This is a genomic window from Lysobacter dokdonensis DS-58, assembly GCF_000770795.1.
GTDB lineage: Bacteria > Pseudomonadota > Gammaproteobacteria > Xanthomonadales > Xanthomonadaceae > Noviluteimonas > Noviluteimonas dokdonensis.
Genome location: NZ_JRKJ01000002.1, coordinates 450,948 through 507,411, shown reverse-complemented (window position 1 = coordinate 507,411; position 56,464 = coordinate 450,948). Strand labels below are relative to the sequence as shown.

Genomic DNA, 56,464 nt, shown 5'->3' with positions numbered 1-56,464 from the left:
CGGCGCGCATGTTGTCGCCACCGATGCCGGCGAATTGCGCGTCGGGGAAGCGTGCGCGCAAGGACTCGATCAGGCCTGCGCCGAGTTGGTCGCCGGAGGTTTCCCCCGCGACCAGGCCGATGCGGAGGGGACGCGCGCCCATGCGTCAGCGCAGCAGGTGCCGTTCGCCGCGGCCGATGAACTCGACCATCGCGCGCACGTCGTCGCTGTCGCTCGCCATTTCGCGCAGTTGCTCGAGCGCTTCCTCGAGCTTGGCGCCGGAAACGTAGAGCGTGCGGTACGCGCGCTTGATCGCCGAGACGCGCGCGGCGTCGAAACCGCGACGCTTCAAGCCTTCGCTGTTGATCCCGCGCGGGCGGCCGTAACTGTCCTGCGCGACCATCAGGAACGGCGGCACGTCCCCGTTGACGAACGCGCCCATGCCGATGAACGCGTGGTCGCCGATGCGGCAGAACTGGTGCACGCCGACGAAGCCGCTGAGGATCACCTGGTTGCCGACCTCGACGTGGCCGGCGAGCGTGGCGTTGTTCGAGAACACGCAGCCGTCGCCGATGATGCAATCGTGCGCGACGTGCACGTACGCGAGCAGCCAGTTGCCGTTGCCGATGCGCGTGACGCTGGTGCCCGTGCCCGTGCCGCGGCTGATGGTGACGAACTCGCGCACGACGTTGCCATCGCCGATCACCAGTTCCGTGCGCTCGCCGGCGAACTTCTTGTCCTGCGGGTCGCCGCCGATGGCCGCGTGCCCGTGGAAATGATTGCCCGTGCCGATCTTCGTCGGCCCGGTGATCGTGCAATGCGGGCCGACGATGGTGCCGTCGCCGATTTCGACATCCGCGCCGATGACGCAGAACGGGCCGATGCGCACGTCCGCGCCGATGCGCGCGCCCGGGTCGACGACCGCGGTGGCATGCACCTGCGCCGTCATGGGCTCAGCCCTTCACCTCTGCGCAGAGGATCTCGGCGCAGGCGACCTGTTCGCCGTCCACGCGCGCGATGCCCTGGTACAGCGCCATGTTGCGGATCGTGCGCTTGAGTTCGACGTGCAGCTCCAGGCGATCGCCCGGCACCACCATGCGGCTGAACTTCGCGTTGTCGATCTTCACCAGGTAGAACAGCTTGTCCGTCGCCGCGGCCGCGTGCGAGAGCTGCGTCAGGATGCCGCCGGCCTGCGCCAGCGCTTCGATGACGAGCACGCCCGGCATCACCGGATGGCCGGGGAAATGGCCGTTGAAGAAGGGCTCGTTGATCGTGACGTTCTTGATGCCGAGGACGCGCTTGTTCGCCTCGAACTCCGTCACGCGATCGACCAGCAGGAACGGATAGCGATGCGGCAGCAAATGCTGGATGGCCACCACGTCGAGGGGGAGTTGCACGTCCATCGTCTTCAATCCTTGTCCGGGGCCGCCACGCGGCGGGCCAGTGCATCGAGTTGCTTGAACCGCGCGGCGCTCTTGCGCCAGCTGCGATTGTCCATGATCGGCGTGCCCGAGGAGTACTCGCCCGGTTCGCGGATCGAATGGGTGACCAGGCTCATCGCGGTGACGATGACCCGGTCGCACAGTTCCAGGTGCCCGAGGATGCCTGCGCCGCCGCCCACGAGGCAGTAGCGGCCGATCTTCGCGCTCCCCGCGACCGCGGCACAGCCGGCCATCGCGGTGTGCGCGCCGATCACGACGTTGTGGCCGATCTGGATCTGGTTGTCGAGGCGCACGTCGTCTTCGAGGATCGTGTCTTCGAGCGCACCGCGGTCGATGGTGGTGTTGGCGCCGATTTCGCAATCGTCGCCGATCACCACGCCACCCAGCTGCGGCACCTTGAGCCAGCGGCCGGCGTCCATCGCCAGGCCGAAGCCATCGGCGCCCAGCACCGCGCCAGGATGCACGCGCACGCGTTTGCCCAGGCGGACGCGCGTGACGAGCGTGACGCGCGCGATGAGTTCGCTGCCTTCGCCGACGACGCAATCCTCGCCGACGATGCACCCCGGGCCGAGCGTCGCGCCTGCGTCGACGATGCTGCGTGCACCGATGACGACGTGCGGGCCGATGTGCGCCGACGGATCTACCGTCGCGCTCGCATCGACCACCGCGGTGGGATGGATTCCCGGCGTGATGTGCGGGACGGGTTCGAACAACGCGGAAATGCGCGCGAACGCGGAGTAGGGGTCGCGTGCGATCAGCGCGGTGCCATCGAAACCTTCCGCGTCATCGGCGCGCATGACGACGACGCCGCATTGCGACGCCGCCAGTTGCGCGCGATACCGGGGATTGGCGAGGAAGCCGAGCGAATCTGGACGGCCGTTGGCGAGCGTCGAGACGCCGCGAACGATGCGTTGCGCATCGCCCGCGACCTCGAGCCCGAACTTCGCCGCCAGGTCCGCTGCGGAAAACGCCGGGGCGCCCATGGCATCGTGCTCCGTGGGCGCCGCGGTCAGAACGACCCGCCGAAGGTGAACTGCAGGCGCTCGGTGTCGTCGCCCGGGAAGAACGTCGACGGATCGGCGTCCTGCGTGCGCAGCGGGATCGCATAGCTGATCGACAGCGGGCCCATGGGCGAGCGCCACAGCAGCGCGACGCCGGCCGATGCGCGCAGTTCGCTGGCATCGAAGGAGTCGAAGTCGGCGAAGACGTTACCCCAGTCGAGGAACGCCGAAACGCGCGCGGCCGGGGAATCGAACAGCTTCGGGAACACCAGCTCCACCGTGCCCACCGTCTTCAATGCGCCACCGATGGGCTGCGACTGGAAGCCGTTGAACTCGCGCGGGCCCAGCGAGTTGTCGACGAAGCCGCGGACGCGGCCCGACGAGGTGATGCCGCCGGCGTAGAAGCGTTCGAAGAAGGGCAGGCCGTCGGAGTTGACCGTGCGCAGGAAGTCGTCCGACGCGGTGGTGCAGGGCACCGTCATGTCGTGGCACAGGTCGCGGTAGGTGACATCGCCGTAGTTGTCGCCGTAGCCGATGTTCACCGCGGTGAGCAGGATCAGCGACTGGCTGAGCGGGAAGTAGCGCGAGTACTGGTACTCGGCCTTCCAGTACTCGGCCGTCGAACCGGGCATCGCGATTTCCACGCTCGCGCGGTGGTAGCTGCCCACCGACGGCATGAAGTAGTCGTTGCGCGTGTCGCGCGCGTAACCGAACTGCGTGCGCCAGGCATGGAACGTGCGCTGGCCGACGGCGGTGATGTAGTCATAGATCGACAGCGGCGTGCTGGCCGAGAGCAGGATCTCGTTGGTGTCGATGCCCACCAGCGCCGAGACGGTGTCGTACTCGGTGATCGGCAGGCCGAGGAAGACCTGGCCGGCGCCGCTGTTGGTGGAGTAGTTCGCCACGCCGTAGTCGCTGTAGTCGAACTCGCGCCACCACAGGTTGTAGCCCAGCGACATGCCTTCGTCGGTGAAGTACGGGTTGGTGAACGAGAAGTCGTAGCGCTTCTGGTAGCTGCTCTGCTGCGCGGCGATCGACACGCGGTTGCCGCTGCCGAGGAAGTTGTTTTCCTGCAGCTGCACCGACAGGTTGACGCCGGAGAGCTGCGAGTAACCCACGCCGAACATGAAGCTGCCCGAGGTGGTTTCCTTGACGGTGAAGGTCACGTCGACCTGGTCGTCGGTGCCGGCGACCGGCACGTTCTCGACTTCGACGGTTTCGAAGTAACCCAGGCGCTGCAGCCGCACCTTGGAGCGGTCGACCGCGGCCTGGGAATACCACGCGCCTTCGAACTGGCGCATTTCGCGGCGCAGCACTTCGTCGGCGGTGCGCGTGTTGCCCTTGAAGACCACGCGGCGCACGTTGACGCGCGGGCCGGGGACGACCTGGAAGTTGATGCCGACCGTCTTCTTTTCCTGGTCGACTTCCGGGATCGGGTTCACCTGCGCGAACGCGTAGCCGATGTTGGCCAGCGTGGCGACGATGGTGTCCGAGGTGTATTCGAGCAGGCGGCGGGAGAAGATCTGGCCTTCCTTGACCGGGATCATCTTCTCGACTTCGGCCAGCGGCAGGATGGTGTCGCCGGTGACCTTCACGCCGGAGATCTTGTACTGCTCGCCTTCGGTCAGGCCGGCGGTGATGTACATGTCCTGGCGGTCGGGGCTGATGGCGACCTGCGTGGAGTCGAGGCTGAAATCGACGTAACCGCGGTCGAGGTACCAGCTGGTGAGCTTCTCCATGTCGCCGGAGAGCTTCTCGCGCGAGTACTGGTCGTCGCGGCGGTACCACGAGAGCCAGTTGTGCTCGCGCGATTCCCACGAATCGGTGATCGCCTCGTCGCCGAACTTCTCGTTGCCGACCAGGTTGATGTGCTGGATCTTGGCGGCCTTGCCTTCCTTGACGTTGATCGTCACGTCGACGCGGTTGCGGTCGAGGCGCGCGACCGTGGGCGTGATCTCGACGTTGTACTTGCCGCGGTTGTTGTACTGGCGGTTGAGTTCCTGCGTGACGCGGTCGAGCGACAGGCGGTCGAAGGTTTCGCCTTCGGCCAGGCCGATGTCCTTCAGGCCCTTGGTCAGGTCGTCGGTCTTGATGTCCTTGTTGCCGGTCAACGTGAGTTTGTTGATGGCGGGACGTTCGACGACGGTAATGACGAGGATGTCGCCCTGGCGGTCCAGGCGCACGTCCTCGAAGAAGCCGGTGCCGTAGAGCGCGCGGATGGCGTCGCCGGCCAGCGAGGCGTCCAGGCGGTCGCCGCGTTCGACGGGCAGGTAGGTGAACACCGTGCCCGCGGAAATGCGCTGCAGGCCTTCGATGCGGATGTCGCTGACGGTGAAAGCAGCCGGGTCGTTCGCCGGGCCGGGCGCCGGGGCGGCATCCTGCGGGAGCGCGAACGGATTGGCTGCCTGCTGCGCCGCGGCGGGCGCGGCGATCGCCGAAGCGAGGGCAAGGGCGAGCAGGCGGCGGGAAAGGTGTCGCGTCATCGTCACGTCCGGTTGGGGGTTGGCGGCCACCGTGGCGGTGGCGGGTCTGCAGGCTGGGTGCGGGCGGCTAATGGAAGAAAACGTCGTTGAACAACGCCAACCCCATCAGGCCGACCAGCAGCGCCAGGCCCACGTACTGCCCGGCAGCCATCGTACGCTCGCTCAGAGGGCTGCCCTTGACCAATTCGATAAGGTAATACAGCAGGTGTCCCCCATCCAAGAGCGGAATGGGCAACAGGTTGAGGATCGCCAGTGAGATCGACAGGACGGCCAGAAAGTTCAGGAACCAGGCCAGTCCCAGTTCGGCCGTCGCACTCGCCGCGCGGGCGGTGGTGATCGGGCCGGAAACGTACTTCGTCGACGCATTGCCGGTGAGCATCCGGCCCATGAAGCCGATCGTGTCGCGCGCCTTGTGCCAGGTTTCGACGAAGGCCACCGGGATCGCGTCGATCGGCCCGTAGCGGCGCACCGCGTCGAACGCCGGCATCTGCCCCGATGACTTGTGGATCACGCCGATCCGCGCCACGCGCTTGCCCGTCGCCTCGTCGATGTCCATGCGCGGCGTCAGCGGGAAGGCCAGGCGGCGCGGCTCCCCGCGATCGTCCTCGCGCAACACCTCGATCATCCCCGGGCCCCCGCGCGCGGCGAGCGCCTGCACGCGCGGCGCGATGTCCGCGTAATCGGAGACCGGCTGGCCGTCGATGGCGAGGATGCGGTCGTCTTCGGCGAGCACGCCGTACGCGGGCGAACCGGCGACGATATCGTTCACGATCGGTGGTTCGAGCTGGTAGCGCGCCGTCAGGCCGACGAGCGTCGGCGCCTGCAGTTCGTCGAATCCGTCTGGCAACTTCGACAGGTCCAGCGTGCGCGTTTCGGTATCGCCGTCGGCGTCGCGCACCTGTACCGGCACGCGTGCGCGATCCAGCCCCGCCAGCGCGAGCGCGAAGCGCACGTCGGTCCATGTCTGGATGGTGCGGTCGCCGATGCGCAGGATCTGATCGCCCTTGCGGATGCCGGCTTCGGACGCAATGCCGTCCGCGGCGCCGACGACCGGCGCGTATTCCTTCAGCCCGACGACGTACGCGCCCCACAGGAAGAACACGCACAGCACGATGTTGGCGATGGGCCCCGCGGCGGCGATCGCGATGCGGCGTAACGGCGACTGGCGATTGAACGCGCGATGCAATTCGGAGGGCGCGACGTCGAACTCGCGCTCGTCGAGCATCTTGACGTAGCCGCCGAGCGGAATCGCCGCGATGGCGAACTCCGTGCCGTCCTTGTTGCGGCGCATCCACAGCGGCTTGCCGAAACCGACGGAGAAGCGCAGCACCTTGACGCCGCACCGCTTGGCCACCCAGTAGTGGCCGAATTCATGGCACGTCACGAGCACGCCGATCGCGACGATGAACCACCAAATGGGACCGATGTAATCGCTCATCTTTGCGTCTTCGATCCGTTGACGGCGGACTGCGCGAATTCGCGCGCAGCGCGGTCGGCCTCGCGCAACGCGTCCAGCGTATCGGCGGGGCCGGGGGGGAGCGCAGCCAGGGTGTCTTCGACCAGCGCCGGAATGCCAAGGAAAGCGATGCGGCCCTGAAGAAAGGCTGAAACCGCCACTTCGTTGGCCGCGTTGAGCGTGGCCGGCGCGGTGCCGCCGGCGCGCAACGCGGCGTAGGCCAGGCCCAGACAGGGGAAGGCGTCGTGGTCCGGAGGCTCGAAATCCAGGCGGCCGTGCTGCAGCAGGTCCAGGCCGCCCACGCCCGATATCACGCGCTCGGGCCACGACAGGCCCACGGCAAGCGCGGTGCGCATGTCCGGCAAGCCCAGCTGTGCGAGCGTGCTGCCATCGACGAATTCGACCAGCGAGTGCACCAGGCTCTGCGGATGCACCAGTACGTCGATGCGACCTGCATCCACCCCGAACAGGTGATGCGCCTCGATCACCTCGAGGCCCTTGTTCATCAGCGTGGCCGAGTCGACGGAGATCTTCGGGCCCATCGACCACTTCGGATGCGCGACGGCCTGGGCGGGCGTGACATCGGCGAGCGAGGCGCGCGAACGCCCGCGGAACGGCCCGCCCGAGGCGGTGAGGCAAATGCGCTTGAGCCCTTCGCGCGCGTGCGCGTCGGGCAGGCATTGGAAGATCGCGTTGTGTTCGCTGTCGATCGGCACGATGCACGCGCCGGCGTCGTTCGCGGCATGCACCAGCAGTTCGCCGGCGAGCACCAGCGACTCCTTGTTGGCGAGCAGCAGGCGTTTGCCCGCGCGCGCGGCGGCGAGCGTCGAGCGCAAGCCCGCCGCGCCGACGATGGCGGCGACAACGGTGGTGCAGGCATCGCCGTCGACGAGTGCATCGAGTGCGTCTTCGCCCGCATGCGCCTGCGTGCGCAGGCCGGCGTCGCGCAAGCCGTCGCGCAGCGCGTCGAAGCACTTCGGATCGGCGATGACCGCATGGTCCGGCTGATGCGTGCGGCACAAGGCGAGCAACGCATCCACCTGCGTCCCCGCGGCGAGCACGCTGGCGCGCATGCGCTGCGGGTGGCGCGCGATGACGTCGAGCGCGCTCGTGCCGATCGAACCGGTGGCGCCGAGGACTGCAACCTGCTGCATGGTCAGAAGCCGAACAAGCCCTTGCCGAGCGCGAAGACGGGCAGGGCGGCGAGCACGCTGTCGATGCGGTCGAGGATGCCGCCGTGGCCGGGGATCAGGTCGCCCGAATCCTTGGCGCCGACGTGACGCTTGAGCAGGCTTTCGAACAGATCGCCGACCACCGAGAACAACACGGTGACCACGACGACGATCGCGACGAAGGGCAGTTGCGCGACGGTGGCGCCGGCGAACGGCGCGGCGGCCAGGGCGATGACGACCGAGGCGAGCATGCCGCCGACCAGGCCTTCGACGGTCTTGTTCGGGCTGATGCGCGGGCTGAGCTTGTGCTTGCCGAACTTGCGCCCGGCGAAATACGCGCCGCTGTCGGCGGCCCAGATCACCAGCAGCGCGATCAGCAGCCAGCGATGGCCGTTGGGCTGGCTGCCGTGGATCAGCGCGAGCGCGGCCCACGCCGGCACGACCGCGAGCGTGCCCGCGGCGAGCTTGAACATGCGCGCGTGCGTGTCGTGGTCGGAGGCGAAGTTGAAGTTCTTCAGCCACAGCATCGACAGCAGCCACCAGATCACGCCGACGACGGTGGCGACCTGGAACAGCACGAAGCTGTAGCCGGTGGCCGAGCGCGACGCCCAGACGATGGCCACCATCAGCGCGAGGTTGGCGACGAGCAGCACGGCGCGGTGCAGCGTGTCGTCGATCTCGGAGAGGCGGAACCATTCCCACAACCCGGCGAGGAACAGCACGGCGGCGAGCGCGACGAGCCACGGCGTGTCGAGGAACAACACGGCCGCGATCGCGAGCGGGGTCATGATCATCGCGGCCAGCAGGCGCGTGCGGGTCATTCGTCGGTCCCGAGGTCGGGGGGCGGTGGGAAGGAGGCGGAAACCTGCGCCCCGGTGAGGCCGAAGCGCCGCTCTCGCATCGCGTAATCGGCCAGGGCCTGGCGGAGTGTGGCGGCATCCACGTCCGGCCACAATGTTTCCGTGAACCACAGCTCGGTATAGGCGAGCTGCCAGAGCAGGAAGTTGCTCACGCGCACGTCGCCGCCGGTGCGGATGAACAGATCCGGCGGGGGGAGATCGGACAGGGCCATGCGCGATGCGAAGGCGGCCTCGTCGATCTCCTCGGCCTTCACGCGGCCCTCGGCGACATCCCGCGCGAGCGAACGCGCCGCATCGACGATGTCCCAGCGCCCGCCATAGCTCGCGGCGATGGTGAGGTGCAGGACGTCGTTGGCGCGCGTGGTGGCCTCGGCGGCGTCCATGCGCGCACGGATCGCGGGGCCGAAGCGTTCGCGTTGCCCGATGAAACGGATGCGCACGCCGCGGCGGTGCAATTCCTCGACTTCACGTTCCAGCGCGTTGAGGAACAACTTCATCAATGCGCCGACTTCCTCTTCGGGCCGCCCCCAGTTTTCGCTGGAGAACGCGAAGAGCGTCAGTGCGTGGATGCCGTGCTCGATGCAGAAATCGACGCAGTTCTGCACGGCGCGCGCGCCCGCCCGATGCCCGATGACGCGCGGTCGGCGACGGCGTTCGGCCCAACGGCCGTTGCCGTCCATGATGACGGCGAGATGGCGCGGAACGCGCGCCGGCGATGCGTCGGAAGGCATGCAGGGGCCGTGGCGTCAGACCGCCATCAGCTCCTGCTCCTTGGACTTGACCACTTCGTCGACGTCCTTGATCGCCTTGTCGGTCAGCTTCTGGATGTCCTGTTCGCTCGCGCGCTCTTCATCCTCGGTGATCTGCTTGTCCTTCAGCAGTTCCTTGATGTGGTGGTTGGCGTCGCGGCGGATGTTGCGGATGGCGACCTTGGCGTCTTCGCCGCCGGAATGCACGTGCTTGGACAGTTCCTTGCGGCGCTCCTCGGTGAGCGGCGGCAGGTTGATGCGGATGGTGGTGCCTGCGGTGTTGGGCGTGAGGCCGAGGTCGGAGGCGAAGATCGCCTTCTCGACGACCGCGACCATCGGCTTTTCCCACGGGGTGATCGTCAGCGTGCGCGCATCGGCGACGGCGACCGTGGCGACCTGGCTCAGCGGCATCTCGGACCCGTAATAGTTGACCTTCAGGTGGTCGACCAGCGCGGAGGTGGCCCGGCCGGTGCGGAGCTTGGTGAGCTCCTGGCGGAACGCATCGACGCTCTTCTGCATGCGGGTGGAGGCGTCTTTCTTGATGTCGGCGAGCTGCATGGGCGGTCCCGGGTCCTTTCGATCAGCGCGAGATTATAAGGGCGGAAGCCCTCCGGCACCCCTCGTCAGTAATGGGGGGCCCGGTCGTGGTCGTCGTGACAGCCCGATCCGAACTCGATCTGCAGGGTCGGATGGTTGATCCCGAACCGTTCGTCGAGGTCGTGGGCGATCGAATCGATGAAGACGTCGTGGTCGTCCGCGTTGGCGCGCACCAGGTGGGCGGTCATCGCGATCTCGCCCGCGCCCAGCGACCAGATGTGCAGGTGATGCACCGCCGTCACGCCGGGGCAGGAGGCGAGGAAGGCGCGGACGGCCGACTGATCGATCTGCCGGGGCACCGCATCCATCGCGGCATTGAAGCTGTCGCGCAGCAGGCCGAACGCGCTGAAGGCCACCACCGCGCCGACCAGCAGCGCCGTGAGCGGATCGAGCCAGCGCCATCCGAAGACGAGCATGCCCGCGCCCGCGAGCACGGCCGCGAGCGAGACCGCGGCATCGGCCAACAGGTGCAGGAACGCGCCGCGGCGGTTGAGGTCGTCGTGCCCGCCGTGCATGAACCACGCCGCGCCCAGGTTCACCGCGATGCCGATCGCCGCGACCACCATCACCGTCGTGCCGGGCACTTCGGGCGGCGCGAAGAAACGCCGCACCGCTTCCCATGCGAGTGCGCCGGAAAATCCGGCGAGCACGATCGCGTTGGCGAGCGGCGAGAGCAGCGTCGCGCGGCGCCAACCGTAGGTGTGCGTTTCCGTGGGCTTGCGGCGCGCGATGACCGCCGCACCCCATGCGAGCGCCAAACCCAGCACGTCGCCGAGGTTGTGCAACGCATCGGACAGCAGCGCGAGCGAGTTGGTCGCGAAGCCGTAGGCCGCTTCGAGGATCGTGTAGGCGAGGTTGAGCAGCGTCACCCACGCGAATGCGCGGATGCCGGCATCGCCGTGGTGGTGGTCGTGCGCGTCGTGCGAGTGCCCGGCGCCCATGCGGCCTCAGCCGCGTCCGCGGACGAGCGTGCCGATGTTCTCGCCGCGCAGGATGCGCAACAGCACGCCCGGCTGCGACATGTCGAAGATGCGCAGCGGCAGGTCGCTGTCGCGCGCCAGTGCGAACGCGGCGGTGTCCATCACTTGCAGGTCGCGCGAGATCACGTCGTCGTAGGTGAGCGAATCGAAGCGCACGGCATCCGAATGTTTCTTCGGATCCTTGTCGTACACGCCGTCGACCTTGGTGGCCTTGAGCAGCAGGTCCGCGCCGATTTCGATCGCGCGCAACGCCGCGCCCGAATCGGTGGTGAAGAACGGCGCGCCGACGCCCGCGGCGAAGATCGTGATGCGGCCCTTTTCGAGATGGCGGATGGCGCGACGGCGGATGTAGTCCTCGCACACGTCGTTGATCTTGATCGCGCTCATCACGCGCGCGCGGCCGCCGCGCTTCTCGAGTGCATCCTGCATCGCCAGCGCATTGATGACCGTGGCCAGCATGCCCATCTGGTCGCCCGTCACGCGATCCATGCCGCCGGCCGCCAGGCCCGCGCCGCGGAAGATGTTGCCGCCGCCGATGACCAGCGCGATCTCCGCGCCGGCCGCCCTGGCCTCGATCACCTCATCGGCGAGCCGCCCGATGATCTTGGGATCGATGCCGTAGTCCTCGTCGCCCATCAACGCTTCGCCGGACAGCTTGAGCAGGACACGGCGACAGGCGAGCTGGGACATCGGCGACTCCTCGGGGACGGGGGAAATCCGCGGGGATTCTAGCCGATGCGGCCGTGAGGGGAGAGGCCGCAATCGGTGCAAACCGTGCAATGACAAAAAACCCGCGGTTGCCCGCGGGTTTTGCGTTCGCATCCGTTGGAACGGAAGGTCAGACCTGCATCGCCTTGGCGACTTCGGCCGCGTAGTCTTCCTTCACCTTCTCGATGCCTTCGCCGACGGCGAGGCGCTGGAAGCCGACGACATCGGCGCCGGCGGCCTTGGCCGCGGCTTCGACCGTCTGGTCGGTGTTCAGCACGTACGGTTGGCCGTACAGCGTCACTTCGTTGACGATCTTCGCGATCTTGCCGCTGATGATCTTCTCGAGGATTTCGGCCGGCTTCTGCTTGTCCTTGTCGGACATCTTGGCCAGTTCGATTTCCTTTTCCTTCGCGACGAATTCGGCCGGGACGTCCGCGGCCTTGTTGTGCGGCGGGTTCATCGCGGCGACGTGCATCGCGACGCCGCGGGCGAAGTCGGCGTCGCCGCCCTTCACTTCGACCAGCACGCCGATCTTGCCGCCGTGCACGTAGGCAGCGACGTTGTTGGCGCTGTCGATGCGGACGAGGCGACGGACCTGCACGTTCTCGCCGACCTTGGCGATGACGGCGGCGCGGGCTTCCTCGACGGTCTCGCCGGAGGGGAGCTTGGCGGACTTCAGCGCTTCGGCGTCTGCGGCGCCGGAAGCCAGCGCGGCCTGCGCGACGGCGTCGACGAAGCCCAGGAAGTTGGCGTCCTTCGCGACGAAGTCGGTTTCGGAGTTCACTTCGACCAGCACGGCCTTGTTGCCCGACTGGGCGACGCCGATCTTGCCTTCGGCGGCCACGCGACCGGCCTTCTTGTCGGCCTTGGCCAGGCCCTGCTTGCGCAGCCACTCGGCCGCGGCGTCGATGTCGCCGTTGTTTTCGGTGAGCGCCTTCTTGCACTCCATCATGCCGGCGCCGGTGCGCTCGCGCAGGTCCTTGACGAGGGAAGCGGTGATTTCAGCCATGGTGACCTCTGAATAAAAAAGCTGGATCCCCGCGGGTGCGGGGATGACGAGCGAATGGGGCGACGCGAGCCGCGCACGATGGCGCGGCTGCGTGACAACCGATGCTTACTCGGCCTTGGCGGCCGGCTTGCGCGGGGCGGGCTTCTTGGCCGGGGCGCGGCGCGGGCCCTTCTTGTCTTCGCCTTCGGCACCGGCGGCTTCGGCGAAGTCTTCTTCGCGGACGTTGGCGGCCGACGGCGCGGCGGCCTTGCCTTCGAGCACGGCGTCGGCGGCGGCGCGGGCGTACAGCTGCACGGCGCGGATGGCGTCGTCGTTGCCCGGGATGGCGTAGTCGACCAGGGCCGGATCGTAGTTGGTGTCGACGACCGCGATGACCGGGATGCCGAGCTTCTTGGCTTCCTTGACGGCGATGTCTTCGTGGCCGATATCGATCACGAACAGCGCGTCGGGCAGGCGGTTCATGTCCTTGATGCCGCCGAGCGAGGCTTCCAGCTTGTCGCGCTCACGGCGCAGGCCGAGCACTTCGTGCTTGACCAGCTTCTGGAACGTGCCGTCGGTTTCGCTGGCTTCCAGTTCCTTCAGGCGCTGCACGGACTGCTTGACGGTGCGGAAGTTGGTGAGCGTGCCACCCAGCCAGCGCTGGGTCATGTACGGCATGCTGCAACGCGTGGCTTCTTCCTTGATCGCCTCGCGCGCCGAGCGCTTGGTGCCGACGAACAGGATGGTGCCGCGCTTCTGCGCGATGGCCGAGATGAAGTTCATCGCGTCGGAGAAGAGCGGCATCGTCTTCTCGAGGTTGATGATGTGGATCTTGCCGCGGGCGCCGAAGATGTACGGGCCCATCTTGGGATTCCAGTAACGCGTCTGGTGGCCGAAGTGCACGCCGGCTTCCAGCATCTGGCGCATGGTGATCTGGGGCATTGCTGTAACTCCTGACAGTGGAACCGGCCGCCCATGTCTTGGTGGGGCGGACCATTGGTTCCGGGGTTGGGCCTCCCTGTCGCTTCCGCCTCCGAACCTCTTGCGAGGCACCCCGGGGCGGGCTGTTGCGGCAGGTGTGGATTCGAGGATCGACGCCCCTCGTGGGCGCAACGCAGGGCACGGGCCCGGCGAAGGAGCGGGATTCTAGCCCGTTCAATGACTTGCCGGCAACCGCCGGAACGCTCCGGCACGGGGGTGTGATGGCCGGAAAGCCCCCGGGGAGGCGATAATCCCCCCATGTCCATCACCATCAAGTCCCCCGCGGACATCGAGAAGATGCGCGTCGCCGGCCGCCTGGCCGCCGAGGTGCTGCAGGTCGTCGCCCCCCACGTGAAGCCGGGCGTGACCACCGCCGAACTCGACAAGATCTGCCACGACCACATCGTCAACGTGCAGCAGGCCATCCCGGCCAACGTCGGCTACCGCGGCTTCCCCGCGACCGTCTGCACGTCCGTCAACAACGTCATCTGCCATGGCATCCCCAGCGAGGCCAAGGTCCTGAAGGACGGCGACATCCTCAACATCGACGTCACCGTCATCAAGGACGGCTGGCACGGCGACACCTCGCGCATGTACTTCGTCGGCACGCCGTCGGTAATGGCCAAGCGGCTGGTGGACACCACGCGCGAAGCGATGTTCCGCGGCATCCGCACGGTGAAGCCCGGCGCCACGCTCGGCGACATCGGCAACGCGATCCAGCAACTGGCCGAAGGCGAACGCTTCAGCGTCGTCCGCGAGTACTGCGGGCACGGCATCGGCAAGATCTACCACGAAGACCCGCAGGTGCTGCATTACGGCCGCCCCGGCGAAGGCCTGGTGCTCAAGCCCGGCATGACCTTCACGATCGAACCGATGATCAACGAAGGCGCGCGCCACACCAAGCTGCTGCCCGACGGTTGGACCGTGGTCACCAAGGACCGCAAGCTGTCCGCGCAATGGGAGCACACGGTCGTGGTGACCGACGACGGCGTCGAGATCCTCACCCGCGTGCCGGGCGACGACAACGATCTATGAAAGAGCCCGCCGCCGCCTCCAGGCCGGCGGCGAACGCGCCGTCGGGTGACCCGCCCGCATGGGCCACGCAGGCGCGCGCGCGCCTGGTGGACGCGGACGCGGCACTCGCCACGCGCTTCGACCGCAACGAAGACATCGACACGCTGCTGCGCGACCGAGCGATGGCCGTCGATGCGATCGTGCGCGACGCGTGGTCGCAATGCATCGCCGATGACGCACCGCTCGCCCTGTTCGCCGTCGGCGGATACGGCCGCGGCGAGTTGTACCCGCAGTCCGACATCGATCTGCTGGTGCTCGCCGATCCCGACGCACAGGCCGCGCAACACGACGCACTCGCGCGTTTCTTCGCGCTGCTGTGGGACGCGGGCCTGCAAACCGGCCATGCCGTGCGCTCGCCGGCCGAATGCACGAGCGCTGCACGCGACGACATCACCGTGCTCACCGCGTTGTCCGAAGCACGTCCGTTGGTGGCCGATGAACGTGACCTGCGCGCGCTGCTGCACGCCATCGACACGCGCCATGTGTGGCCCGCATCCGACTACTTCCGCGCCAAGCGCGAAGAACAACGCGTGCGCCAGGCCCGTTTCGGCGACACGTCCGACAACCTCGAGCCCAACCTGAAGGAAGGCCCCGGCGGCCTGCGCGACATCCAGACGCTGCGCTGGATGGCGCTGCGCGTGCTGGGCCAGCGCGACGCACAGGGCATGATCGCGCTCGGCCAGCTCGGCGCCGACGAATACGCCACGCTCGAACGCGAACGCCGTGCCCTAGCGCGCCTGCGCTTCGGCCTGCACCTGGTCGCCAACCGCCGCGAAGAGCGCCTCCGCTTCGATCACCAGAAGACGCTGGCCGCGCGCTTGGGCCACGTCGACGCCGATGGCACGCTCGCCGTCGAACAGATGATGCAGGGCTTCTACCGCAGCGCGTCGGTCGTGCTGCGCATCAACGACCGCTTGCTGCAACGCTTCGAGGAACAGCTCGAAGGCGAAGTCGCGCCGGACGTCATCGACGACACGTTCGAGCTGCGTCGCGGCTATCTCGCCGCGCGTGACCAACACTGGCCGAACGGCGACACGGCCGCGATCTTCGCGCTGTTCGCGACATGGGCGGCGCATCCGCGCATCCGCGGGCTGCACTCGCAGACGGCGCGCGCGCTGGCCGAGTCGTTGCCGACGATCCTCGCGTACGCCGACGCCACGCCCGCGTTGCGTGCGCAGTTCCTCGCGTTGCTGCGCGGGCCGCAAGCGGTCGACACCGTCGCGCGCATGGCGCGCCTCGGCGTGCTCGCGCGTTGGCTGCCTGCGTTCGCCCAAGTGTCCGGGCGCATGCAGTTCGACCTGTTCCATGTGTTCACGGTCGACCAGCACACGCTCGCGGTGCTGCGCAATATCGCGGGCTTCGCATCGGGCACGCCGGACGAGCGGTTCTCCATCGCGCACGAAGTGCATCCGCGCCTGCGCAAGCCGGAGCTGCTGCTGCTCGCGGGCCTCTTCCACGACATCGCGAAAGGCCGGGGCGGCGATCATTCGGAACTCGGTGCGGTGGATGCGCGCGAATTCGGCGTCGCGCACGGCCTGAGCGAGGCCGACACCGACATCATCGCGTGGCTGGTGAAGAAACACCTGTTGATGTCGGTCACCGCGCAGAAGCAGGACATCTCCGATCCGGACGTCATCCACAAGTTTGCGCGCGAAGTCGCCGATCGCGAGCGCCTCGATCTGTTGTACCTGCTGACGTGCGCCGACATCGCGGGCACCTCGCCGAAGTTGTGGAATGCGTGGAAGGATCGGCTGCTCGCCGACCTGTACACGGCCACGCGGCTGGCGTTGCGTCGCGGGCTCGAGCATCCGGTCGCGAAAGCCGATCGCATCGCCGAATCGCGCGCCGCGGCACAGGCGATGCTCGCGGACTTCGCCATCGATGCAGGTGAGGCGCAGGGCCTGTTCGTGCAGATGCCCGATGAAACCTTCCTGCGCGCGCGGCCCGACCAGATCGCGTGGCAGGCCACGGTCGTGCGCAGCGCGAAACCCGATCGCGTGCGCGTCAGCGCGCGCACGTTGAACGCGAAGGGCGCTGCGGGCATCGGCGCGCTGGAGGTCTTCGTGCTCGCGCCCGATCGCGACGGTCTGTTCGCGGCGATCGTCGCCACGCTCGATCGCGCGGGCTTGGCCATCATGCAGGCGCGCCTGTTCGACGGGCCTGACGGACGCGTGTTCGATACTTTCGAAGTGTTGCCGGCCGAAGGCCAGCGCTCGGTCGCGGCGGAAGAAGTCGAACGCCGCCTCTCCACGGCGCTCGCCGTGGCCGACCTCGATACCATCAAACCCGCGCGCCGCAACCAGCCGCGCCACCTGCGCCATTTCCGCATCGCGCCGCAGATCGGATTCGCCGACACCTCGGACGGGCGTCGCACCATGCTCAGCCTGGTCTGCACCGACCGGCCCGGCCTGCTCGCCGATGTCACGCAAGTCTTCCGCGCGCAGCGCCTGCGCGTGCACGATGCACGCATCGCGACCTTCGGCGCACGCGCCGAGGACGTCTTCCAACTCACCGACGAGCGCGACCACGCGCTCGACGACGCGCGCCGCGACGCACTGCGTGCCGCGCTGTCGGCCCTATTCGATGGAGATCCACGATGACCGCCCGCAAGACCGCACGCAAGAAGACCTCGAAGGACGCGCCGCAAGCCGCGCCCGGCCTGAGCGTCGAGGAGCTGAAGTTCCACATCGACAGCGCGTGGGAGCGCCGCACGATGCTGACGCCGGAGGAGATCGAATGGGCGACGCGCCCGTCGGTCGAGCGCGTGATCGAAGGCATGGAGAGCGGCGAGTTCCGCGTCGCCGAGCCCGACGGCAAGGGCGGCTGGCTGGTCAACGAATGGTTGAAGAAAGCGGTGCTGCTGTACTTCCGCGTGCGCGAGATGCAGGTGATGGAAGGCGAGCCGGCGCCGTTCTGGGACAAGGTGCCGCTGCGCTTCCAGGGCTTCGGCGAAACGCAGTTCCGCAAACTGGGCGTGCGCGTGGTGCCGGGCACGGTGGTGCGTCGCGGCACGTACCTGGGCAAGGACGTCGTGCTGATGCCGAGCTTCGTCAACATTGGCGCGCATGTCGGCGCCGGCACGATGGTCGATACATGGGCGACGGTGGGTTCGTGCGCGCAGGTCGGCAAGCATTGCCATATCTCGGGCGGCGCGGGCATCGGCGGCGTGCTGGAACCGCTGCAGGCCTCGCCGACCATCATCGAAGACCACTGCTTCATCGGTGCGCGCTCGGAAGTCGTGGAAGGCGTCGTCGTCGGGCACCACAGCGTGATCGGCATGGGCGTGTTCCTTGGCCAGAGCACGCGCATCTACAACCGCGCGACGAAGGAAATCACGTACGGCTACGTGCCGCCGGGTTCGGTGGTGGTGTCCGGTTCGCTGCCCGCGGCCGACGGGACGCATTCGCTGTATTGTGCGGTCATCGTCAAGCAGGTGGATGCGAAGACGCACTCCAAGACGTCCATCAATGATCTGTTGCGTGGCTGATCGATGACCACCCTCTACGGCCTGTCCAACTGCGACACCTGCAAGAAGGCGCGCAACTGGTTGCAGCGCTTCGGTGTCGAACACACGTTCGTGGACTACCGCGACAACCGCCAGGCGGCGGCGACGCTCGCCGATTGGGCGAAGCAGGCCGGCGGGTGGGACGCGCTGATCAACAAGTCGTCGACCACGTGGCGCCAATTGCCGCCCAATCGCAAGACGCCCGGCAGCGATGCGGAGTGGCAGTTGTTGTTGAAGGAGTATCCGCAGTTGATCCGACGGCCTGTCGTGGTCACCGACGATGGCGTCGTGACCCAGGGCTTCACCGACAACGGATTCAAGGCGCGCTTCGCAAATGCGTTGCAGGAGCGGGCCAAGTGAGCGGCGTGCTCGCGTTGACGAAGGCATTGATCGCGCGCGCGTCGGTGACGCCCGATGACGCGGGCTGCCAGGCGATGCTTGCCGAACGCTTGTCGCGCGCGGGGTTCGCGTGCGAGTCCCTGCGCTTCGGCGACGTCGACAATCTGTGGGCGACGCACGGCACGGAAGGTCCGGTGCTCGTGTTCCTCGGTCACACGGATGTCGTGCCCCCCGGGCCTGTCGATGCGTGGGCGAGTGACCCGTTCGTGCCGGACGAGCGCGACGGGCGGCTGTACGGGCGCGGCGCGGCGGACATGAAAGGCAGCGTCGCGGCGTTCGTCGCCGCGCTGGAGCGATTCGTTGCCGAGCATCCCGGACATCGCGGCACGGTCGCGATGCTCGTGACGTCGGACGAGGAGGGCGATGCGATCGACGGCGTGCGTCGCGTCGCCGACGTGTTCCGCGAACGCGGGCAGCGCATCGATTGGTGCGTGACGGGTGAGCCGTCGTCGAAGGCGAAACTCGGCGACCTGCTGCGCGTCGGCCGTCGTGGCACGTTGTCCGCGACGATGACCGTGCGCGGCATCCAGGGCCACGTCGCGTATCCGGACAAGGCGCGCAATCCGATCCACCAGGCACTGCCGGCGTTGGCCGAACTGGTCGCGCGGGAGTGGGACGATGGGTTCGAATCCTTCCCGCCGACCAGCCTGCAGATCAGCAACATCCATGCGGGCACCGGCGCGAACAACGTGATTCCCGGGGAGTTGCAGGTGCTGTTCAACCTGCGCTTCAACCCGCGCTGGAGCGCGGCGGAACTGGAAGCGCAGTGCGATGCGATCTTCCGCAAGCACGCGCTCGAGTATTCGATCCACTGGCATCGCGGCGGTGAACCCTTCCATACGCCCGAAGGCCCGTTGCGGGCCGCGGCGCGTGCGGTCCTTGCGGACGTCGCCGGCGTCGCGCCGGAGGAAAGCACCGGCGGCGGCACGTCCGATGCCCGCTTCATCGCGCCGCTGGGCGCGCAATGCGTGGAGATCGGCCCGGTGAACGCGAGCATCCACAAGGTCGACGAACACGTCTCGGTCGCCGACCTCGAGGCCCTGCCGGATCTGTATCTCGCCCTCATGCGACGCCTCCTGGCCTAGCCGGTTGCGCCGTCGCCCGGCCCGCGCTAACGTCGGTCCCATGACGTTCCGCCAGAACAATCGCAATTCGAATCACGCCAGCCTCCCGCGGGCCGGCGATTCGTGCGTGCGATAGAACGTCGACCACGCAAGATTCGCCCCGAAGCCCGCGCCGCAAGCGCGGGCTTCCTGCGTTAGCGGCCTCCGAAAACCACAGGAGTCCGTCCCATGTGTTCCATCCTCGGTGTATTCGACGCCCGGCCGCACGCCGACCTGCGTCCGTTACGGCCGCTCGCGCTGTCGCTCTCCGCGCTGCAACGCCATCGCGGCCCCGACTGGTCCGGCGTGCATGCCGATCCGCATGCGTTGCTCGTGCACGAGCGCCTGGCCATCGTCGATCCGGCCGGCGGCGCGCAGCCGATCGTCTCGCGCGACGGCGCGCTGGTGCTCGCGGTCAACGGGGAGATCTACAACCATCGCGTACTGCAGGATGGGCTCGCGCAGCCGTACGACTTCACGACGGGCTCCGACTGCGAGATCGTCAGCGCGCTCTATCGCGAGGGCGGGCCGGAAGCGTTCGCACGGCTCAACGGGATCTTCGCGTTCGCGTTGTGGGATGCGGCAGGCAAGCGCGTGGTGATCGCGCGCGATCCGATGGGCGTTTGCCCGCTGTATTGGGGGCATGACGCAGACGGCCGGCTGTGGGTCGCATCGGAAATGAAGGCGATCGTGCGCGTGTGCCCCGATGTGGCGTTCTTTCCGCCGGGGCATTTCTACGACAGCGCGAGCGGGACGTTGGAGCGTTTTCATTCTCCGCAGTGGCGCGACTACGAAGCGACGCGCGACGTTGCGGTGTCACCGCCGGAATTGCGCGAAGCGCTCGAATCCGCCGTGCACCGCCAGCTCATGAGCGACGTCCCCTACGGCGTGTTGCTGTCGGGCGGCCTGGATTCCTCGATCGTCGCGGCATGCGCGGCCCTCCACGCACGTCGCCGCATCGAGGACGACGACCGCAGCGAAGCGTGGTGGCCGCGCCTGCATTCCTTCGCCATCGGCCTGGCCGATTCGCCGGATCTCGCCGCGGCGCAGATCGCCGCCGACGCCATCGGCACCGTGCACCACGGATTCACGTACACGTTGGAGGAGGGCATCGACGCGTTGCCGGAAGTCATCCGCCACGTGGAAACCTACGACGTGACGACCATTCGCGCGTCGACCCCGATGTTCCTGCTCGCGCGGCGCATCAAGGCGATGGGCGTGAAGATGGTGCTGTCGGGCGAAGGCGCGGACGAGATCTTCGGCGGCTATCTGTACTTCCACAAGGCGCCGGATGCGCGCGAGTTCCATGCCGAGACCGTGCGCAAGCTCGATGCGCTGCATCAGTTCGATTGCGCGCGCGCGAACAAGGTGATGATGGCCTGGGGCGTGGAAGCGCGCGTGCCGTTCCTCGACCTGGCGTTCCTGGATGTCGCGATGGCGATCGATGCCGAGGCCAAGTGCGTGCGCCTGCGCGGCGGCCGGCGGATCGAGAAGGCGATCCTGCGCGAGGCGTTCGACGGGATGTTGCCGGAGGCGATCCTCTGGCGGCAGAAGGAGCAGTTCAGCGACGGGGTCGGTTATGGCTGGATCGACGGGCTGAAGGCGCATGCGGCCCGCGTGGTCGGCGATGCGGAGTTCGCGATGGCCGCCGATCGGTTCCCGGTCAACACACCGGAGACCAAGGAGGCCTACCTGTATCGCAAGTGGTTCGAGGACGCTTTCCCCGGTGATGCCGCGGCGCGTACGGTGCCGGGTGGGAAGTCGATCGCGTGTTCGTCGCCGGCAGCGATCGCATGGGACGCGAGTTTTGCCTCGCGCGCCGACCCCTCCGGCCGTGCGATGCGCGAAGTGCACGCCGCCGTCGCGCCCCGTGCGGGCGAGACGGCGACAGCATGAACATCAGAACTGGAAGCCCAGGGCCACGCCGAAGTACGTCTTGTCGGTGTCGACGGTCTTCTTCGCCATCTCGCGCGTCGAGACATCCGTGGAGACGTCCATCCAGCGGAAGTCGCCCCGCGCGAACCAGCCCTTCGACAGCGCGATGTCGATGCCGGCGACGGCGGCCGGGCCACTGCCGTTCGACAGCTTCAGCCCTGCGACTTCCTCATGGGCGCGGTTGGTGGTGATGTCGCTGACGTTGTTCCAGTGCCAGCCCGCGCCGATGAAGGGCGTGACGCGACCCATGCCGCCGAACCGGTACTGCGCCATCAGCGCGATGGGCGCGGTGGAGTACTTCGCGACCTGGATGTCGTGACCCGGGGCATCGATGTCGAGCGCCTGTTCCGCGCCCTGCGCGGCCCACACCTCGACGGCGAAGGACGCGCTGAGATGCAACGCGGCCGACACGCTGAAGACCTCGTCGCCGCTTTCGTTGTCGAACGACGCGTTCGCCTGCATCGCCACCGGGATGTGCCCGATCGGGTTGGCGCCGCCGTCCATTGCGCCGTAGCCGCCGGTGAAGGTCAGGAGGGGCTGCCGGAGGCGAGAGCGGAGAACGGCGCGAGGGCGAGGGCCACCGCGAAGAGGGAGGTCTTGGTCATGCTCGATTCCAGTTGGGGAAGAAAAAACGCCGCGGCATCCTAGTGATGCGCCGCGTTTCCTCCCCTGCGGAATCGCCTCTCAGTCGCCGACGAAATCTCGCGGCTGCAAGGTCAGCGTGTGCGCCGTCGGACCGGGCAGGAAGGGCGTCGGGCGCCCTTCCACCCAATCCTCGTGCCCTGCGCCCCAGAACGGCGACAGCGGATGTCCGCTCTGCCCGCCGGGCATGTGGAATATGCCGTCCTCTTCGTGGCCGGGCGCCACAACCATGCGCTCCGATGCCCCGTTGTCCGGCGACTGCGCGCGTGGCGTGGTGCCGTCGCCGGGTAACGGGTCCGACGGCATGCACAACATCGGCCGTGCGAAGAACAGCGCACGCGCGAGCGGATGGCAGATGCGCGCGGCGTTCGCTTCGCCCCATGTGCGCTCGGCAAGCGGGCCGTCGCTTTCGAGATCGGCGCGCACTTCCTTTGCGGCATCTTCGAACAACTCGCCCCACGATTTGTAACGCCGCGGCAGCAGGTGCGTCGGCCGTTGCGTGACCATCGGCCATGCAACGCCTTCAAGGTTAGGCATCGACGGCATCGCGAAGTCCTGCCCGAGTTCCGCCTGCGCAGGCGCGGTCAGCCCATCGGCAATTCGCGCATGTACCGCGCGACGCCACGCCCGCACGATGCGGAAACTCACGGACGACGGCGCCGCGTGGCCTTCCCACTTCTGCGATGCACCGGCGAGTGCATGCAGCGCCGGCGTACCGGGCGCCTTCGATTGCGCTTGCATCAGCCGCCACCAGCGTTCGAGGAACACCGCGCGATCGTCGAGCTGGATTTCGAGCAGCGACTTCTCGTCGAACTGCGGCCGCGCGAACAAATCGTCGCGGATGCGCCGTGCGCGCACGCCGAGCCAGGTGTTGCCGTCGTACAGTCGCGCGGCGCCGGGACGATCCTGGACGGTACGCGCATTCGCGCTCCACAACCGCGCCGACGTCGGGCGTGCGACGACGGGCGAGGCATCTCGCCGCAACGCCCACGGCGTGCATGCGCCCGCATCGGCCATCGGCGCATCGCAACCGGCCGCGCGTTGCGGCAACGGGCCGATGATGCGCCAGGCGATGTCGCGCTTGTCGGCGATCAACAGGTTCTGCGCGGGGATCGCGGCGCGGTCCGCGCGCGCAAGTGCATCGTCGAGGTTGCGCGCGTACGCCATGTCCATGAACGCGAGCCGCAACGAACCCGGCAGGTGCGCCGACCAGCGCAACGCGAGCGCGTCGCCGTTCTCGGCGTCCGCGAGCACCGGGCCCCATGGAGATTCCTCCACATCGATGTCGACCGGCGCGGCGCCCGCGACCTCGATGCGTTCGCGATGCACCTGTAACGGCACGCATTCGCCGCCAATGCGATAGCGCGCGGTGCCGCACTTCACGAGGCGCCCCCAATCGGCGTTGTCGATGTAGCCGTTGGTGAAGCCCCACGCGACGTGCCCGTTGCTGCCGACGACCATCGCCGGCATGCCCGGGAGCGTCGCGCCGGTGATGTCAACGCGGCCTTCTTCGGCGCGCGGATCCGGATAACGCAGTCGCGCGCGGAACCAGATGTTCGGCGCACGCAGCGACAGGTGCATGTCGTTGGCGAGGATCGCGCGGCCATCGCGCGTGGCGTCGCCACTGACCGCGAAGTTGTTGCTGCCGATCGCGGGCGGATCGGGCAGGGGGTGCGTCGCGGCGAGGAACGGCACCGGCAGGTCGCGCAGGTTCGCTTCATCCGGGCCCGGCAACGTCGCATCGCCCGTCGGCGGACCGGTGAGCGGCGCATCCCAGCTCGACCCGCCGTGCGCGATCAACGCATACAACGCCGGCGGCACGTGCGCCTGCAGCTTCCACAATGCGAGTTCCCGCTTGTTGGCCGCATCCTGCAGGTCGAAATACATCGCATATCCGACCAGCGGCGTGTCTTCCGCGCGCCAGGGTTGCGGCTGCTGGCGCAAGACCAGGTACGCCCACGGGCGTACGGACAATGCCTGCAAGCCCGCGTTCACGCCCGCGGTATACGCGTCGATCTGCGCCCGGCGATCGCCTGCGATCTCGTTCAACCGTTCACGCACGCGCGACCGCATGCGATGCACGCGCGCCGCCTTGTCGACACCCAGCGCGACTTCGCCGAACAACCCCGACAACTCGCCCGCGGCCGAGCGCCGCATCAGGTCCATCTCGAAGAAGCGTTCCTGCGCGTGCACGAACCCCAGCGCGCGCAAGGCGTCGGTTTCGTTCGCCGCGTCGATGGTGACGACGCCGAGGGCATCGCGCTGGATCGTCACCGGCGCGGAAAGACCGGGCAGCGATTGCGTCCCGTCGAGCTGCGGGAGGCTCGCGCGCATCGCGATCCACGCCGCGAGGAGCGCGATGACGAACAACGCCAGCAAGGCCCAGACAATCCGAACGATCCAGCGCAGCATCAAGCCCCCTGGTGTGCGGCGCGCGTCAGCGCCGCTGCATTCGATACGCCACCGCGTGCAGCGACGTCACGCCCTCGTTCCGGAAAGACGCTTGGTCAGCGAGGATGTCGCGCCGTACGAGCACGTCGACATCCCACTCGGGTCCGAACAGTTCCCGCACTTCGGCTTCGCGCACGGAGAAGGGCGGGCCCGCCTTCTCGTGCTCGGGAAACTCCAGCGTGATCATCAACCCGACGCAGCCCTGCGGCAGTTGCGCGTACACCTCGCGCGCATACCGGCGACGCAAGCCCGGCGGCAACGCGATGATCGCCGCACGGTCGAAGAACGCCTCGCAATCGGCGAGATCCTGCGCATCGAGCTTGAACACGTCGCCGCACAGCACTTCGATCGGACCGGAGATCCACAGCGCGCCATCCGGCGTTTGCTGCACCTGCGCCATCAACCGCTGCTCGGCGAAGAATTGCTCGACCGCCAGTTCCGCCAGCTCGACGCCGAACACGCGATGCCCATGCTCGGCCAGCCACGGCATGTCGACGGTCTTGCCCGCGAGCGGCACGAACACCGTCGCACCCTCCGGCGCGCCGATGCGCTCCCAGCACTCGACCAGCAGCGGAGACGGCGTGTCCTGGTGGAACCCGGTCCGGCCCTCGCGCCAGCGCGACAGCCAGTTCTCGCGATCGTGCTCCAACTCGGTGGTCATTCGACGACGAGCCCGTCGACCTTTTGCCAACCGCGCGGCAACAAGCCGCCACGCGAAGCGCGCGCACCGACGTAGTCGTCGAGTTCCTTGAACGAGAGCGTCATCGAGCGAGCGCCCGACTTCACCGACAACTTGCCGCCCGGCGGCACGACGGCGACCGCGACCACGCGCTCCGTGCCGAGCTTCGCCTTCGGAATCTCGATGATCTTGTTGCCCTTGCCCTTGTCGAGCTCCGGCAGGTCCTTCACCGGGAACGCGAGCAGGTGGCCCGCGGTGGTGACCGCGACGACGCGATCGCTTTCGACGGCACCGACGAGTGCGGGCTGCACGACCTTCGCGCCGGGCGTCAGCGACAACATCGCCTTGCCCGCCTTCTGGCGCCCGGTGAGATTGACGAACTTCGTGACGAAGCCGTAGCCGTGCGAAGACGCGATCACGAACCGTGTTTCATCGTCGCCACTGGCCATCGCCTGGAACGACGCGCCCGCCGCGGGCGCGAACCGCCCGGTCAACGGTTCGCCGTTGCCGCGCGCACTCGGCAGCGTGTGCACGACGGTGGAATAACTGCGGCCGGTCGAATCCAGGAACGCCACCTGCTGCGTGCTGCGCGCGCGCACGGCGGCGAGCAACCCGTCGCCTTCGCGGTAGGACAGCGACGCTGCATCGACGTCATGGCCCTTCGCCGCGCGGATCCAGCCCTTCTCGCTGATGACGACCGTCATCGGCTCGCTCGGCACCAGTTCGGTTTCGTCAAGCGCCTGCGCCGCGCCGCGCGCGACCAGCGGCGAACGGCGCGCGTCGCCGAACTTCTTCGCATCCGCCAGCAGTTCGTCCTTCACCAGTTTCTTGAGCTTGGCCTTGCTGTCGAGCGTGGAGAGGATCTTTTCCAGTTCCTTCGCCAGTTCGTCCTGTTCGCCGCGTATCTTCATTTCCTCCAGGCGCGCGAGTTGTTTCAGGCGCGTGTCGAGGATGTAGTCCGCCTGGTCTTCGCTCAGCGCGAAGCGCGCGATCAACGCATCGCGCGGCTCGTCCTCGGTGCGGATGATGCGGATGACCTCATCCAGATTCAGGAACGCGATCAATAAACCCTGCAGCAGGTGCAGGCGGCGTTCGACCTTGTCCCGGCGATGCTGCAGGCGACGCACGACGGTCTTGGTGCGGAACACCAGCCATTCGGACAGCAGCTGCTTGAGGTTCTTGACCTGCGGGCGGCCGTCCTCGCCGATGACGTTGAGGTTGACGCGATACGAGCGCTCGATGTCGGTCGTCGCGAACAGATGGCCCATCAACTGCTCGGCGTCCACGCGGTTGCTGCGCGGCACGAGCACCACGCGCACGGGGTTCTCGTGGTCGGATTCGTCGCGGATGTCTTCCAGCCACGGCAACTTCTTGGCGCGCATCTGCGTGGCGATCTGTTCGATCACCTTCGACGGCGAGACCTGGTAGGGCAGGGCCGTGATGACGATGTTGGCGTGTTCCTTCACGAACGTGCCGCGCGCACGCACGCTGCCCAGGCCCGTTTCGTACATCTGCAGCAAATCCGCGGCCGGCGTGATGATCTCCGCCGTCGTCGGGTAGTCGGGGCCGCGCACGTGCTCGCACAGGTCGCGCACGCTCGCTTCGGGATCGTCGAGCAAGCGCACGCAGGCGGCGACGACTTCGTTGAGGTTGTGCGGCGGCACGTCCGTGGCCATGCCGACCGCGATACCCGTCGTGCCGTTGAGCAGCAGGTGCGGCAAGCGCGCTGGCATCCACGCCGGTTCGTCCAGCGTGCCGTCGAAGTTGGGCGTCCAATCGACCGTGCCCTGGCCCAGTTCGCCCAGCAGCACTTCGGCGATGGGAGTGAGCTTGGATTCGGTGTAGCGCATCGCGGCGAAGGACTTCGGATCGTCGCTCGAACCGAAATTGCCCTGGCCTTCGATCAGCGGATAGCGATACGAGAACGGCTGCGCCATCAGCACCAGCGCCTCGTAACACGCCGAGTCGCCGTGCGGATGGTATTTGCCGATCACGTCGCCGACGGTGCGCGCGGATTTCTTCGGCTTGGCCCCGGCGTTGAGCCCGAGCTCGCTCATCGCGTAGATGATGCGGCGCTGCACCGGCTTCAGACCGTCGCCCAGGAAGGGCAGCGCGCGGTCCAGTACGACGTACATGGAATAGTCGAGATACGCGCGTTCGGCGTATTCGCGGAGGGGGATTTGCTCGAAGCCGTGGAAAACGGGGCGGACGGTGTCGTTCATCAGATGCTGCGTAAGGCGAGTCGCCGGAAGTGTACCCGCCGCCGCCGGATGAAGAATGTTTCATGGTCCGGCAATCGGCGCGAAAGCGCCCGCGGCGCAACCTGTCCCGGCGATATCCCATCGCCCCATCGACAGGAGTTCCCGCCATGATCATCCGCAACAGCCTGCTGCTCCTCGCGCTCGGTGCCGTGGCCGGCACCGCCTTCGCCGCCTCGCCCCAATCCATGGCCACCCCCGCGCCGGCCGCCAAGTCCACCGCCGCCAAGGCCGAACACAAGGACAAGCGCACCTGCGAACAACGCGGCAAGACCGGCCACTGCGAGAAGTGGTCCAAGGCCGACAACACCAAGGCCGCCGCCAAGAACAAGTAACGACCTCCCCGATGCGACCCCGGGCGGCGTGGCGATCCCCTGACCCCGCACCGCCGCGACCGCCCGGGCTTCGCACCTTCGCAACCGCACCCCGGCCCGGCGCTATCCTCCGGGCCGGAAGGAGGCGGCGATGCGCATCCTGTTGATCGAAGACGACGCAGACACCGCCGCCTGGCTCCGACAGGGCCTGAAGGAGGCGGGGCACGCGGTCGACCACGCGGGCGACGGCAAGGACGGCCTGTTCCTCGCCACCACCGAACCCTACGACGCCTTGATCGTCGACCGCATGCTGCCCGCGCTCGACGGCCTCACCGTGCTGCGCACCTTGCGCGGCGCCGGCAATCGCGTCCCCGCGATCGTGCTTACCGCGCTCGGCGACGTGGACCATCGCGTCGAAGGCCTGCGCGCCGGCGCCGACGATTACCTCTGCAAACCCTTCGCCTTCGCCGAACTGAGCGCCCGGCTGGACAACATCGTGCGCCGCGGCGAGACCACCGGCGCGGCGGCGGAAACGAAACTGAAAGTCGGCGATCTCGAACTCGACCTGCTGCGCCGCCAGGCCCAGCGCGGCACGCGCCGAATCGATCTGCTTCCGCGCGAATTCCGCCTGCTCGAAGCACTGATGCGCCAGGCCGGTCGCGTGGTCACGCGCACGATGCTGCTCGAACAAGTGTGGGACTACCACTTCGATCCGCAGACCAACGTCATCGACGTGCACATCAGCCGGCTGCGCCAGAAGATCGACCACGGCGAAGCGACGCCGCTGCTGCACACGGTGCGCGGCGCGGGCTACCGATTCGGCGACGCGTGAACCTCGCGCGCACCCTGCGTTCCACCAGCGCGCATCTCGCGGTGGCAGTGTGCGTGTCGTTCCTGCTCGGGTTCGCGTTGCTCGGCGGCGCTGTCTACATGGCCGTGTCGACGCTGCTGGTGCGCGATGCGCGCGAAGCCATCGCCGCCGAAAGCGAAGGCCTGCGCGATGCCTTTCGCGACGGCGGGCGGGCAGGGCTGGCCGAAGCGGTCCGCGACCGCATCGCACTGCCCGATGAACCCGATGCGCTGTACGCCGCCTGGTTCGACGACCGAATCGTCGCAGCGAACGTCGCGCGCGGCAGCCTCCCCGCGCGCGACGGCTGGCGCGAAGCGCGCGACGCCGACGACACGCGCGTGCTGTTGCAACGCACGACGCTCGCACCGGGCGTGGTCGTCGCCACCGGATTGCGGCTGCGCTCGGAAAGCGGCTTCCTCGCGATGGGCGCGCACGACGCTGGCCGCGCTCGCGATCGCGGTGGTGCTCGGCCTGGCGATCGGCGCGATGACCGCGCGGTGGGTCGCACGACGCTTGCAGGCGCTCGATGCGACGGCCGTGCGCGTCGGCGCGGGCGAGATCGCGTTGCGCGCACCGGTCGACGGCACCGGCGATGCCTTCGACAATCTCGCGCTGCGGTTCAACGCGATGCTCGACCGCATCGAAGCCCTGCTGGCCGGCGTGCGCGAGGCCACCGACCACATCGCGCACGATTTGCGAACGCCGCTCACGCGCATGCGCACGCGGCTCGACCAGCTGCGTTCGCAACCATCGGTGGACCCCGAAGCGCTCGAACCGGCCATCGCCGACGCCGACCAACTCCTGCACGCCTCCGGCGCGCTGCTGCGGCTGGCGCGCATCGAGGCGCAGGGCGGTATCGAGGCCGAAAGCAGCGTCGACCTGTCGAAGCTCGCGCGCGACGCCCTGGACCTCTACGAACCGATCGGCGCGGAACGGGGCATCACGCTCACGCTCGATCCGCTGCCGTTGACCGTGCGCGGCGACGTCGACCAACTGTTCCAACTGGTCGTGAACCTGCTCGACAACGCGATCAAATACGCACCGCCGAACACCGCCGTCGCCGTCTCCATCCACCGCACCGGCAACCACGGCTGCATCGCGGTGGCCGACCACGGCCCCGGCATCCCGGACACCGAGCGCGACCGCGTCTTCGACCGCTTCCACCGCGGCGAACGCCACCGGGGCACCCCCGGCAGTGGCCTCGGCCTGAGCCTGGTGCGCGCCATCGCCGTGCGCCACAACGCCCGCATCGCGCTCGACGACAACCACCCCGGCCTGCGTGCCACCGTCTCGCTGCCGCTGGCGTTCACGAACCCCGCATCCGCATCGCAGGATCCGGGCCAGACGCGTTGACATCCATTGCGCCGCACCGCACCATACGCGCCCACCTGCCCGGGTGGCGGAATTGGTAGACGCACTAGTTTCAGGTACTAGCGAGTAAAATCGTGGAGGTTCGAGTCCTCTCCCGGGCACCAACACAAGATTCCGGAACGTCCCAGACCACCCCGGAAGTCGCCAAAAACCCGCCCCGTAGGCGGGTTTTTTGTTGCCCTGGCATCCCGGGACGCCTCCTTGCAACCCGGCTCCAATGGAGCCATATTCGGGGGCATCTGGCGGCTGGGGGCACATTGGGCCCACCTCCGCCCCGCGGTGGAGGCTCCGTCGTCGTGGCGAACCTGACCAACAAGCTCTCGGATGTCTTCATCCGTTCCGCGCCGCCCGGCCGGCATGCGGATGGACACGGCTTGTATCTCGAAGTGACGAAAAATCTGTCGCGCTATTGGCGCATGAAGTATCGCTACGGCGGGAAGGAAAAGCGGCTGGCGTTCGGCGTGTACCCGGAGGTCAAGGTGGCCGAGGCGCGCCAGCGTCGCGATGAGGCCCGCCGACTGTTGCGCGATGGCCGCGATCCGTCGGCGGTCAAGGCCGAGGCCAAGACCGCGGCGCGTCGGGAGGCGATGGCGGGCTTCGAGCTCGCAGCGCAGGGCTGGTTGGAAGCGAAGCAGTTGGAGTGGGCACCGGAGACGTATCGGAAGGCGCGGTATCTGCTGGACACGTACCTGCTGCCGAAACTGCGCCGCAAGTCGATCGCCACGCTGACCACGCGCGATGCCATCGCCGCCTTGCAGGACGTGGCCATCCAAGCCCCCGCGCTCGCGGTCAAGGCCAGGCAGTACCTGCACGGCATCGTGGACCACGCGGTGCGCCAAGGCCTGCGCGACGACGGCCGACCGCTCTCGTTGCAGCACGCCCTGCCCAAGCGAACGAAAGGCCATATTCCTGCGGCAACCGACCTCAAGCTGATTCGCAAGCTGGTGCGCGCCATCGACGAGTACCCGTCGACCGTCGTGCGGGCGGCCTTGCAACTGGCGATGTACACCGCGATGCGCCCCGGCGTCGTGGCGGCCGCACGCTGGGAGGACATCGACTTCGACCTGCGCGAGTGGCACGTCCCCGGCGCGCGGATGAAGACCAAGCACGACCACATTGTGTCGCTGCCCATCCAAGCCCTGACGGCGTTGCACGCAATGCAGGCCTACACGGCAGGCGGCACGTACGTGTTCCCGCCGCTGGCGCGGCAGAACACGCCGCACCTCCACCGCGATTCGCTCAGCAAGGCGCTGCGCGAGATGGGGTTCGCCGGCCAGCACGCGACGCATGGCTTCCGCGCAATGATGCGGACGATTGCCCGCGAACGCCTCGGCCTCGACGCCGACCTGCTCGAAGCGCAGCTCGCACACGCCAAGAAGGGTGAGGTCAACGCCTCCTACGACCGCACCAAGTTCGACGACACGCGCCGCACGGCCATGCAGCGGTGGGCCGACTACCTGGAACGAATAGGCACGGCCAAATAGCACTCGCTACTTGCGCGCCTATTCGTCGTCGCATCCGCGCCGACGACATTCCTCTTTCCAGGAGAAGGCGCGTGGAAAAGTTCGAGTTTTCGAGGACGCAAAACAAGTTCCTGTTGGACCGCGGTGTGTGCCAAGAGCAAATCGGGCGCCTGCGCTCCCTGCTGCCGGTTGTCCATCTCATGCTCACCCAATATCGGGCGGCGAGCCATATGCGTCCGGCGCTGGTGGGCATCGAGGATGCTGCGAGCAAGTTGGGTGCATTGCTGCGCGCATTGCTGTGCGCATCCGACCAAGACTCGCGCAACGCTCAAGCGGTTATCGAGACCGGCGGCAAAATGTGGGGCCTCATGGTCGTCGAAGGGCGGGCGTCGCCGCCGACCTGCGTGGTGGTCCCGCAAGCAATCTCGATGCTGGATGCAATTTCGACTGCCGCTCGGGCCGGGTTGAAGCTGTGCGAGGGCCGCGACGGACGTCCCAGCGGCCTGGGCGCGGCTGCCGTCGGCATGATCCATCAAACGTTGGCCTTCGGTTGGCATGCAGAAGCACGCCGAGGCAATGCGCCGAAGAAGCATTGGGACGTCGTGCTTCGGCCCGCGGTCGAAACCTGTTTCGACGTGGTGGGCGCCGCTGCGTCTATCGAATGGTCGCTCAAGCAATACGGAAAGCAGCGAGGGGCGCAGGCGCTCGCGTTGGAAAACATGTTCGCCCAACGCGCTACCGCGCGTGGTTCCCATCCCGACCGGGAGGAAACTTAGGAAAAACTTAAGAGTTCCCTGCTATTGGCCAGCGCTGATTTCGCGCGATCGTCGCCTCCGAAGCCCGGGGTGGTCCTGGGCAACGCGAGGAATCCCGCGATGAAGCGGAACAAGCAGGCCGTGTGGGCCGCGTACGAAAAGAAGCTCGACCAACCCGTGCACTTCCTCCGCAAGCGCGAGGTGTGCGCGCGGGTGGGGTTGAGCAACTCCGAACTCCATCGCCGCATCGCTGCCGGCGATTTCCCGGCGCCGATCAAGCTGGGCGACCGCTGCCGCGCCGTGGGGTTCTCCTCGGCGGAAATCGAGGCGTGGATGGCCGCGCGCGTCGCCGCCCGTAACGAAGGAGGTGCCGCATAAAACCCTTCATTTGGTTCGACGATCCGAACACGTTCGTGAAGACGGGTGTGGAGCTCGGCTTGTTCTCCCTCCTGAACGCCTACGAGGACGGTGTCTTGGTCGTGTCGGACGACGTTTCGCGTGAGGACGCCTCGGAAATCTTCGCCGACGCCGGTGTGATGCGTGCCCTGCTGGAACAGTCGGCGGACATGGAGTTGCTCAACAAGCTGATGGGCGAACACTACGAGCATCCGGAGTTGCGCCGAACGCGCGGTGAGGGCGACGGCTCCTAGGCGCGGGTGGATTTTCGCGAAACCAAACCTGCCCACGTCGGGATTTTCGTGACGCGGGGCTCCCAGTGCGAGAGGCGCCGCTGCCGTAGCGTCGAGAGATTGGCAGCGGCGCCAATGAGGAATGGAGGAGCAGGGGAAATGGCTACAGCGGATGGCAACGGCCTCATTGAAGGCTTGCGGCCGTTTATCCCGCCCGGCGCGTATCAGATGCGCCTCATCGACTGGAAAACGGTGATGTACAACGGCCGGCAACCCAAGGTCGTGTTGCAGTTGGCGGTGTGCAGCAACGGGTACATGGGGACGCCGTTGGAGCGCTGGTACAACGCGACGAGATTGATTGGCAAGGTCGGGCGCCACGGCGGCTTCGCCGCGCCCGGATCGGGCGACCTGCTTTTCGAGTACGTCGACATCACCGGCAACTCACCGCGGAGGAGCGATCGCATCAACCTTTCGCATCTCGGCGATCGGCTCCTGCTCGGCCACGTCGAAACGGTCGTCAAAAATCAACGACAGCGAGTGCGGCCTATCGATTTGCGCTACAGCGTCGTCAGGCGTTTGGAGAAGGCGACTGTCTAGCCTTACCCGTACCTATACCTGTTCCCACACCTACCGCGTCATCCCTGAGAGTGTGGTGCAGCAAGCGTTTCAGCGTGTGCGGTTGGCAAGGATTTCGACTTCAGGCTCTTGGATCGGTAGAAGCCTGGATACCCGTCTATCTGTAAATCTACCGGCCCCGGTCGTCGCGCAGTACATCGCACGGCGGTCGGGGTCCAAGTCATTGCCGTCATGCTGAACACCTGGCGCGTGCGCGCGCGCGAATGACTTAGGTGAAACCGTCATGGTCCGGAAATCCGATATGCGCTGCGGCGCGAAGACGCGGCTGGGCGGGAAGTGCAACGCCAGACCCGCGCGCACCGGCGGACGCTGCAAGTGGCACGGCGGGTGCTCGACCGGCCCGCGGACGTCCGAAGGCAAGGCTAAGGTTGCGTTGAACCTGCCGCGCACAGCGCCATGTTCGCGCGCTCGAAATCCAAAATAGGAAGCTGTTGCCTAACCCGCTGAGGATTCGCGTGGGCCCCACGCCGCACGCGGAGGGGGGTGCAGCTTGAAATGTCACGATGCCCGGGGGCTTCTACAGGGGGAGCCCTAGACTCATGTCCGACGCACTCCGTCAGATGCACCCCCAATGTGCGGAAGGGGTAGGCGCTACCTTCAAGTCACGCGGAAATTTTGCGGCGCGGCATGCGCCCTTCCGATGCGATGGCGCGCAGATGCATTGCGTGCCACGAGGAACGCGGCCCCGACCTCACGACGCCAAGTCGTCGAGGATCGGGCACTCCGGTCGCGCATCGCCGTGACACCGGCGGGCGAGTTCTTCGAGCGTCCGCTGCATCGCCTGCATCTCCGCGATCTTCTCCCCCAGCGCTTGTGCGTGCTGGCGCGCGAGCTTCTTGACGTCGGCGCTCGCACGCGCGCGGTCGTCCCACAGCCCGAGCAAGTTCGCGATTTCCTTCATCGAGAAGCCCAGCGTCCGTGCGCGCTTGATGAAGCGGATGCGGTGCAGGTCGTTGTCGGTGTAGATGCGGTAGCCGGCGAAGGTGCGGCCCGCCTCGGGGATCAGGTCGATGCTCTCGTAGTGCCGGATCATCTTCGCGCTGACGGCCGTCAGGGAGGCCGCCTCGCCGATGTTATGGAAGCCTTGGGACTTGGCGTCGGCGAGTTCGGGGCGGGGGGCTTTCCGGGGCATGGCGGAGGTCCTCACGGGGATGGCGACCAGCGGCGCAGCAACAGGGTATTCGACACGACGCTAACCGACGAGAAGGCCATGGCGGCACTGGCGATCACGGGGTCCAGGAGCCCCATCGCGGCGAGCGGAAGGCCGAGGATGTTGTAGCCGAAGGCCCAGAACAGGTTCTGGTGAATCTTGCGGGTCGTGCGGCGGGAGATGTCGATGGCATCTGCGACCAGGGCGGGCTCGGAGCGCATGAGGGTCACGCCGGCTGCATGCATCGCGACGTCCGTGCCGCTACCCATCGCGATGCCGACGTCCGCGGCGGCGAGGGCGGGCGCGTCGTTGATGCCGTCGCCGACCATGGCAACGCGGCCTTCGCGCTGAAGGTCGCGCACGACGTCGGCCTTGCCACCCGGCAGGACTTCAGCGCGTACTTCGTCGATTCCCAGCGCGCGCGCGACGGCCTCGGCGGCGCCGCGGTTGTCGCCCGAGATCATGATCGTGCGCAGGCCCATGCCATGCAGCCGCGCGATCGCTTCGCGTGCACCGGGCCGCGGTTGGTCGCGGAAGGACAGCAGGCCGAGAAGCCGAACTCGATCGTGGATTCGCTCGGCAAGCCAGGACACCGAGTGACCCGACGAGGAGAGTAGGGCGTCGCGCTCCGCCAGTGGTGACAGGTCGACACCTTCCTCGCGCATCCACAGCGTGCTGCCGAGGAACAAGTTTCGGCCTTCAACTGAACCACGCAGGCCACGACCCGGGACCGCCTGCAAATCGTCGGCCGTACTCACCGCCTCGTCGAACGCGGCGACGACTGCCTTCGCGAGCGGGTGTTCGGACCCCGACTGCATCGACGCCGCGAGGCGCAGGAGCTCACGGGCGTCGCCGTCGACGGCTACGCGCTGGGCGAGGACCGGCTTGCCTTCGGTCAGTGTTCCGGTCTTGTCGAAGGCGATGATCGACACGTTCCTGGCGATTTCCAGCGCCTCGGCATCCTTGAACAGCACGCCGGCGCGCGCCGCCACGCCCGTACCCGCCATCACCGCGGTCGGCGTCGCCAAGCCCAAGGCACACGGACAGGCGATGACGAGTACGGCAACCGCGTGCAGGATCGCCGCGCTCCAATCGCCGGTCGCCAGGCCCCAAGCCGCGAGCGTTGCCAACGCGATCGCCACGACGACGGGGACGAACACGGCGCTGACACGGTCGACGATCCGTTGGATGGGCGCCTTTCGTCCTTGCGCGTCCTCGACCATCCGGATGATGCGGGACAGCATGCTTTCCGCGCCAACCGCCGTTGTGCGCACCACTACGCGACCGTCGCCATTGACGGCGCCGCCGGTGATGCGATCGCCGATACCCTTGGCCACCGGCAGCGATTCGCCGGTCACCAGCGATTCGTCGGCATGGGTGCGGCCGTCAACCACCTCGCCGTCCACCGGGAAGCGTTCGCCAGGGTGCACGATCACAACATCGCCGGTGACGACTTCGTCGATCGCAAGTTGATGCTCGACGCCATCCCGCACGACGCGGGCCGTGTTCGGTCGCAGCGCCTGCAAGGCGCGGATCGCATCGGTGGTCTGCCGCTTCGCACGCCCTTCCAGCCACTTGCCGAGCAGGATCATCGTGATCACCGCCGCCGACGCCTCGAAGTACAACGGCCAGTCGCCGTGGTGATTCGGTGCGCGCAGCAAATTGAAAAGGCTCAGCCCGAATCCGGCCGACGTGCCCACCGCGACGAGCAGGTCCATGTTGCCGGTGCCCGCGCGAACGGCGCCCCATGCAGATTTGTAAAAGCGCCAGCCCAGCCAGAACTGCACCGGCGCGGCCAACGCGAGTTGCCACCAGCCGGGAAGCATCCAGTGTCGGCCGACCAGCGCGCCGAACATGGGCAACACGAGGGGCAGGGAAAGCAGCGCGGCGATCACCACCTTTTGTCCCTCTCGCATGCCGGAGGTGACCTGCGCGTCCGCCGAAGCCCCCGCGTCGTCCAACGAGTCGGGAATGGCGGTGTAGCCCGCATCAGCCACGGCAGCGTGCAGGGTTTCGTCGGCGATCTGCTTCGACACGCGCACCGATGCGCGCTCGGTCGCAAGGTTCACGACGGCTTCCGCCACACCCGGCACTTTGTGCAGCGCGCGCTCGATACGCGCGACACACGACGCGCAGGTCATGCCCTCCACCCGGAACTCGGTAGTGCGGAGGGACTCGATCGGGAGAGCGACTTCCACGTTCATGGCAACAGCCTCTGCTGGGAATGCCGGGCAGCCTGGGCCTTCCCATGATGGGAAGGTCAACCGCATGCAGCCTCACGCCTTTCGACGCCGAGGTCGGGTTGACCTTGCACTTGGTGCAGGCCCCAGGGTGCGCGTCCCCCAAACGCCCACGAGGCTCATCGCGTGCCCACCGTTCGCCCGTATCGCCGTTCGCTCCTTTCCCGCGCCTTACTAATCGCGACCGGCGCTGTCAGCCTTCCCGCGCTGGCCGCCGACGAGTGCGGCCCCGCCTCGCCTGGCGGGCAAGTCGTGTGCACGCCGACGCCAACGCCGATGCAGCAGGTGCGGTACGAGGGTGTCACCGATTTTGAAGTCGTGCTGAAGTCGGGTGTCACCGTCGACGGCACGCTGTTGCCGGAACGCGACACCGCGGTCGTGGTTCACGGCGACGGCGCGATCTCCCTCAACGCCGAGGACGGGAGCGTGATTCGCAATGACACCTGGCCCGCAGTCGATATTGCATCGACCTCAGGCTCGGTCAACGTGCGCGTCGATGCGGTGTACGGCGGCTTCGCTGGCATCGCCGCCGTCGCGGGCGGTGACGTAAATGTGTGGGCGAATCATGTGGAGGGCGACTTCGCAATCCTGGCGAACAGCTTGGGCGGCAACGTCACCGTTGATGTCGCCTCAGTGTATTCCGGGCCAGGTGGTGCGGGCGTCTGGGCCGACACGACGGCCGGCAACGTACTGATCCTCGCTGGCGAAGTGCTCTCGGAAGGCGATTTCGGCAAGGGGCTCTACGCCTCGTCGGAAAACGGCTCGGTCGCAATCGAAGCCGGCTACATCCGGGCCGAAGGCATCGGCGCGCTGGGCGTGCTGGCCGAGTCTTGGGAGAACGGTAATGTTGTCGTCGACGTCGACACCGTAGCGGCGGCGGGCGAGGGTAGTGTTGGCATCATCGCGGCAGCCGGCGCAGGCGACGTCGCGATTACCGCGAACTGGGTCAGCTCGCAGGGTCATGATGGCCTGGGCATCGGCGCGTTCGCATTCAACGGCGACGTGTTCGTTGATGCCGAGGGCGTCGCCACCGACGGCGACTTCGCAAGGGGCATCGACATTGGCGCGTTCGGCGACGTCGCGGTCCGAAATGGCTCCGTTTTCACCACGGGCGTCAGCGCGGACGCGGTCAGTGTCGAAACAGTGGGCGACGTCGGCGTGCAATCGCAACGGCTCGCCACGTATGGCAACGATTCCTACGGGCTGCGCGTCCTGACCAGCGGCAATGTCGCGGTCGATGTCGACGAGATCACGACCTTCGGCGAGCGCTCGGCAGGTCTGCAAGTCACCACCGGCAACGGCGATATCACCGCGCGAGTCGGGCGCGTGCACACGCTGGCGACGACGGGCGACTGGTTCGCCGTCGGCCTGAGTGCGTGGGCGGGAGACGCGACGTTGATCATCGACGAAGAAGTCCGTGCTGACTCCGGCTACGCCGTCACCATGGCGTCCCTGACGGGTGGCGCAGGAATTAGCGTGGCCGAGGGCGCGCACGTTTACGGCCAGGCCGTTGCGATCGACTCGGCGACCGCAACCGGCACGCGCATCGATATCGCGGGTGTCGTGGAGAGCGGCGCTGGCCCCGTCATCAAGGTGTCGGGCAACGACTGGGGCGACGGTGCGGCCGACATCCGCGTAGGTGCGACAGGTGTCCTGCGCGGCCGCATGGAGCTGTCGCGCGGCGACGACAACCTAGCGAATGCCGGCACATTCGAGACGTCGGGCGTCAGCGTGTTCGGTGAAGGCGGAGACCGATTCACGAATCTCGGAAGCATTGTGCTGCAAGGCGAAGGCACTGCCATCAGACTCGCCGAATTGGAGCGATTCGAGAATGCCGGTCGGGTCTCGCTCGCCAACGGACGCACGGGCGACGTCTTCGCCGTCGACGGTACGGTGCACGGTGTGCCGGGCGGTGTGCTGGCCATTGATGTCGACATCGACGACAAGACGGTCGACCGCATCGAAGTTGGCGGCTTGTCAGGCACCAACGCGCTCGAACTCGAACTCGCTGGCCAAGGGTCGCTGTTGGGCTTGTCGGGAATCCGGGTGCTCACCTCGGACAGCGCACAAAATGGAAGCGAACTGGTGCTCGCCGACACCAGCCGCAACGTCGGGTTCATCGGGTTCAACCTGAAGTACGACGGCCTGGCCAGTTGGACGCTCGAAAGCGACCTCGCTGATGCCGCATACCTGGCCGCCGCCGTCCCCTCCGGCGTGCGCGACTTGTGGCGACAGGGCACGCAGGCGGTGTCCACGCACCTAGCCGTGACGGATGCGCGCGCTGACACCGACGGCGTGTGGTTCCAGTTGGTGGGTGGCGACTTCGAGGGCAATTCGCACCTGTCCCACGCGCGCGGGTCGCGTGAGCTGGAATGGCAAGGCACGCACAACGGCATACAACTGGGCGCCGAGACGTCATTCGGTGATTGGCGCGTTGGTGTCACCGGCGGATACGGCCGGGCGACGATGGACCTAGGTGCAGATGGCGAAACTCGGCTCGATTCCATCAACGCCGGCGCCTATGCGCGCTATTGGAAGGCGGGATGGTTCGCGGGCGCCGTCGTGCGCGGCGAACGGGTCGACTTGGAGACCGATTGGCAATCCATCGGCCTGGCCGACCAAGGTGACGGAAGCGCGGTGGGCATTGAACTCGAAGCCGGCCACCGATTCACGATGTCACGCGCGTGGATTGAGCCGCTCGTGCGTGTGTCGTGGATCGACGTACAGCTTCCCGAACAGCACGGTCAATCTGGGGAAATTCGGTGGGAGGACAGCGCGCTATCGACCGGCGAGCTGGGGCTGCGCATGGGCGTGCAGGGTTGGCGCGACTTGCGCCCGTATGCATCGATGTCGATCGCGCGAGAATTTGGCAACGGCGATGCAACGGTGTACGACATCGGAGCGGACACGGTGCGGGTCTCCGACGAAGGTGGGCGGACATTCGGCCGCTTCGCCGGCGGCGCGGAGTGGTCCCTGGGACGCGTCGACCTGTACGCCGAAATCGAAGCGCGCGTAGGCGACATGGAGGGGGTCGGTGGACGGCTCGGCGCGCGCATCAGCTTCTGATCGACGAGACTGCCACCGGGACCTGCCGGTGGCAGTGCGACTGCTGTTCGGAGCGCATGACAAGGATGCGATGTTGTTCTCGCACGTTTTCGCACCCGGCGCGATCGTCACGGACCGCGAGCGCCTGTTCAAGGGCATCGTATCGATCGTCGCATGGCAGCGTGACTTTGAAACACGCTACCCGGCGCACTCGTTCGAGCCGCTCCGGCTCGCGCGGAGCGCGCGCAACGTCGTCGCGCACATGCGTGTGCGCGGCGAGTTTCCCGGCAGCCCGCGCAAACTGTCGTATCGGATCGAACTTCGCGACCATCGCATCGTCGCGATGCGCGTATCCGAAGTGCGCTGAAACTGTTGCTACTTGCGGCAGCAGCGCAGCCAGCGACAGAGGTGGCGCTGTAGTCGTTCGATTCGGCGACGCTCGCATTCAAGGTGTTCGGCATGCGCGCGCAACATCGCGCGCAACGTCGATTCGTCCTTCGCCTTCGCGATCACTTCGGCGATCTGGCGCATCGACAGTCCAGCGTGTCGCGCGCGGCGGACGAGGCGTGCGCGGCGCATGTCTTCGTGGGAATACTGGCGGTAGCCTGCGGCAGTACGCGTCGCTTTCGGCAGCAGGCCGCGCCGCTCGTAGAGGCGAAGCGTGGCGGGCGTAACGCGGATGCGGCGCGCGGCCTCTCCGATGTCGAGGGAGTCGTGGCGAGCCATCTGTACTGTGTGACCGCAAACGGGCGGGCCACCGTGCGCCTTACCACGGGGGGAAGGTCAATCCGCTGCTTGCGCTTGACCTTCCTATCGGGGCAAGGATCACCCTTCGCCCATCGGCATTTTCGCCAGACGGGAGAGTCCCATGAATTACATCGTCGAAGGCATGACCTGCGCGCATTGTGAGCGCGCCATTACCAAAGCCATCCACGCGATCGATCCACAGGCCAAGGTTGATGTCGACCTGGCGGGCGGCGTCGTGACGATAAGCGACGGTGTGGACGCCGGGCTGGCAACGGCGGCCATTGAAGCGGAAGGCTATCGCGTGGTGTCCGTGCAGGGGGCGAAGGCCGCCTGCTGTGGGACTTGCCGAGCTTGATTCCTCAATCGGAGAAGAACCATGAAACTCCCTGAACTCGTGATGTTTGCCGCCCTCATCATCGCCACCGGCGACTGCCTCGCCGGCAACCCTTCACAGACGTCGGCGACGCTGCCGGTGAAGCAGCAGCGCGCCGACGACTTCACGCAGTACGACACGGACGGCAACGGCCTCTTGTCGAAACCCGAACTGGCCAAACATCCGATGGGAGCGCACGCCTCGATGGTGGACGCCAATCGAGACGGGGTTCTCGACAAGCGCGAGTTCGCAGAACTGGAACGCATGTGAAGCAGCGGCGAACCTGAATTGCAAAGGTACGAAGATATGGAATTGCCGGAACAGCACGAGCTTGCACTCGACCACGCATGGCATCTTGCGCGCGAGTATTTGGGCGGCCTTGAGCAGCGTCGGGTTGCGGTGTCAGCGCATCCCGAACCGATTGCTCCCGAAGGGATTGGATTGAATGCGGCGTTTGCCTACCTTCGTGATCACGTTGCCCCGTATCTGTCCGCCTCGCCGGGTCCGCGGTACTTGGGGTTCGTCACTGGCGGTGCAACGCCTGAGGCGCTTGCCGCGGACTGGGTGACGAGCGCCTGGAACCAGAACGTCTCGAACAAGGTGGGCTCGATCGCCGCCGACGTTGAATCATGTACGGTCGCGGCCTATGCCGACATCTTCGGGTTGCACCCGGCAATGCATGGGCAATTCGTGAGTGGCGCCACCGCCGCCAATCTTGTGTCGATGGCGACGGCGCGCCACTGGGCGGAGCGCACGCACGGCGCACTTCCGACCGTGTTCGCAGGTGCCGCGCATTCCAGCATCCTCAAGGCAATGGCCATCACCGGCATTGGCCGACATCGGCACGTTGCCGTTGCGACACAACCACGTAGAACCGCCGTCGACGTCGTCGCGCTGCGGGCGGCCCTCACGGCGCACGAGGGACCGTCAATCGTCGTGGCGAGCGCGGGTGAGGTGAATACCGGCGACTTCGACGACCTCGTCGCCCTCGCCGATGTGTGCGCGGAAGCTGGCGCCTGGCTGCATGTCGATGGCGCGTTTGGCTTGTTCGCAGCCTTCGACGATGCGCTGAAGCCGATGACCGCGGGCATCGAGCGCGCCGACTCGGTGACGGTGGACTTGCACAAGTGGCTCAACGTGCCCTACGACAGCGCGCTCGCATATACGCGATGGCCCGAACTTCAGCGCGAAGTCTTCGCGGCCACCTCCGCTTATCTAGGCGACGACCCCGATCCGCTGCACTACACGCCGGAGAACTCGCGTCGTTTTCGTGCGCTTCCAGCGTGGATGGTGCTCGCTGTTCAAGGGCGCGCGGGAATCGGGCGCTGGGTCGCCGACAACTGCCGACAGGCACGCCTGCTCGCCCGCGGCGTCGAATCGCTGGGGATGGATGTATTGCACGATGTCTCACTCAACATCGTAGCGTTCGCGCCCAAGGGTGCCGACGCTGCCGAACGCGACGCGTTTCTCGCGCGGCTCAACGCCACGGGCGTCGTCTTCATGACCCCCACGGTGCTGCACCAACGCGCCGCGGTGCGCGCCGCCTTCTCCAACTGGTCGACGACCGACGCCGACGTCGACCAAATCCTACAAGCCATCGCCGAATGCATCGGCGGCACGACGGAAACTGCCCCATGAGCACGAAACCCCAAGGTTGGATCGTCCACGCGTTCACCGAAGGCGGCGGCGGTGGCAATCCCGCGGGCGTCGTCGTCGACGCCGACGGACTCGACGCAGCCGCGCGTCTGCGCATCGCCGCGCGCGTAGGCCTTTCCGAAACGGCCTTCGTGTCGGCGTCGGCCACAGAGACCGTTCGGTTGGAGTTCTTCACGCCCACGCGCCAGATCGCACACTGCGGGCACGCAACGATCGCGACGTTCGCGTTACTGAAATCGCTCGGTCGAATCGGCGAAGGGCACCTCTCGAAGGAAACCATCGAAGGCCCCCGCGCCGTCATCGTGGAGGGCGATCGCGTATCGATGGAGCAGCGCGCACCGCGTTTCGAGCCCATCGCCCCGCGCGGACGCGAGGGCGCACGCATCTCGGCCTCGCTGGCAGGTACGCGCCTGCACGACATGCGCATCGTCGACACCGGCAATCGCTTCGCCGTGCTTGAGGTGGAGAGTCGCGAGGCGCTCGCGGCCGTCGATCCCGACCAGACCGCCATCGCCTACATCAGCGAGTCGCTGGACCTGGTGGGTTACTACGTTTACTCGCGCGAAGGCGCGCCCGCCGGCCGCGTCGCGACGACGCGCATGTTCGCGCCCCGTTACGGCATCGATGAAGAAGCGGCGACTGGCATGGCAGCCGGGCCGCTGGCGTGCGTCCTGTTCGATCGATTCTGCATCGGTCCGACGCTCGCGGTCGAGCAGGGAGCCCTGATGGCCGTGCCGTCGCCCAGCGCGATCCACGTCCGGCTCGACCTTGTCGACGGCGTGATCAGCCGCTTGTTCGCGGGCGGTAGCGCACGCGTCGAACGCCGCGTCGCAGTCGACCTGGAAACGGCATGAACAACGTCTATCGGATTCGCCGCGGCGAAGGTGTCGCGTCCCTGCATCTCGACCACGTTCAGGACCTGCCGCTACTTCCCGATGAAGTGCGCATCCGCATGCACGCGGTGTCGCTCAACTTCCGTGATCTTCTGGTTGCCAAGGGGCAGATGGGTGCTGGTGACGTACGCATTCCGGCATCCGACGGCGCTGGTGAAGTCGTCGAGATTGGTTCCGCGGTCACGCGATTTGCAAAGGGCGATCGTGTCGTTCCGACCTTCTTCCCGGAATGGTTGGCGGGCGCCCCGGACGACGCGGCGCTGTCGAAGTCGCTTGGCGGGAATGTCGATGGCGTGTTGGCGGAGCGATTCGTCGCGAAAGAATCGGCGCTGGTCCGTGCCCCGGAGAGCCTGACCTGGGCGGAGGCTTCAACGTTCGCGTGCGCCGGCGTTACGGCATGGCACGCGCTCTTCGGCATCGGATCGCTGCGCGAGGGCGATCACGTCCTGATCCAGGGGACCGGCGGCGTGTCGACATGGGCGTTGCAGCTTGCCGTCGCCGCCGGCCTGCGGCCCACCGTGCTTTCCAGTTCGGACGAAAAGCTACAGAGGGCGAAGGCGCTGGGCGCCGCGCATGGAATCAACTACGCGAACGAGCCGGCCTGGGATGCGCGCGTGCAGGATTTGACCGGCGGTGCGCACCGGGTCCTCGACGTCGGCGGAGCCGGCACGATCGCTCGGTCGATCGCGAGTACGCGCGCGGGCGGCACGGTCGTGACGATCGGCGGCGTCAGCGGTGGATTCGCATTGTCGATCGATCCTTTCGCCTTGGTCGGACCACGTTCGGTGACGGGCGTCGTCGTGGGGTCTCGCGCAATGACCGAAGCGCTGGTTGCCTTCATTGACGAACATCGCGTCAAGCCGGCCATCGATCGCGTGGTGCCCTTCAGGGAGGCGGCTTCCGCCTACGCGCGGCTCGAATCCGGTCAGCCTTTCGGCAAGGTCGTGGTCGCGATCTCCGACCCGTAGGCGACCGCGATCCGTCTTTCACGAGCCGATCGGGTAAAGTGCCGCCATGCGTCTCCGGGCCATCCTGCTCCGCCTGCTGCTGTGCTTCGCCCTTGTGGCGAACGGCACGTCGGCTGTGTATGCGAGCACGATGATGGCCTTCGGTGCCGGCATGGATGCAACGGCCGCCGCCCATGACGCCGCGCCGCCGTGCGACGACATGCCGGCGATGGCGCATGCGGCCATGACCTCCGACCATGACGCGCCAGCGTCGCCGGTCGCGCATGACGATTGCTGTCCGCCGGGCGCCTGCCTGTGCAGTTGCGTTTCGCACGCGCCCACGATCCCGACATTCGGGTCGATCGCAATTCCTGTGCGGCCTTCGGCCGCGCCTGGCGCCGCGCTTAGGGTTTCGTTCGCGAGCCCGGCGCTTCCACACCTGATCCGACCTCCCATCGGCTAAGCGGCCCCCCAGCGCCTGCATGGCGCTTCCGCTCGTGCGCGTTCGATCGCGTACGCATGCCCGATTTCTTGGAGTGGTTGGATGTCTTCCGATCGTTTTCTTGGAGCGCCTGTCTATCCGGCGCGTCGTCAGTTTTTGCAAGGTCTTGCCGCAGCCGGCGTGCTGGCCGGCTTCGGCGGTTTCCCGTTGCGCGCTTCCCCTGGTGTAAAGCGCAACGCCACGTTGAGTGGCACCGAGTTCGACCTCGTCATCGGCGAGTCGCCGGCCAACTTCACCGGCCGCACGCGCACGGCCATTACCGTCAACGGCTCCATCCCCGCGCCCTTGTTGCGGTGGAAGGAGGGCACGACGGTCAATTTGCGCGTGAGCAACGCACTGCCCGCGGGGTCCATCCACGGTCATGAGGCCTCGATCCATTGGCACGGCATCCTGCTCCCCGCCAACATGGACGGCGTGCCCGGCATCAGCTTCAACGGCATCGGGCGCGGCGAGACGTACCACTATCGCTTCACGGTGAAGCAGGGCGGCACGTACTGGTATCACAGCCATTCGGGGTTCCAGGAGCAGGCCGGGCTCTACGGGCCGCTCGTCATCGAGCCCATCGCGCCCGAACCATTCTCATACGACCGCGAACACGTCGTGATGCTCACCGACTGGACCGACCTCGACCCGTCGGCACTGTTCGCGCGCCTCAAGAAGATGCCGGGGTACGACAACTACTACAAACGCACTGTCGGTGATTTCGCGCGTGACGCGAAGCGCGATGGCATGTCCGCCACGATCGACGACCGCAAGACGTGGGGCAAGATGCGCATGACGCCGACTGACCTGTCGGACGTCAACGCGAACACCTACACCTACCTGATGAATGGCGCGACATCGCTCGCGAACTGGACCGGCCTGTTCCGGTCCGGCGAGAAGGTGCGCTTGCGCTTCATCAACGGTTCGTCGATGACGTACTTCGACGTGCGCATCCCGGGCCTCAAGATGACGGTGGTCGCCGCCGACGGGCAGTACGTGCATCCGGTGACGGTCGATGAGTTCCGCATGTCGCCTGCGGAGACGTACGACGTGATCGTCGAACCGACGGGGCAGGACGCCTTCACGATCTTCGCGCAGGACATGGCCCACACGGGTTACGTCAGCGGCACGCTCTCCGTTCGCGACGGCCTCCGCGCGCCCGTGCCCGCGCTCGATCCGCGCGCGATCCTGAAGATGGCGGACATGGGTCATGGCGGGATGGGTCACGACATGCCCGGCATGGGCGATGGCGCGATGCATCAACACGATATGGCGGGAATGCAACCCGACGCCATGCAGCACGGGGCCGGCATGGACCATTCGGCCATGGGGCACGACATGTCGGGCATGCAGCACGGGACGGCGATGCCGGTGCACCCGGCAAGCGAAGCCGGCAATCCATTCGTCGACATGCAAACGATGTCGCCGACGCCGCGGCTCGACGATCCCGGCATCGGCCTGCGCAACAACGGCCGCAAGGTGCTCAGCTACGGCATGTTGAAGAGCACGTTCGAGGACCCCGATGGCCGCGATCCCGGCCGCGAAATCGAACTGCACCTGACGGGCCACATGGAACGCTTCGTGTGGGGCTTCAATGGCCAGAAGTTCTCGCAGGTCGAACCCCTGCGCATGACCTACGGCGAGCGCCTGCGGATCGTGCTCGTCAACGACACGATGATGTCGCATCCGATCCACCTGCATGGCATGTGGAGCGACCTGGAAGACGAGCAGGGGAACTTCCACGTCCGAAAGCACACGCTCGACATCCCGCCGGGAACGCGGCGCACCTACCGCGTGCGCGCGGACGCGCTCGGTGGCTGGGCGTACCACTGCCACCTGCTGTTCCACATGGAAGCCGGGATGATGCGCGAAGTGAGGGTCGAAGAATGAGGACGTCCAAGCTCACGACGCTCGCGATCGGGTTGATGCTGTCGACCGGCGCGGCCGCGCAGCATCACGATCATTCGTCCATGCCGATGCAGATGCCGATGCCAGCAAAGCCGGCACCGGCGCCGAAGGCCGCGCAGCCAGCGAAACCAGCACCCAAGCCAGCGACCAAGCCGAAGCAGAAGCCTGCCCCGAAGCCGCCCGCCGAAAAGCCCGTCGACCACTCGACGATGGACCATTCGCAGATGCAGATGGACCACTCGACGATGGACCACTCGCAGATGCAGATGGGCGACGCGATGTCCGCGCCCGGCGAGCTACGCACGCCGATCCCGGCGCTGACCGACGCGGACCGTGAAGCAGCGCGTCCACCCGAGCACGCGCACCCCGTGCACGACAACACCGTGCACTCGAAGGTCCTGTTCAATCGGCTTGAAGCTTTCGATGCCGACCATGGCAACGGGTTGGCGTGGGAAGGGCAGGCGTGGATTGGCACCGACACCGACAAACTTTGGCTGCGTTCGGAAGGCGAGCGCGTCGATGACCGGACAGAGGCCGCCGATCTTGAGGTCATGCACGGCCGGCCGATCGCTCGCTGGTGGGACGTCGTCGGTGGCGTTCGGCACGACTTCAAACCAGGCCCGTCGCAGGACTGGGCGGCAATCGGTGTCGTCGGCTTCGCGCCCTACAAGTTTGAAGTCGAGGCGACGGCGTACATCGGTGCCTCAGGCCGAACGGCGGCGCGCATCGAAGCTGAGTACGAGTTGTTGCTGACCAATCGGCTGATCCTGCAACCACTGGTCGAAGCCAACTTCAACGGCAAGGACGACGAGCGACGTGGCGTCGGTTCCGGCCTGTCGACGATGGAGGCGGGACTGCGGCTTCGGTACGAAGTGCACCGAAAGTTCGCGCCCTACATCGGCGTCGTGCATGAGCGTGCGTTCGGCGACACGGCGGACTTCCGTCGCGCGCTTGGCGAAGACAAGAGCGACACCCGCATCGTGGCGGGCGTCAGGGTTTGGTTCTAAAAGGGGGACGCCAAAATGCCTTTCGTAAAGCGATCAACGCTTTTCACACTCGCGGTCCTGTCCGGCGTCGGCCTGCTCGCCTTCGCCGGCTTCGTCTACTCCGGTGCGTATGACATCGGCGCCGACAACGCGCACACGCGCCCGGTGCTGTCGCTGTTGCAGACGCTGCGTGAACGGTCCATTGCCGTTCGCGCGCAACAGCTCATGCTGCCGACCATGAACGATCCCGCCCGCATCCGCCAAGGTGCCGGCAACTACGATGCCATGTGCACCGGGTGCCACCTCGCGCCGGGCATCGCGGAAACCGAGTTGAGCAAGGGCCTTTACCCGGCGCCGCCGAACCTCACGCGCGAGAGCGTGCCGCCACGCGAAGCGTTCTGGGCAATCAAGCACGGCATCAAGGCGTCCGGCATGCCGGCTTGGGGCAAGAGCATGAACGACGAGTCCATCTGGAACATGGTCGCGTTCCTGCAACAACTGCCGAAGCTGGACGCTGGCGGCTACCGCGACATGGTGGCGCACAGCGAAGGGCACTCGCACGGTGGCGGCGAAGCGGCGCACCACCATCTCGACAACGACGAGCGCGAGAGCGACGAGCACGAGATGGAAGAGGCGCACGGCGGGCAACACGCGCATCAGATGCCGGCATCCGCGTCGACGGTGCCCGAGCACGGTAAGCCTGGTCATCATCACTGAGCATCCAGCATGAACAACGCCAATCATGACGATCCGCACGCGCATGCCCACGCGCATCACCACGGCCATGGGGACACTGCGGTTTCGATGCGATCCGCGAAGAATGCGGAAACGATCTACACCTGTCCGATGCACCCACAAATTCGCCAGGTGGGACCGGGCACTTGTCCCATTTGCGGCATGACGTTGGAGCCGGAACTCCCGTCGCTGGACGACGACGAGAATCATGAGTTGCGCGATTTCTCCCGACGGTTCTGGTGGACGTTGCCGTTGACGATCGTAGTCCTCGTGCTCGCGATGTGGGGCCATCGCTGGGCTGCGTTGTCGCCGCAGGCACGGGCTTGGTTGGAGTTTGCGCTCAGCGTGCCGGTCGTGGCGTGGGCGGGGTGGCCGTTCTTCGTGCGTTGCGCGCAATCCATTCGCAATCGCAGCCCTAACATGTGGACGCTGATCGGCATCGGCGTGGCGGCGGCGTTCGGTTACAGCGTCGTCGCCACCGTGGCGCCAGGGCTGTTCCCGGCTTCGTTTCATGCGCACGGGCGCGTGGGCGTGTATTTCGAGGCGGCCACGGTCATCGTCACCCTCACGCTGTTGGGACAGATGTTGGAGTTGCGCGCAAGGTCGAAGACATCCGCGGCGATCAAGGCGTTGCTGGGGCTCGCGCCGAAGACCGCGCGCCGAATCGGAGACGACGGCGTCGAAGAGGATGTTCCGCTTGAAAACGTCCACGTAGGTGATCGCTTGCGCGTGCGCCCGGGTGAGAAGGTGCCGGTGGACGGAACGGTGTTGGAGGGGCAGGGCAGCGTCGACGAATCGATGATCACCGGCGAGCCCATCCCGGTGCGCAAGGACGCGGGCGCGCGCCTCATCGGGGCGACGATCAACGGCACCGGCTCGCTCATCATGCGCGCGGAAAAGGTGGGCGCCGACACCGTGCTGTCGCAGATTGTGCAGCTCGTCGCGCAGGCGCAGCGGTCGCGTGCGCCGATGCAGCGCATGGCCGACCGCGTGGCTTACTGGTTCGTGCTCGCCGTCCTGGCCGCCGCTGCGATCACCTTACTGGCGTGGGGCGTCTTCGGACCGGAACCTGCATGGACCTACGCGGTGCTCAACGCGATCTCGGTCCTGATCATCGCGTGCCCCTGCGCCTTGGGCCTGGCCACGCCGATGTCCATCATGGTCGCCACCGGGCGCGGCGCCACGGGCGGCGTGTTGTTCAAGGACGCGGAGGCGATCGAGCGCTTCCGCCAGATCGACACACTGATCGTCGACAAGACGGGCACGCTGACCGAAGGGCATCCCGCGTATCGCGATGCGGTGGGCGCCGACGGCGTCGCGCCCGCCGAGGTGTTGCGCCTCGCCGCCAGCCTGGACCAAGGCAGCGAGCATCCGTTGGCGGCGGCGATCGTTGCCGAAGCGCGACGTCGCGAAATGACGCTTGCCACCGTCGAAGGGTTCGACTCCGTGACGGGGTTCGGCGTGCGCGGTGGCGTCGACGGGCGCGAAGCGGCGCTCGGCAATACGCGATTGATGGAACAGGTCGGCGCGGACATCACGCAATGGCGGGACAGGGCGGAAGCATTTCGCAAGGACGGTTCCAGCGTGATGTTCCTTGCCCTCGATGGGCGCGTCGCGGGCGTGCTCTCCGTCGCCGACCCGATCAAGGAGTCGGCACAGCCGACGTTGGAGGCCTTGCGGCGCAGCGGGCTGCATGTAGTCATGGCGACCGGCGACGGCGAGACGACCGCGCGCGCAGTCGCCTCGCACTTGGGCATCGACGAGTTCCATGGGGAAGTCAGTCCGGCCGACAAGGCCGAGCTTGTGCGCGCGCTGCAAGCGCAGGGTAAGCAGGTGGCGATGGCAGGTGATGGAATCAATGATGCACCGGCCCTGGCCGCCGCCGACGTCGGCGTCGCGATGGGCACAGGCACCGATGTCGCGATGTCGAGCGCGCAGGTCACGCTGGTCAAGGGCGACTTGCGCGGCATCCTACGGGCGCGCGAGCTGTCCGACGCCACGGTGCGGAACATGAAGCAGAACCTCGGGTTTGCCTTCGCCTACAACGCGCTCGGCGTCCCGATCGCTGCCGGCGTGTTGTACCCGGTCTTCCACGTCTTGCTCAGCCCGATGATCGCGGCGCTCGCGATGAGCCTGAGTTCGGTTTCCGTCGTCGCCAATGCGTTGCGGCTTGGGGCGGCGGGGGGCAAGAAAACTGATTCGCGGTAGCCAACAGGAGAATCACCATGGAGCACGAACACGCGGCGCACGGAAAGCAAGCGAACCAGCACGGGCACAGCGGGCACTACTTCCGCTTGCTGGTGATGATGGGACTTTCATTCCTGGCGATGTACGCCCTGATGTACGCCATGGTGGACCGATTCGCGAACGTCTACGGGAGCGTCAACCAAGCCTGGATGGCGGGGCTGATGGCGTCTCCGATGCTCGTCATCGAATTGTTGGTCATGGGCGGCATGTATCCGGACAAGAAGCGCAACGCGCTGCTGATCGTGGGCGGAATCGCGGCGATGATCGTTTTTTGGGTCTTGATCCGTCAGCAAACCGCCGTGACCGAGCGTCAGTTCCTGCGCTCGATGATCCCGCACCATGCCGGCGCGATACTCATGTGCGAGGAACGAAAGGGTCGCGATGGCGCCGAAGTGCAAGCGTTGTGCGCAGAAATCCTAGCATCACAGCGCAACGAAATCCGGCGGATGAAGGCGTTGCTTGACGACGAAAGCAGGACGCCATGAACTTCATCGCCGCCTACCGATTGCAAGTCGGTATACAGCGGCGCGTCCACCAGCGCGATGTACCAGCCCGAGGACAGGCACTCTACCGGTCCGGGTGGATTGAACGAAGGTGCGCATGGTGACGCCAGCCTGGGCTCTTGGCAGTGACAATCGGTCACCGAGTGACCGACGAAAACTGTGCCGAGCTTGGGTAGTTGGGAGTGTGCCGCCGCCGCGCTAAACGGCATCAACACTGAAAGTCCGGCGTCAAAAGCTGCGCCCTCACGATCGTTGGATGGGCGGCCGAGCGCCTCAGATAAGTGGCTCTTTCGCTCACGCTCGCAATACGTCATTCGCGTAAATGTTGCCGAGTTACTCAGCACCGGGGGGGCGCCATGAATCAGTTGCACGTTTATCGCCAGGGCGACGGGAGATATCTTCTGTCACGCCTGTGGCCAATTGATGGGTCACTCGCGCCTACGGTGCCCTGTCTCTACCTTGGGACGACGGAAGCGCGTTTTGCGAACGCCCGCTTAGGCGATGCGATCGCAGAACAGATTGATGCCCAAGGGTTTGCATTAGTGGAGGGAAAGGACTTCCTTCTCGGGGGTGGCAGTTCTGCAAATTTGCGACTTATTAGGGGCGGCAGAAACGACGAGTACGCTGTGAAAGTTAAGGGATGATATTGTTCGCCAGCGCCACTCGTCCGGCGTGCGCGTGGCTCTCGGGCCGTGCATCAGAAGGGGCTCCGTTACGATCGGGCCCCTTCTTTTTTGCCTGCCGTAAAAGCGCGCGTGTCCGACGTTCCGTCTTTTGGAGGTCGATCTTGGTTCGACGCTCCTTCTCCTTGCCTAGTCACGTCGACTGAACTTCTCGATAAGGGCGAGCGCCAACAGGATCAACACGATCGCGCCCGCGACTACGCCAAGGTAGAGCGCGAGCGGCAGAACGACACTTGCCCAGAAATGATGCATCTCGAACCTTCGGCGAGCGAATCAGGGCCGAGGAGTTGAGTTCTTGTAGATGATGCCAACGAGAATCAGCGAGAACGACAGCAGGCGCGCGAGCACATATCCAGGCTGGTACTCGGTGGAGCTTTGAAGGATCACTGCAAAGACACCTCTGTTGATCGCCTCAATTGCAAACGCTGCCGAGAAAAACAAAAACAGTTGATCTCTGCTGGATTTCCAGAATTTCAGAAAAAGCAACGCTGCGACCGCGCACCCCATTGAAATCATTCCGAGCAAAAACGGTTGCATGTCAACGCTCCTCGAAGATCAGTCCGTAGACCAGTGCGCTGATTGCGGCCAAGCTGAGTCCGTGCCTCAGCGGCCATAGCGCAACGCCCGGCATCATCGCATCCTCGATTACCAGGGCGATGTTGGATAAAGAAAGAAGGAAGAAGCAAACGCCGCTCCACCACAGCATTCGCGAGCCGCTCTTCCTCCACCCCTGAAACAGGAGGATCGCGCATGCAAGTGCCGCGAATGCACATAGCGCGTATGTCAGCAGAGCCATCAGGAGTCCTTTCTTACGTCGAAAGCGTCCGCGAAGCGGCGCGCCTTCCTCTCGGTAGTGGCGTGAATCAGGCGGGTAACTTCGATCAAGCTTCGCCCATACATAGTCGACAGCTCGTCAACCGCGTGTGCGATGTTGTCCGACTTTGGAAGGTACTGCGCATTCTCGCCGAGGCGCACGGCAAGCCCCCTAGACTGCAAGTCTTCGACCAGCTTGGAGGCAGTGGAAGGCGAGACATACAGCCTCGCGCTCAGTTCCTGTAGCGACCAGGCCGTACCCGTTGAACGCAGCAAGAGCAGCGCTTCCAGATGCGCCACGCTGGAAATCTTGGCGACAACGAACCGTCGCAGGTCTTCGGAAAGGGTCATCGTATAAATCGTCCTGCTCGTCCTGCCCGCTATCTACGGGGTCCGTCCCGCGTTCTTCCAGATCGAATACATCACCTGTCGCGCCTCAAGCCACGCCAATTCGTCCCCAAGGTCGATCCATAACTCATGCAGCACGGCTTCTGCATCACCCCATTCGCGCAGCGATCCGCTTGCCGCAGCGATGCCGAACTTGCATGCGAGGTCGTAGCTCCCTCCACGGGATGTCATGCGTCTATCAAGCGGCATCCGATCGCCTGCGCTCTTCACCCCGTTTGCACACCTCTTGCGGACGCATGATAGACAATACCGCCAGCCGCGCCGCAAGTTCCCGGACATCGTGAAGGACCACCGGCGGGTAATGCAATCATTCGTCGTTCGCTGGCACGTTCGTGCGACAGGGGAGTGCTCGCGTCTCTAGTTTTGTCCTTAATGCTCAGATACCTTCGACTACAGCTTCGATTTCTCCTTCCCCTTGCGGCCGCGATGGTGATTGCGGCCTACGTGGCGCTTCCGTTGATCGACAAGCTCACGCTGCGGTGGTTTACGCGCGACATCAGCGCTCGTGGCGCGCTCGTGGCCAATGCCCTCCACGATTCGACGATTGACGCGTTGGCCTCGCGCGATGCGCATCGCCTCGCGTTGCTCTTCGATCGCACCGCGCAGGACGAACGGGTGTTCGGCATCGGGCTCTGCTCCTCGGATGACTTGTTCGCGCGGTCGAGTGCATTTCCGGCCGCGTTGTCATGTGCGGACGCCAGGCAAACCGCTGGAAAGGAAAACCCGCGCGTGACGCTTCCCGGCGGCGCGGTCCTGGTCACTCGTCACTCGCTGGTCGCCGCGGAGACTTCCGTGATCGAGGCTGAGCCGGCGTCGGAGATGATCCTTTTACATGATCTGAGTTTCATCGAGCGCCGCAGTCTGGATACTCGACGCTACTTGATCGCATTCCTTGCAGCGCTCGGCTTTGTCGTTGCGATCATTTCGATGTTCGTTGCGCAGATTAGCTGGCGCGGATGGATTGCGGGGGCCCGCGCTTTGCTTCGTGGTGAAGTTGGTCCCGCAGGCCCCATGCCTGCCGAGTTGGCGCCGCTTGCCGATGACCTTCGCAGCCGCCTTCGACAGTTGGAGGATGAGTATCGACGCGCGCGAGGGCCTGAGGCCGGTTGGACCCCGGAGCGGCTGCGGGGCCTTTTGCACGCAGAACTGCGAGGCGACGAGATCATCGTCGTCTCCAACCGCGAGCCCTACATTCATGATCTCGATCAGCACGGCGGCGCCCGCGTTCGTCGCCCGGCGAGTGGTCTAGTCACTGCGATCGAGCCCGTCATGCGGGCGTGTTCGGGGACGTGGATCGCGCACGGGAGCGGGACGGCGGATCGCGACGTGGTCGACCTCCATGATCGCGTCGCGGTTCCACCGGATCAACCGATGTACTCGCTTCGCCGCATCTGGCTAACGCCGGAGGAAGAGCAGGGGTATTACTACGGCTTTGCCAATGAGGGACTGTGGCCCCTATGTCATGTTGCGCATGTCCGGCCGGTGTTCCGCGAGTCGGATTGGCAAACCTATCGTGCAGTCAATCAACGGTTCGCCGAAGCCGTCCTCAGGGAGGCGCGCACTGATGATCCCGTCGTGTTGGTGCAGGACTATCATTTGGCTCTCGTTCCCGCGTTGGTGCGCGAAAAGCTTCCCCAAGCCACGATCCTAACGTTCTGGCATATTCCTTGGCCGAATCCGGAATCCTTCGGCATCTGCCCGTGGCGTCGCGAAATCCTGCTCGGATTGTTGGGCAGCACTATCTTGGGTTTCCATACGAAGTTCCACTGCAAGAACTTCCTTGAAACCGTTGACCGATTCATCGAGGCCAGAATTGAGCACGAGCACTCGGTCGTGGCTGTCGCCGAGCGGGAGACGTTCGTTGAAAGCTATCCGATTTCAATTGAATGGCCACAACCGCTGGAAGGAGATTGGGCGTCGCCCTCCGATTGCCGACGTCTCGTCATCGAGCGCCATGGGCTTCCCGAGCACGCCATTATCGGGCTTGGTGTGGATCGGTTCGACTACACCAAGGGCATCGTGGAGCGTCTGAACGCGGTCGAGCGCATGTTAGAGAAGTACCCGAGTCTCATCGGCAGATTCGTGTTCGTGCAGGTGGCCTCTCCGACGCGCTCTTCGCTTGACGAATACCGTGCTTTTCAGCAGCAGGTTGAGCGCCTCTCCGTCAGGATCAATTCGCGCTTCGGTGCCGGACGCTATCAGCCGGTCGTGTTCCTTGCTGAGCACCACGATCATGCACAGTTGATCGAGCTCTACCGGGCGGCAGACATTTGTGTCGTCACGAGCCTCCACGACGGGATGAATCTCGTGTGCAAAGAGTACGTAGCATCCCGGGATGACGAGCAGGGCGTCCTGGTGTTGAGCCGATTCGCCGGCGCTGCGCGCGAGATGCACGAGGCGTTGATCATCAATCCTTACCATGTCGAGGAAACCGCAGATGCGATTTATCGCGCGGCGAGGATGTCGTCCGGGGAACAACGTGAGCGCATGATTAGCCTCCGGCATACGGTGCGTGACTTCAACGTATTTCGCTGGGCAGGGCGCATGCTCAGCGACGCTGCGCGTTGGCGCCTCCGCGCCCGCGTGGAAGAGCGCGTCCGGAAGCATGGCCTGCCCGAGTTCGGCGGGCGCTGATGAGCAATCCTTGACTCATGCAGCCAACGTCGATCGAGCTCGCGGCCGCCGCGATTTTCGGACTCGCCGTCCTCCACACGTTCGCGGCGAAGCGTTTCGAGCGCCTTTCACATCGGGTGCCCAACCATGCAGGGGTCTTCCATCTTCTCGGAGAAGTGGAGGTCGTCTTCGGTTTCTGGGCGATTGTCCTCATCACCGTCATGGCCGCATCGGTGGGGCCGACCGAAGCGACAAGCTATGTCGAGTCCCGCAATTACACCGAACCGCTGTTCGTGTTCGCGATCATGGTGGTGGCGGGTTCCAAACCCATTCTCTACGTCGTGAGATCGATCGTGCATGCGATCGCCGATCGGCTGCCGTTGCGGTCCGGCGTTTCCACGACCTGGCTGGCGCTTGCCGCCGTGCCTTTGCTGGGCTCTTTGATCACCGAACCGGCGGCGATGACGATTGCGGCATTGATGCTGGGCCCCGTCGCGTTTCGCAGCGACGTGCCCGAGATGCCGAAGTACCTCGCGCTCGGCGCCTTGTTCGTCAACGTCTCCATCGGCGGCA

Annotated in this window: 55 protein-coding genes and 1 tRNA gene (2 of these 56 only partly in view); 31 read left to right on the top strand and 25 right to left on the bottom strand. The window is 66.3% G+C overall.

Going from position 1 to position 56,464, the window contains the following annotated elements; genetic code table 11:
* The 14 genes from lpxB to rpsB form a co-directional block, all read right to left on the bottom strand.
* A protein-coding gene (lpxB, locus tag LF41_RS02775; protein ID WP_052116067.1) for a lipid-A-disaccharide synthase crosses the window boundary here: on the bottom strand, positions 1–142 show its 5' portion. It extends 1,004 nt beyond the left edge of the window; the window shows 142 of its 1,146 coding nt (coding positions 1–142); its start codon is at positions 140–142; its stop codon lies beyond the left edge, outside the window.
* Positions 143–145: 3 nt separating this feature from the next.
* Positions 146–928 (bottom strand): acyl-ACP--UDP-N-acetylglucosamine O-acyltransferase, encoded by a 783-nt coding sequence (gene lpxA / locus LF41_RS02770; protein ID WP_036165305.1) that lies wholly within the window; start codon positions 926–928, stop codon positions 146–148.
* A gap of 4 nt (positions 929–932) precedes the next feature.
* Positions 933–1,382 (bottom strand): 3-hydroxyacyl-ACP dehydratase FabZ, encoded by a 450-nt coding sequence (gene fabZ / locus LF41_RS02765; RefSeq protein WP_036165302.1) that lies wholly within the window; start codon positions 1,380–1,382, stop codon positions 933–935.
* 5 nt (positions 1,383–1,387) lie between these two features.
* Positions 1,388–2,404 carry a UDP-3-O-(3-hydroxymyristoyl)glucosamine N-acyltransferase gene (gene lpxD / locus LF41_RS02760; RefSeq protein WP_036165299.1) on the bottom strand — a complete coding sequence of 339 codons (1,017 nt, stop codon included), beginning with the start codon at positions 2,402–2,404 and terminating at the stop codon, positions 1,388–1,390.
* A gap of 26 nt (positions 2,405–2,430) precedes the next feature.
* Entirely contained in the window at positions 2,431–4,905 is a 2,475-nt protein-coding gene (gene bamA, locus LF41_RS02755; RefSeq protein ID WP_036165297.1) for an outer membrane protein assembly factor BamA, read from the bottom strand.
* 67 nt (positions 4,906–4,972) lie between these two features.
* On the bottom strand, positions 4,973–6,343 hold the full coding sequence (gene rseP / locus LF41_RS02750; protein WP_036165295.1) for an RIP metalloprotease RseP: 1,371 nt from the start codon (positions 6,341–6,343) through the stop codon (positions 4,973–4,975).
* Positions 6,340–7,515 carry a 1-deoxy-D-xylulose-5-phosphate reductoisomerase gene (locus LF41_RS02745; RefSeq protein WP_036165293.1) on the bottom strand — a complete coding sequence of 392 codons (1,176 nt, stop codon included), beginning with the start codon at positions 7,513–7,515 and terminating at the stop codon, positions 6,340–6,342. The genes rseP and LF41_RS02745 overlap by 4 nt, the downstream gene beginning before the upstream one ends.
* Positions 7,516–7,517: 2 nt before the next feature.
* The gene (locus LF41_RS02740) at positions 7,518–8,354 is read right to left on the bottom strand and encodes a phosphatidate cytidylyltransferase (protein ID WP_036165291.1); all 837 of its coding nucleotides are present in this window, start codon (positions 8,352–8,354) and stop codon (positions 7,518–7,520) included.
* A complete protein-coding gene (gene uppS / locus LF41_RS02735; RefSeq protein WP_052116066.1) occupies positions 8,351–9,124 on the bottom strand; it encodes a polyprenyl diphosphate synthase in 774 nt (257 codons plus the stop codon). The genes LF41_RS02740 and uppS overlap by 4 nt, the downstream gene beginning before the upstream one ends.
* A gap of 15 nt (positions 9,125–9,139) precedes the next feature.
* Positions 9,140–9,700, bottom strand: a complete 561-nt coding sequence (gene frr, locus LF41_RS02730; RefSeq protein ID WP_036165288.1) for a ribosome recycling factor — start codon at positions 9,698–9,700, stop codon at positions 9,140–9,142.
* Between the two features lie 65 nt (positions 9,701–9,765).
* On the bottom strand, positions 9,766–10,680 hold the full coding sequence (locus tag LF41_RS02725; RefSeq protein ID WP_052116065.1) for a cation diffusion facilitator family transporter: 915 nt from the start codon (positions 10,678–10,680) through the stop codon (positions 9,766–9,768).
* Positions 10,681–10,686: 6 nt separating this feature from the next.
* Positions 10,687–11,409, bottom strand: coding sequence for a UMP kinase (gene pyrH, locus LF41_RS02720; protein WP_036165285.1), 723 nt, complete (start codon positions 11,407–11,409; stop codon positions 10,687–10,689).
* A gap of 148 nt (positions 11,410–11,557) precedes the next feature.
* Complete coding sequence (tsf, locus tag LF41_RS02715; protein WP_036165283.1) at positions 11,558–12,436, bottom strand: translation elongation factor Ts; 879 nt, start codon at positions 12,434–12,436, stop codon at positions 11,558–11,560.
* A gap of 105 nt (positions 12,437–12,541) precedes the next feature.
* Positions 12,542–13,357: a 30S ribosomal protein S2 gene (gene rpsB / locus LF41_RS02710; RefSeq protein ID WP_036165280.1), complete on the bottom strand. Its 816-nt coding sequence runs from the start codon at positions 13,355–13,357 to the stop codon at positions 12,542–12,544.
* A gap of 297 nt (positions 13,358–13,654) precedes the next feature.
* Here rpsB and map point away from each other — a divergent pair, with 297 nt between their 5' ends.
* The 6 genes from map to asnB all read left to right on the top strand — a co-directional run bounded on the left by map (position 13,655) and on the right by asnB (position 21,373).
* Complete coding sequence (gene map, locus LF41_RS02705) at positions 13,655–14,431, top strand: type I methionyl aminopeptidase (protein WP_036165277.1); 777 nt, start codon at positions 13,655–13,657, stop codon at positions 14,429–14,431.
* A complete protein-coding gene (gene glnD, locus LF41_RS02700; protein WP_036165275.1) occupies positions 14,428–17,070 on the top strand; it encodes a [protein-PII] uridylyltransferase in 2,643 nt (880 codons plus the stop codon). Before map ends, glnD begins: the two co-directional genes overlap by 4 nt.
* A complete protein-coding gene (gene dapD / locus LF41_RS02695) occupies positions 17,067–17,957 on the top strand; it encodes a 2,3,4,5-tetrahydropyridine-2,6-dicarboxylate N-succinyltransferase (RefSeq protein ID WP_052116064.1) in 891 nt (296 codons plus the stop codon). Before glnD ends, dapD begins: the two co-directional genes overlap by 4 nt.
* Positions 17,958–17,960: 3 nt before the next feature.
* Entirely contained in the window at positions 17,961–18,335 is a 375-nt protein-coding gene (locus LF41_RS02690; protein ID WP_036165273.1) for a Spx/MgsR family RNA polymerase-binding regulatory protein, read from the top strand.
* Positions 18,332–19,459, top strand: a complete 1,128-nt coding sequence (gene dapE, locus LF41_RS02685) for a succinyl-diaminopimelate desuccinylase (RefSeq protein WP_036165271.1) — start codon at positions 18,332–18,334, stop codon at positions 19,457–19,459. The genes LF41_RS02690 and dapE overlap by 4 nt, the downstream gene beginning before the upstream one ends.
* Positions 19,460–19,666: 207 nt before the next feature.
* Positions 19,667–21,373, top strand: coding sequence for an asparagine synthase B (asnB, locus tag LF41_RS02680; RefSeq protein ID WP_036165269.1), 1,707 nt, complete (start codon positions 19,667–19,669; stop codon positions 21,371–21,373).
* A gap of 3 nt (positions 21,374–21,376) precedes the next feature.
* Here the strand turns inward: asnB and LF41_RS15960 are convergent, their stop codons facing one another.
* The 4 genes from LF41_RS15960 to parC form a co-directional block, all read right to left on the bottom strand.
* The gene (locus LF41_RS15960; RefSeq protein WP_052116063.1) at positions 21,377–21,916 is read right to left on the bottom strand and encodes an OmpW/AlkL family protein; all 540 of its coding nucleotides are present in this window, start codon (positions 21,914–21,916) and stop codon (positions 21,377–21,379) included.
* Positions 21,917–22,096: 180 nt separating this feature from the next.
* The gene (locus LF41_RS02670; protein WP_036165796.1) at positions 22,097–24,466 is read right to left on the bottom strand and encodes a penicillin acylase family protein; all 2,370 of its coding nucleotides are present in this window, start codon (positions 24,464–24,466) and stop codon (positions 22,097–22,099) included.
* A 25-nt stretch (positions 24,467–24,491) separates the two neighbouring features.
* Positions 24,492–25,166, bottom strand: coding sequence for a thiopurine S-methyltransferase (locus tag LF41_RS02665; protein ID WP_036165266.1), 675 nt, complete (start codon positions 25,164–25,166; stop codon positions 24,492–24,494).
* Positions 25,163–27,406, bottom strand: a complete 2,244-nt coding sequence (gene parC / locus LF41_RS02660; RefSeq protein WP_036165263.1) for a DNA topoisomerase IV subunit A — start codon at positions 27,404–27,406, stop codon at positions 25,163–25,165. The genes LF41_RS02665 and parC overlap by 4 nt, the downstream gene beginning before the upstream one ends.
* Positions 27,407–27,552: 146 nt before the next feature.
* Here parC and LF41_RS16860 point away from each other — a divergent pair, with 146 nt between their 5' ends.
* On the top strand, positions 27,553–27,777 hold the full coding sequence (locus tag LF41_RS16860) for a hypothetical protein (RefSeq protein ID WP_052116062.1): 225 nt from the start codon (positions 27,553–27,555) through the stop codon (positions 27,775–27,777).
* A 130-nt stretch (positions 27,778–27,907) separates the two neighbouring features.
* Positions 27,908–28,588, top strand: a complete 681-nt coding sequence (locus LF41_RS02650; protein ID WP_036165259.1) for a winged helix-turn-helix domain-containing protein — start codon at positions 27,908–27,910, stop codon at positions 28,586–28,588.
* Here LF41_RS02650 and LF41_RS16855 read toward each other — a convergent pair.
* A complete protein-coding gene (locus tag LF41_RS16855; RefSeq protein ID WP_052116061.1) occupies positions 28,567–29,040 on the bottom strand; it encodes a hypothetical protein in 474 nt (157 codons plus the stop codon). The two genes, LF41_RS02650 and LF41_RS16855, sit on opposite strands and share 22 nt — an antisense overlap.
* Positions 29,041–29,068: 28 nt before the next feature.
* On the opposite strand from LF41_RS16855, the gene LF41_RS02645 reads away from it, so the two are divergent.
* The 8 genes from LF41_RS02645 to LF41_RS17330 all read left to right on the top strand — a co-directional run bounded on the left by LF41_RS02645 (position 29,069) and on the right by LF41_RS17330 (position 33,884).
* Positions 29,069–29,959, top strand: a complete 891-nt coding sequence (locus LF41_RS02645; RefSeq protein ID WP_161786908.1) for a sensor histidine kinase — start codon at positions 29,069–29,071, stop codon at positions 29,957–29,959.
* A 37-nt stretch (positions 29,960–29,996) separates the two neighbouring features.
* A tRNA-Leu gene (locus LF41_RS02640) sits at positions 29,997–30,081 on the top strand.
* Positions 30,082–30,273: 192 nt separating this feature from the next.
* Positions 30,274–31,461 (top strand): tyrosine-type recombinase/integrase, encoded by a 1,188-nt coding sequence (locus tag LF41_RS02635; RefSeq protein ID WP_036165256.1) that lies wholly within the window; start codon positions 30,274–30,276, stop codon positions 31,459–31,461.
* 71 nt (positions 31,462–31,532) lie between these two features.
* The gene (locus LF41_RS02630) at positions 31,533–32,216 is read left to right on the top strand and encodes a hypothetical protein (RefSeq protein WP_036165254.1); all 684 of its coding nucleotides are present in this window, start codon (positions 31,533–31,535) and stop codon (positions 32,214–32,216) included.
* A gap of 99 nt (positions 32,217–32,315) precedes the next feature.
* Positions 32,316–32,573, top strand: a complete 258-nt coding sequence (locus LF41_RS02625) for a helix-turn-helix transcriptional regulator (RefSeq protein WP_052116059.1) — start codon at positions 32,316–32,318, stop codon at positions 32,571–32,573.
* Between the two features lie 35 nt (positions 32,574–32,608).
* Positions 32,609–32,845, top strand: a complete 237-nt coding sequence (locus LF41_RS02620) for a hypothetical protein (protein WP_152599854.1) — start codon at positions 32,609–32,611, stop codon at positions 32,843–32,845.
* A 138-nt stretch (positions 32,846–32,983) separates the two neighbouring features.
* On the top strand, positions 32,984–33,421 hold the full coding sequence (locus LF41_RS02615; RefSeq protein ID WP_152599853.1) for a hypothetical protein: 438 nt from the start codon (positions 32,984–32,986) through the stop codon (positions 33,419–33,421).
* 262 nt (positions 33,422–33,683) lie between these two features.
* Positions 33,684–33,884, top strand: a complete 201-nt coding sequence (locus LF41_RS17330) for an HGGxSTG domain-containing protein (protein WP_425599461.1) — start codon at positions 33,684–33,686, stop codon at positions 33,882–33,884.
* A 267-nt stretch (positions 33,885–34,151) separates the two neighbouring features.
* On the opposite strand, the gene cueR is transcribed toward LF41_RS17330, so the two are convergent.
* Positions 34,152–34,592: a Cu(I)-responsive transcriptional regulator gene (gene cueR / locus LF41_RS02610; RefSeq protein WP_052116058.1), complete on the bottom strand. Its 441-nt coding sequence runs from the start codon at positions 34,590–34,592 to the stop codon at positions 34,152–34,154.
* 11 nt (positions 34,593–34,603) lie between these two features.
* Entirely contained in the window at positions 34,604–36,814 is a 2,211-nt protein-coding gene (locus tag LF41_RS02605; RefSeq protein ID WP_052116057.1) for a heavy metal translocating P-type ATPase, read from the bottom strand.
* 162 nt (positions 36,815–36,976) lie between these two features.
* Between LF41_RS02605 and LF41_RS02600 the strand changes: the two genes are divergently transcribed.
* Together LF41_RS02600 and LF41_RS02595 are read left to right on the top strand one after the other, a co-directional pair.
* A complete protein-coding gene (locus tag LF41_RS02600) occupies positions 36,977–39,916 on the top strand; it encodes an autotransporter outer membrane beta-barrel domain-containing protein (RefSeq protein ID WP_152599852.1) in 2,940 nt (979 codons plus the stop codon).
* On the top strand, positions 39,885–40,262 hold the full coding sequence (locus LF41_RS02595) for a nuclear transport factor 2 family protein (protein ID WP_152599851.1): 378 nt from the start codon (positions 39,885–39,887) through the stop codon (positions 40,260–40,262). Before LF41_RS02600 ends, LF41_RS02595 begins: the two co-directional genes overlap by 32 nt.
* Positions 40,263–40,270: 8 nt before the next feature.
* Here LF41_RS02595 and LF41_RS02590 read toward each other — a convergent pair whose 3' ends face one another.
* Positions 40,271–40,621, bottom strand: coding sequence for a helix-turn-helix domain-containing protein (locus LF41_RS02590; RefSeq protein WP_052116055.1), 351 nt, complete (start codon positions 40,619–40,621; stop codon positions 40,271–40,273).
* Positions 40,622–40,763: 142 nt separating this feature from the next.
* Between LF41_RS02590 and LF41_RS02585 the strand changes: the two genes are divergently transcribed.
* The 11 genes from LF41_RS02585 (at position 40,764) to LF41_RS02535 (ending at position 51,356) form a co-directional block, all read left to right on the top strand.
* Positions 40,764–40,997, top strand: coding sequence for a heavy-metal-associated domain-containing protein (locus tag LF41_RS02585; protein WP_036165245.1), 234 nt, complete (start codon positions 40,764–40,766; stop codon positions 40,995–40,997).
* Between the two features lie 21 nt (positions 40,998–41,018).
* A complete protein-coding gene (locus tag LF41_RS02580) occupies positions 41,019–41,285 on the top strand; it encodes an EF-hand domain-containing protein (protein WP_036165242.1) in 267 nt (88 codons plus the stop codon).
* 36 nt (positions 41,286–41,321) lie between these two features.
* Positions 41,322–42,653, top strand: coding sequence for a pyridoxal phosphate-dependent decarboxylase family protein (locus LF41_RS02575; RefSeq protein ID WP_084073242.1), 1,332 nt, complete (start codon positions 41,322–41,324; stop codon positions 42,651–42,653).
* Positions 42,650–43,525, top strand: a complete 876-nt coding sequence (locus tag LF41_RS02570) for a PhzF family phenazine biosynthesis protein (RefSeq protein ID WP_036165239.1) — start codon at positions 42,650–42,652, stop codon at positions 43,523–43,525. The genes LF41_RS02575 and LF41_RS02570 overlap by 4 nt, the downstream gene beginning before the upstream one ends.
* Entirely contained in the window at positions 43,522–44,532 is a 1,011-nt protein-coding gene (locus LF41_RS02565; RefSeq protein WP_036165236.1) for a zinc-dependent alcohol dehydrogenase family protein, read from the top strand. The genes LF41_RS02570 and LF41_RS02565 overlap by 4 nt, the downstream gene beginning before the upstream one ends.
* 46 nt (positions 44,533–44,578) lie before the next feature.
* Positions 44,579–44,974, top strand: coding sequence for a CopL family metal-binding regulatory protein (locus LF41_RS02560; RefSeq protein ID WP_036165232.1), 396 nt, complete (start codon positions 44,579–44,581; stop codon positions 44,972–44,974).
* Positions 44,975–45,055: 81 nt separating this feature from the next.
* On the top strand, positions 45,056–46,885 hold the full coding sequence (locus LF41_RS02555; RefSeq protein WP_036165229.1) for a copper resistance system multicopper oxidase: 1,830 nt from the start codon (positions 45,056–45,058) through the stop codon (positions 46,883–46,885).
* Positions 46,886–46,920: 35 nt separating this feature from the next.
* Entirely contained in the window at positions 46,921–47,910 is a 990-nt protein-coding gene (locus LF41_RS02550; protein WP_425599460.1) for a copper resistance protein B, read from the top strand.
* A 15-nt stretch (positions 47,911–47,925) separates the two neighbouring features.
* A complete protein-coding gene (locus LF41_RS02545; protein ID WP_052116053.1) occupies positions 47,926–48,606 on the top strand; it encodes a c-type cytochrome in 681 nt (226 codons plus the stop codon).
* A 129-nt stretch (positions 48,607–48,735) separates the two neighbouring features.
* The gene (locus LF41_RS02540) at positions 48,736–50,832 is read left to right on the top strand and encodes a heavy metal translocating P-type ATPase (RefSeq protein WP_036165769.1); all 2,097 of its coding nucleotides are present in this window, start codon (positions 48,736–48,738) and stop codon (positions 50,830–50,832) included.
* 17 nt (positions 50,833–50,849) lie between these two features.
* Positions 50,850–51,356 carry a DUF305 domain-containing protein gene (locus LF41_RS02535; protein ID WP_036165223.1) on the top strand — a complete coding sequence of 169 codons (507 nt, stop codon included), beginning with the start codon at positions 50,850–50,852 and terminating at the stop codon, positions 51,354–51,356.
* A 974-nt stretch (positions 51,357–52,330) separates the two neighbouring features.
* Here LF41_RS02535 and LF41_RS02530 read toward each other — a convergent pair.
* From LF41_RS02530 to LF41_RS02520, 3 genes are read right to left on the bottom strand one after another with little or no spacing between them, the layout of a single operon-like run.
* Positions 52,331–52,594 (bottom strand): DUF5985 family protein, encoded by a 264-nt coding sequence (locus LF41_RS02530; RefSeq protein WP_036165220.1) that lies wholly within the window; start codon positions 52,592–52,594, stop codon positions 52,331–52,333.
* A gap of 1 nt (position 52,595) precedes the next feature.
* Positions 52,596–52,853, bottom strand: a complete 258-nt coding sequence (locus LF41_RS02525; protein WP_036165218.1) for a DUF5985 family protein — start codon at positions 52,851–52,853, stop codon at positions 52,596–52,598.
* A complete protein-coding gene (locus LF41_RS02520) occupies positions 52,853–53,221 on the bottom strand; it encodes a helix-turn-helix domain-containing protein (RefSeq protein ID WP_036165216.1) in 369 nt (122 codons plus the stop codon). The genes LF41_RS02525 and LF41_RS02520 overlap by 1 nt, the downstream gene beginning before the upstream one ends.
* 513 nt (positions 53,222–53,734) lie before the next feature.
* Between LF41_RS02520 and LF41_RS02515 the strand changes: the two genes are divergently transcribed.
* Entirely contained in the window at positions 53,735–55,912 is a 2,178-nt protein-coding gene (locus LF41_RS02515) for an alpha,alpha-trehalose-phosphate synthase (UDP-forming) (protein WP_202594007.1), read from the top strand.
* 17 nt (positions 55,913–55,929) lie between these two features.
* Positions 55,930–56,464, top strand: the 5' end (the start) of a protein-coding gene (locus LF41_RS02510; protein ID WP_036165213.1) for a putative Na+/H+ antiporter. It continues 710 nt past the right edge of the window; 535 of the gene's 1,245 nt are visible here — the first part of the coding sequence; its start codon is at positions 55,930–55,932; its stop codon lies off the right edge, out of view.

What these genes read in the sequence shown, in the direction of transcription:
- lpxA (WP_036165305.1), bottom strand. Translation starts at nt 928, where the DNA reads ATGACGGCGCAGGTGCATGCCACCGCGGTCGTCGACCCGGGCGCGCGC.
- fabZ (WP_036165302.1), bottom strand. Translation starts at nt 1,382, where the DNA reads ATGGACGTGCAACTCCCCCTCGACGTGGTGGCCATCCAGCATTTGCTG.
- lpxD (WP_036165299.1), bottom strand. Translation starts at nt 2,404, where the DNA reads ATGGGCGCCCCGGCGTTTTCCGCAGCGGACCTGGCGGCGAAGTTCGGG.
- bamA (WP_036165297.1), bottom strand. Translation starts at nt 4,905, where the DNA reads ATGACGCGACACCTTTCCCGCCGCCTGCTCGCCCTTGCCCTCGCTTCG.
- rseP (WP_036165295.1), bottom strand. Translation starts at nt 6,343, where the DNA reads ATGAGCGATTACATCGGTCCCATTTGGTGGTTCATCGTCGCGATCGGC.
- LF41_RS02745 (WP_036165293.1), bottom strand. Translation starts at nt 7,515, where the DNA reads ATGCAGCAGGTTGCAGTCCTCGGCGCCACCGGTTCGATCGGCACGAGC.
- LF41_RS02740 (WP_036165291.1), bottom strand. Translation starts at nt 8,354, where the DNA reads ATGACCCGCACGCGCCTGCTGGCCGCGATGATCATGACCCCGCTCGCG.
- uppS (WP_052116066.1), bottom strand. Translation starts at nt 9,124, where the DNA reads ATGCCTTCCGACGCATCGCCGGCGCGCGTTCCGCGCCATCTCGCCGTC.
- frr (WP_036165288.1), bottom strand. Translation starts at nt 9,700, where the DNA reads ATGCAGCTCGCCGACATCAAGAAAGACGCCTCCACCCGCATGCAGAAG.
- LF41_RS02725 (WP_052116065.1), bottom strand. Translation starts at nt 10,680, where the DNA reads ATGGGCGCCGGGCACTCGCACGACGCGCACGACCACCACCACGGCGAT.
- pyrH (WP_036165285.1), bottom strand. Translation starts at nt 11,409, where the DNA reads ATGTCCCAGCTCGCCTGTCGCCGTGTCCTGCTCAAGCTGTCCGGCGAA.
- tsf (WP_036165283.1), bottom strand. Translation starts at nt 12,436, where the DNA reads ATGGCTGAAATCACCGCTTCCCTCGTCAAGGACCTGCGCGAGCGCACC.
- rpsB (WP_036165280.1), bottom strand. Translation starts at nt 13,357, where the DNA reads ATGCCCCAGATCACCATGCGCCAGATGCTGGAAGCCGGCGTGCACTTC.
- map (WP_036165277.1), top strand. Translation starts at nt 13,655, where the DNA reads ATGTCCATCACCATCAAGTCCCCCGCGGACATCGAGAAGATGCGCGTC.
- glnD (WP_036165275.1), top strand. Translation starts at nt 14,428, where the DNA reads ATGAAAGAGCCCGCCGCCGCCTCCAGGCCGGCGGCGAACGCGCCGTCG.
- dapD (WP_052116064.1), top strand. Translation starts at nt 17,067, where the DNA reads ATGACCGCCCGCAAGACCGCACGCAAGAAGACCTCGAAGGACGCGCCG.
- LF41_RS02690 (WP_036165273.1), top strand. Translation starts at nt 17,961, where the DNA reads ATGACCACCCTCTACGGCCTGTCCAACTGCGACACCTGCAAGAAGGCG.
- asnB (WP_036165269.1), top strand. Translation starts at nt 19,667, where the DNA reads ATGTGTTCCATCCTCGGTGTATTCGACGCCCGGCCGCACGCCGACCTG.
- LF41_RS15960 (WP_052116063.1), bottom strand. Translation starts at nt 21,916, where the DNA reads ATGGACGGCGGCGCCAACCCGATCGGGCACATCCCGGTGGCGATGCAG.
- LF41_RS02670 (WP_036165796.1), bottom strand. Translation starts at nt 24,466, where the DNA reads ATGCTGCGCTGGATCGTTCGGATTGTCTGGGCCTTGCTGGCGTTGTTC.
- LF41_RS02665 (WP_036165266.1), bottom strand. Translation starts at nt 25,166, where the DNA reads ATGACCACCGAGTTGGAGCACGATCGCGAGAACTGGCTGTCGCGCTGG.
- parC (WP_036165263.1), bottom strand. Translation starts at nt 27,406, where the DNA reads ATGAACGACACCGTCCGCCCCGTTTTCCACGGCTTCGAGCAAATCCCC.
- LF41_RS16860 (WP_052116062.1), top strand. Translation starts at nt 27,553, where the DNA reads ATGATCATCCGCAACAGCCTGCTGCTCCTCGCGCTCGGTGCCGTGGCC.
- LF41_RS02650 (WP_036165259.1), top strand. Translation starts at nt 27,908, where the DNA reads ATGCGCATCCTGTTGATCGAAGACGACGCAGACACCGCCGCCTGGCTC.
- LF41_RS02625 (WP_052116059.1), top strand. Translation starts at nt 32,316, where the DNA reads ATGAAGCGGAACAAGCAGGCCGTGTGGGCCGCGTACGAAAAGAAGCTC.
- LF41_RS02615 (WP_152599853.1), top strand. Translation starts at nt 32,984, where the DNA reads ATGGCTACAGCGGATGGCAACGGCCTCATTGAAGGCTTGCGGCCGTTT.
- LF41_RS17330 (WP_425599461.1), top strand. Translation starts at nt 33,684, where the DNA reads ATGGTCCGGAAATCCGATATGCGCTGCGGCGCGAAGACGCGGCTGGGC.
- cueR (WP_052116058.1), bottom strand. Translation starts at nt 34,592, where the DNA reads ATGCCCCGGAAAGCCCCCCGCCCCGAACTCGCCGACGCCAAGTCCCAA.
- LF41_RS02605 (WP_052116057.1), bottom strand. Translation starts at nt 36,814, where the DNA reads ATGAACGTGGAAGTCGCTCTCCCGATCGAGTCCCTCCGCACTACCGAG.
- LF41_RS02590 (WP_052116055.1), bottom strand. Translation starts at nt 40,621, where the DNA reads ATGGCTCGCCACGACTCCCTCGACATCGGAGAGGCCGCGCGCCGCATC.
- LF41_RS02585 (WP_036165245.1), top strand. Translation starts at nt 40,764, where the DNA reads ATGAATTACATCGTCGAAGGCATGACCTGCGCGCATTGTGAGCGCGCC.
- LF41_RS02580 (WP_036165242.1), top strand. Translation starts at nt 41,019, where the DNA reads ATGAAACTCCCTGAACTCGTGATGTTTGCCGCCCTCATCATCGCCACC.
- LF41_RS02575 (WP_084073242.1), top strand. Translation starts at nt 41,322, where the DNA reads ATGGAATTGCCGGAACAGCACGAGCTTGCACTCGACCACGCATGGCAT.
- LF41_RS02570 (WP_036165239.1), top strand. Translation starts at nt 42,650, where the DNA reads ATGAGCACGAAACCCCAAGGTTGGATCGTCCACGCGTTCACCGAAGGC.
- LF41_RS02565 (WP_036165236.1), top strand. Translation starts at nt 43,522, where the DNA reads ATGAACAACGTCTATCGGATTCGCCGCGGCGAAGGTGTCGCGTCCCTG.
- LF41_RS02560 (WP_036165232.1), top strand. Translation starts at nt 44,579, where the DNA reads ATGCGTCTCCGGGCCATCCTGCTCCGCCTGCTGCTGTGCTTCGCCCTT.
- LF41_RS02555 (WP_036165229.1), top strand. Translation starts at nt 45,056, where the DNA reads ATGTCTTCCGATCGTTTTCTTGGAGCGCCTGTCTATCCGGCGCGTCGT.
- LF41_RS02550 (WP_425599460.1), top strand. Translation starts at nt 46,921, where the DNA reads ATGCTGTCGACCGGCGCGGCCGCGCAGCATCACGATCATTCGTCCATG.
- LF41_RS02545 (WP_052116053.1), top strand. Translation starts at nt 47,926, where the DNA reads ATGCCTTTCGTAAAGCGATCAACGCTTTTCACACTCGCGGTCCTGTCC.
- LF41_RS02540 (WP_036165769.1), top strand. Translation starts at nt 48,736, where the DNA reads ATGCACCCACAAATTCGCCAGGTGGGACCGGGCACTTGTCCCATTTGC.
- LF41_RS02535 (WP_036165223.1), top strand. Translation starts at nt 50,850, where the DNA reads ATGGAGCACGAACACGCGGCGCACGGAAAGCAAGCGAACCAGCACGGG.
- LF41_RS02530 (WP_036165220.1), bottom strand. Translation starts at nt 52,594, where the DNA reads ATGCAACCGTTTTTGCTCGGAATGATTTCAATGGGGTGCGCGGTCGCA.
- LF41_RS02525 (WP_036165218.1), bottom strand. Translation starts at nt 52,853, where the DNA reads ATGGCTCTGCTGACATACGCGCTATGTGCATTCGCGGCACTTGCATGC.
- LF41_RS02520 (WP_036165216.1), bottom strand. Translation starts at nt 53,221, where the DNA reads ATGACCCTTTCCGAAGACCTGCGACGGTTCGTTGTCGCCAAGATTTCC.